Source organism: Fluviispira sanaruensis (genome assembly GCF_004295685.1).
In the GTDB taxonomy this organism is placed as follows: Bacteria; Bdellovibrionota_B; Oligoflexia; order Silvanigrellales; family Silvanigrellaceae; genus Silvanigrella; species Silvanigrella sanaruensis.
The window spans coordinates 346028-397500 of record NZ_AP019368.1; the positions used below are offsets into that span (position 1 = coordinate 346028).

Below are 51473 nucleotides of genomic sequence, written 5' to 3' on the forward strand. Positions count from 1 at the left end.
TTTAAAATCAGAAATGGGAGGTGTTGAACCCGTTAGAATAAAAGATTTATAATCATCTAAACTCATTTCTCGACCACATAAAATACGTGGCATTCTTGAAATAAGGCGTTTGACTTTTTTGGGTTTTGTTACCTTTTTCTTTTTTTCTGTATCTTCGCTTGATGCTTTTTTCGATTTTCTCTTTGGCTTATTTATTTCTTCTGGTGCTTCAGTGGGAAGATTACCAAATTCACATAGATAGGCCATTTCTGTCACTTTAACAGTGCCAGGCATTTTTAAGAAAGTTTCACTTAAAAGCTCTTCATGAAGAACGACAGCATCGTATCCTGTAGCGGATTCCTTAGCTTCACCTTTCTCAGTACAGAAAATAATTCCTTTTTGTGGAGATATTGTTAAGAACTCATCATAATGAGACGTGCCTGTTGAGTTGCTAAACTCAAAGGGACCTACAATTTGTTTTTGTAGAACCTCTTCAACGACACTGCGGTCAATATAGCGTTGATTTTTTTCTTTCCAAATGATGAAACTGCATTGATCTGGTGTGACTTCTTTGCTGTTTCCAGCGCGGCTGCATTTATAACCCCAAAATCCTTCATTGACTTTACCTATTTTGCAAACAGGACACGAGCCGAGTGGAGGATCGTTTTTATAAATAGCATCATACTCAAATGATCTTGCTTTATCGACGATAGTGGAAGTAAAATCGAACATATTTTGCATAAATTCAGAGCGCTTTTCTTGTCCCTTTTCCATTTTACGTAAGCCAGCTTCGATTTCTCCAGTGAGATCAACTTTCGAGAGAATATCTATAGGAATACGACTCAGGACGTCGACAAGGCGGATGCCTTTAGAAGTTGCACGCAAAGCCTTGCCGTAACGACTGACATATTCTTTTGAAATAAGATTTTCGATAATATCTGCACGGGTCGCAGGAGTTCCGATCCCTTTGTCTTTTAGCACCTCAGCAATCTCTTCATCGACCACTGATTTTCCACAGTGCTCCATTAAAGATAAAAGCTTAGCTTCCGTATAACGAGGAGGAGGTTTGGTCGCATTTTGGATAGGATCAACTCCTTCCGTTTGCACAGGCGTTAGTGCATCTGGGTTTTTCTCATTTAATTTAGGAAGTTTACTTTCTTCTTCACTGTCGAGACCATAGACTTCGCGCCATCCAGGTTCTTGTAAATCTTGAACGCGGGTGCGAAAGTTTTGTTCTCCTACAAACGTAATACGCTCTACTTTTGCCCAAATAGCATGTGGCATAAATGCGGCAATAAAACGTTTCAAAACGAGATCAAAAATACGAGCATCGTCACCATCAAGTTTTTCAGAAGGAAATTGACCTGTTGGAATAATAGCAAAGTGGTCTGAGACGTGCTTATTGTTAAAAACTCTGTCTTTATTTAACATGCCATGTTTTAATATTTTTTGGCAGGCTTTAGAATATTCAGTCGGAATTGCTGAATATTCTTTTAAAATATTCTTTACATTTTCAACATAATCTTCGGGTAAATAGCGTGAGTCCGTACGTGGATACGTTAAAAGTTTATGTTTTTCATACAATCTTTGCGCTGCTTGGAGTGTTCGCGAAGCAGGCATGCCAAATTTTCTATTTGCCTCTCTTTGTAAAAGAGTCAGATCGAAGAGCTGGGGGGCAATTTCTTTCGATTCTTTGCGTGTTTCACTGGCTTTAGCTTGAGATTTATTGTCATTAAAATTTTTTAAAATTTCATCTAGTTTTTGTTGAGAAAAAATTCTGTCTTCTTTCTCACGCGAAATAATAGACTCGTCATCATCGGCTGCCTGAGGTTTTTTAAACTTAGGATCGTACCAAAGCCCAGAGTACTCGTGAGTTGGTGTAGAAAAGCGCCCTTCGAGATTAAAATAAGGTTCTGGTCGGTGCTTTAAATAATCAAGTTCTCTTTTAGCAATCAGTGCTAGAGTTGGCGTTTGCACTCTACCAACTGACCAAACCCCTTTTGTATTACGAGTTTTCAGTCTTTTCGTAACAGCTCGAGTTGCATTCATACCTATGAGCCAGTCACTCTCCGCTCGGCAACGCGCGGCATCACCTAAATTGTCATAATCATGGCCAGATTTTAGGGTCTGGAACTCTTTGCGAATGGCTTCTGGAGTCATACTTTGTAACCAAATGCGCTTAAAAGTCTTGTTTATTCCGCAATAATCATAGATTTCACGAAAAATGAGTTCACCTTCTCGACCGGCATCGCAAGCATTTATAATTCCGGTGACGTCAGATTTTTTTGCTAGACTCTTAATATGATTCAAACGTTCTGTTTGACCTTTTTTAGGTTTGTATTGAAATTCTTGTGGGAGAATTGGGAGATCCTGTAAGAGCCATCTTTTGTATTTGGGATCAAGCTCTTCTGGTTCGAGCAGCTCAAGCAAATGGCCGACGGCCCATGTGATGTAGTATTTTGGAGACTCATAGTGGTCGCCTTTTTTTTCAAATCCACCAAGTGCTTTTGCTAAATCACCAGCGACGGATGGTTTTTCTGTAACGACGAGCCACTTTGAAGCTTTATCCATATCTCACCTTGTATCTGTGACTTATCCGTTAAGGATGAGTCATTTCCTGTAGAATGTTATGCCCCAAATCAACAGCTTCTGAAGAAGAAGATTTTGTTAAAGTGAGTGCAGTTGAAATCAATGCAGCTTTAAAATCTGAAGTTGGTACTGAAAGTAAAACCCAGATAACATAATATTTTTCGAGTCCATTTTCCGTATCCTTTTGGCGATACTCCCAATATATAGCTTTTGGCAAGGAAGGTTTAAAGTTTAAACTAAACCTATTCTGGCTAACAGCCTCAGAAAGCTCATTGACGAGTGAGTTTCTCTCTTTATTGGAAATATTGGAAGAGGCAGGAAGAGAGTTCAGTAAAGTTTTTTGGACTTTTTCCATGACTAAAAATGATATTTGCGTTTGAGCTGCAGCTTGAATCTGCTTAATTCCTAAATTTAAGTTGAATACATCGTTTTTTTTATATGTAAAAAAAACAGTTTCTTTGTCAGCTGTATGCTCATTTGCATTCACCCAACTGGGTGTCTGTTGCTCGCTTTTTTCTAGAGTGATTTCTTTATTTGTAAGAGAAATACAAGCATTGATTGCTAAAGTAAAAACAATAAAAATCGTTTTGAAAGCGAAAGATTTTATTTTTTTCATAACGACTCCTACGACTATTTGCACTTTATATGGGCAAATATTTATCGTTATTGTACTTTAAGCAAATCTTTTGGTGAGTTCAAGTATATCTGAGCAATTTATAGGCATTTTTTGCATGTCGATTGGAAACGCAATGCTGCTTCCTCGTTGTAAATCTTTATTTTCATTCCAGCTTTGTATGGCAAAACCCGCTTCAGGCATAATCACATGAAAGGGGGCTACATCCCAAATTTCAACTTTAGGATCGATAAAAGCGCGAACGGATCCCTTTAACAGCATATAATAGCCAAGTGCATCTGGATACGTTCTGGTTTTTATCTGTGGTCCATATAAGGTTTGTAAAATCTCACCCTTTTGTTCTATGTAAAAGCGATAAGGGTCAGCAGTTGCAACAATTTCTATATTTGGATTTCCTACGAGAGGTGGCTTAATATATTTTTCACCATTTATAAATGCCCCCTGTCCCTTGAGTGCGCTCATAGTAATACCCATTGCAGGCAAGCAAGCAAAACCTATAATAGGTGTTTTGCCTTTTAATACGGCAATGAGAGATGAGTAAAATGGAATATTGTGCACAAAACTAAAAGTGCCATCAATTGGGTCGAGGATCCAAGTATAAGCATCTTCATCATTCCCGAGTTCACCTCCTTCTTCTTCGCCAAAAATAAAGTGAGTCGGATGATTTTTCAGGATAATTTTTCTTAATTCTTTTTCAATTTGCTGATCAGCAGAAGTCACCCAAGATTTGTCATTCTTTAAACTTTGAGGATCTATGCCATGTTTGAAATTCAAACTCATTTTAATTGCGATTTCGGAACATAGCTGAGCTGTATTAAAGATCTTTTCGAGTGATTCCATAATAAAAATCCTTTCAATTGTATTGCTCAACATCTTTGCGAGTATTAGTGTATCCTCGCACAAAACGCAAAATTGCGTTGCAATGGAGGAAGGTATTCAATGTCAAATGAGCTTTTACACGAAGGATTAAGTTTTCTCCAAACAAATAGAGCTTTTTTGGGAAGAGAGTTTTTAACTTGGTTATGGTTTAAAAGTGAAACACAAAATCATAAAATAATGCTTAAGAATTATGAAAACTTTCATCTTTATATCGATGATAAGTTAGTCTTAAGCAGTTCGAGCGGTTCAGTCAGAGAAAATAGCTTAAAAGGAGGAACTCCTGCTTATGCCTATGAAGCAGGGAGTGCTTTAGGTTCAGGAAAACTAGTGCATGAAGCAAAATTTATTTTACAAGATTCTGAAAGGCAATGGTGCTTTTCTATATTAGGGGAAGATCTTTCATTGCGAGCAATTCGCCTTCCTGCTGTTTCGGAAGCTGATTCAAGAGCGCATATATCCCAAAGAATTATTTATATGCAATTGTTAACAGATTTAATTGATGAACTTTATAAAGAGTATTTACAGCTCCGTCTATCTGTTCAATTCCAAGAAGAATTATCTAATATAAGAATTTGGATAGATAATAAGATCTCGATTTAGAAAATTTGTGTGGTTAAGAAATGTTGATGAATTCAATAATTAAGAGTTTTATAAAATTAATTTTTTTGATTTTTTTTACTATATCATGTAGTAAAAAATCAGGTAAAAATATCTTATCACGCAATGAAAATGGTTATGAAATTCCTAAAGATATTTTAATTCACAATGAAAAACCGAGTTCAGGTATCCCACATTATTTTAAAATGGCTACTTTCGAATACTTTTGGGATGAAGGAAAATTAAAATACTCGAATGACATAAAGGCAAATGGGATTTCAAGAAATAAAAATCTACATGTTTTTAATGAAGAGTATCCTGGAATTCCAATAAAAATAGTTTCACCTGATAATGTGCCAAATACAGAGTATAAAATTTCTTTTAAAACCGATTTTAATATCACATCGTGCAGAGGTTTATATTTTAAATTAAGTAAAAATAAAGATTTTATTTTGGTCAACAGCTTTAGTATGTTACCAAGAGAATCATGTGTTGTTCTGATTTCTGTTTCAACGCCAGATAAATTAAATAAAATTAGTAGAAATCTCACAATTACTTGGAACAAAAATTATTCATATTGGTGTGAAAATAATGCAAATTTTAATTATGAATTAGATCGATATCTTGGTCGAGATTTATGCTCACAAAGCAAGAGTCGAAATAATAACTCATTGCAAAATAGTAAGTGCTATTTTTAAAATTAAAAAAAGTCAGAGTGAAAACTCTGACTTTTTTTAGTAAATGATTTTTTATTTTGTAGCTGGTTCGGCAGCAGGAGCAGCTGCAGTTGCTTCAGGTGTTGCAGCAGGAGCTTGGGCACTTGCATCAGGAGCAGGAGCAGCTGCAGTTGCAGTTGCTTCAGGTGTTGTTGCAGGTGCAGCGGCATCAGCTGTAGGAGCTTGAGCAGTTGCGTCGGCAGCAGGAGCTTGAGCAGTTGCGTCAGCAGCAGGGGCTTCTGATTTTGATCCGCAAGTACTTGTACAGCTAGAAAGTAAGAGAGCAGAAAGAGCAACGAGAGGTATAGCTTTTAACTTCATATCATTTTCTCCATTGAAAAAGAAGGAAAAAGAAAAAGCAGCCATTCACTCTATGTGTTGAGTAAACTAATAGTAATGGTCTCACTTTTTCCAACTGGGTAACTATAGCGAAATATTATGTGTTATGTAAATAGCGAAGAGCAATTTTTATTTGAACTTGGGACTTTAAATCAAATTTTCATTTATTTTTTTTGGCAAAGAAGGATCTGTTACTTATTTCTCTTAAGAATTATTTTTAAAGACTGAACTATTTTAAAATTCAATTACCATACCATATGATAAATTATATTTTTATTGAAAAAATTTAAATTCTTGCCTATATAATATGAAATTTAGATCATACCTATTCTTTTGTGGCAGATTGTAGTAAAGGATATTATCAAATAATTTTATTCTAAACATTTTATAGTGGGAAGAGAAATTTATGAATGATAGAAAAAAAATTGAGAACCTATTACTTACATTAAGTGAGAATAAAAACCGATGGGCTGAGTTAAAATTGTGCGAGAAAAAAAATTATTTAAATAATGCTATGAATATTTTATTGACAGAATCCAAGCAATGGGCTGACTCCTGCATAAGAGCAAAAGGGCTCGATGAGAATACTGAAATTTCTGGACAAGAGTATTTGCAAGGGCCAGCTATAGTTATGAAACAGATGCGTCTTCTCATCAAAGCACTCGATGCTAAAGGCAGTCCAAGAATCCCAAAAGTCTATAAAACAAAAGGAAATCAATATATCGCACGAGTGCTTCCTGCTCATTTCTATGACAAAGTTATGTGGAGAGGATTTACAGCTGAGGTAAGAATTCTTAAAAATAAAGAACCTTCACAAGGAATGTTTTATAAAAGAAACAAAGTAACAGGTTCCTTGAGTCTTGTACTTGGCGCTGGAAATGTTTCTAGCATTGCTCCTTTGGATGCATTGCATAAACTCTTTACGGAAGGAAAAGTTTGTCTTGTAAAATTAAATCCTGTTAATGACTATCTTTTAGATATCTTCAATAATATTTTTGCAGATTTGATAAAAGATGGATATCTCGCTTTTATAAAAGGTGATGCTGAAACTTCAGAATGGTTATGTAATCATCTGCTAGTCGATGATATCCACATTACAGGTTCACATAAAACACATAACAAAATTGTTTGGGGAAATGAAATTCCTCCACAGCCACTAGATATGAATAAAATTAAAAATAATAAAAATATCACATCGGAATTAGGCTGCGTAACTCCTGTTATTTTAATACCCGGTGTGTGGAGTGATGAGCAATTAGAATATCATGCAAGACAGATTGCAAGTGCGGTCGAAAATAATGGGAGCTTCAACTGCAATGCAATGAAGTTAATTGTTACTTGTGAAGGATGGCAGCAAAGAGAACTTTTTTTAAAACAACTCAGAAAAGAATTATCCCTATTAAAATCCAGAAAAGCATACTATCCTGGTGCGCAAAATCGTTATAATGAATTTTTAAAAAGATACCCACAAGCAGAAGTATTAGGAGAAAAAAAGGTTGGTTGTATTCCTTGGACCCTTATTGCAGACATAAAAAAGTCTGAGAATGAATATGCATTTAATGAAGAGGCATTTTGTGGGATTATTTCTGAAACAGCTTTAACGGAAGAAGATATTCCATCCTTCATCCAGGCTGCAACGGAGTTTTGTAATAACGAAGTCTGGGGTACATTGAGTTGCTCTGTAATTGTAGATCCATTAACGCGTAAAGAATATTCTCAAGAAATAGATGATTGTATAGATGCACTCCGGTATGGTGCCATTGGTATTAATTGTTGGTCTGCTCTTTCTTATGCATTTGCCTCAACCACTTGGGGAGCTTATCCTGGGCATACCTTAGAGGATATTCAATCAGGTATCGGGGCTGTGCATAATGGTTACCTTATTGATTTTCCAGAAAAGTCTGTTATCGATGCACCATTTATTATTAAACCAACGCCTGTATGGTTTTATAATAATAAAAATATTCGCGAAATATCAGAAAAACTGATTCAATTTGAGTATTCGCAAAATATATTTGATTTCTTAAAATTAATTTTCGCGGCTGCTAAGGGATAGCTGCCTGAATTTAATATTCTTTATAAAATATCAAAAATACTTGCTAATATAATAAATTGGAATTAGTATAATGTTCCCTCAGGATAGGATGTTTTGAGGGATTTATTTCTTATGGGGGTGAACTGGTCTCGACGGAGAGAGTTGAGCAAAAGGAGCATGCAGGGGTTGGTTACAGCACCTCTTCAAAACGTTGTGTCAGCCAGAAGTGGCAACCAAAAACTTAACGCTCTCGCTGCCTAATTAAGCACAGAGCCGGTGACTTGGGTGTGGCAGCACGTGCATTCAAAATCGCCGTTAATTTACGTGCGGGCAATCTTCAACTTCTGTTCGGAGTTGAGTTTACCTAGCAATCGAACTGGCTTGTTTGGTAGGGTGTCTTTCCCCGGCTAGCAAGTGAGATCTAATGACAGAAGAAGCATGTGGCGCCAATTGTGATTCCTTTTCGGACCCGGGTTCGATCCCCGGCACCTCCACCATATATGTGTATTAAGTAATAAAAAGTCTCTGCTCTGCAGGGTCTTTTTTCTATATAAAGCAAAAATAAATTTAACAAATTATCGTGCTCTATAACCACCACTCTTTTTAATTTCTGCAGCAGTCACTTCAGCATCTTATATTGTTGAGTGACTGTTGTAGTGAAAGATAATTTTAGTGCCATCACTGGTTAAAATTTTGTTTATCAAGACTCCGAGATTTTTTGCACATTCGTCAATTAAAATGACTTTCGCATTTAGTTCATGTTTTGTGGACATCTTATCTCCTTTCAATGTTTATAAGTTCAAAAAATACATTTTTATTTAAATTTAAAGTTAAATAATGATACTTTGCATAAACTTTAACATCATTTTATAATAATGGTGGTTTTGTGATATAGATGCTTTTTTAAAAAATATAAATATTTTTATCGAAGTTGCAAAACAGAATAGTATTACTAATGTGGATATGAATTTAAATATCCCAAAATTTTATGAATCGCTTGGGATAAAAAAATTAGAAATACAGGTTGGGGCAAGATTATTTTCTCGTTCAACCAGACAGATTGTTTTAATGCATGTCTGAAAAGAATATTTTGAAAGTTATAAGAACTTATTGTTACAAGTCAATAAAGTATAAAATTTATTTAAACACAAAAAAAACTAAATTCAAGGAAACTTAATAATATCTATTCATAGAAGAATAGCAAGAGTTATTCTTCTTCCCAATTTACCAAAATTCTTTTCGCTTTTTCCTAATATTAAACTATCATTATGCTCAACGGATTGTTATGTTAACCTCATAGAGGATGGGTATGACTGTGTGGTGAGAGTGGTAGATCTCATAGATTCTTTGTATATTACTAAATTAATTTGGGAGCTTAAGATAATTGATTGTGCAAGTTTGAGTTATTTTCGCCAACTCGACAGAGCTGTGAGCGTTTCTCATTTATCTAAGCACTTTATTATCAATTATGCTTCTGCTGATAGCGCAACATCCGTTTTCGAATATTTTTTAGAGGAAAAAACTCATCAAGTTAAAATGAATTCTCTGTTAACTTTAAATAATGCTGAATCATATATTTCTGCGGCACTTTCAGGATTAGGTATTATACAAGTACCTGCATATGATGTTCGAGACTTAATTGAACAAAACATTCTAGTTAAAATTCTCGAGAATTATCAGCCGCAATCATTGCCAATATCATTTCTATACCCGCATAGAAAACAAATTGTGAAACCTTTAAATGTCTTTATGGAATGGTTTAATGAATTGATTTGTTCATATTTAAAATAATTGACAAATATTTTAATCAGAATTATATAAAAATAAATATTATGATTTCTTTGAAATTTGTTAGAGGAGTTTATTAAATGAGTGAAATAGCGCTTGGTCTAAAAACCGATCTTATGTTCTTTGATTTTAGCAAAAATAAAATAGAAAAAGAAGATTACTTTGTTCTTAAAACGCCACATAATCCAGAATTTTTTTGGGGAAATTATTTGCTTTTTAAGAAACCACCCTGTCAAGGCGATTTTGAAAAATGGACAGAGTCTTTTCAAAAAGAATTCGCTCAAATTAAAGACATAAATCATATGACTTTTAGCTGGGAAGAAATAGGTAATGAAGTAGAAATAGATAAATTTAAAGATGCTGACTTCGATTTTAACGAAACAATTGTTTTAATGGCAAACAAAGATAATATTCATTGCAAGTATTTGAATCCAGAGATTGTCTGTAGACGGATTGTCACAGATGAAGACTGGGATAATATTTTAGAGTTTCAATTAAACACTAACGAAAGAATTCCTGAAAAAAAATTCAAAACTTATATCATAAAAAAAATGAAAGACTTTAGAACTTTTTCAGAAAGTGGTCTTGGTTTTTGGTATGCGGCCTATATAAATAATAATATCATTTCGGACTTAGGTTTGTATTGGAACTCAGAAATTGCGCGTTATAGGGATATTAAAACTCAAAAAGAATATAGAAAAAAAGGGATATCACAAACTTTAATAGCTTTTGCAGCCCATGACTCTAAGCAGAATAAATTTGTTATTCAAACAGAAGAAGGTGGAATGGCTATTAATATGTATAAGTCCATTGGTTTTGCCTTCAAAGAAAAAATATTTGGCCTATGTCGTTATGAGAAATCGGTCTGGGATAATTAAAATGATTCCAGCAATTCGATTTTATACCCATCGGGATCCATTAAAAAAGCCATTTTTTGTTTGCCATTTGGTGTTTTTCCTGGTCCCCAACTCAATTGTAAATTAAATTGATTTAAACGATTTTTTATTTCATCGATAGAATCGACTTGATAAGCTAAATGTCCATAACCAGTGCCAATCTCATATTTATTCACTCCCCAATTATAGGTAAGTTCGAGTTCGGCAGTGCTTTCCAGATCGCTTTTCGCTTTTAAAAATGCTAAAGTGAATTGACCTTCTGGAAAATCACAACGGCGAATGAGCTCGAAATTTAGTATTTCACAATAAAATTGAATTGATTTGTCAAGATCGCCAACTCGTAGCATTGTATGAAGATATTTCATTATAATTTCCTTTAAATGAATATTATCTGTTAAAAATTATTTCAAGAAATTAAGTATTAAAATAACTAAAAATTACAAAAATAAAAAGCCTTGAAAGAAAATTCTAATTCTGTAGTATATCCCTGTCAATCGATACCATCACTGTTTATTTATAGAAAGGGATATTATGTTAAATTCTGATCTTGAAAAATTAGGTTTTAAAAATCCATTTCGCTTAAAATACGACAATTTTATTGGCGGCAAATGGGTACCTCCCGTGAATGGAAAATATTTTGAAAATATTTCTCCGATTTATGGAAAAGTATTTTCGCACATCGCGAGATCATCCGAAGAAGATATTGAATTAGCCCTCAATGCTGCACATGCTGCAAAAGAAAAATGGGGAAAATACTCTCCACAAGAAAGAGCAAATGCACTCTTAAAAATTGCCGATAAGATGGAAGAAAATTTAAATCTATTGGCTCTTGCTGAAACAATTGATAATGGAAAACCTCTTAGAGAAAGCAGAGCTGCAGATATTCCATTGGCAATCGATCACTTCAGATATTTTGCAGGCTGTGTGCGCGCTCAAGAAGGAAGTTTGAGTGAGCTTGATAACGAAACAGTCGCTTATCATTTTCACGAACCGCTTGGTGTTGTGGCGCAAATTATTCCATGGAATTTTCCAATTTTAATGGCTGTTTGGAAAATGGCTCCGGCCCTTGCTGCGGGTAACTGTGTTGTTTTAAAACCTGCTGAGCAAACACCTGCATCAATTTTAGTTTTAATGGAATTGATTCAAGATATTCTTCCTCCAGGCGTGTTAAATATAGTCAATGGTTTTGGGTTAGAAGCAGGAAAGCCTTTGGCTTCCAGTCCGAGAGTAGCAAAAGTTGCATTTACTGGAGAAACGTCAACTGGGCGTTTGATCATGCAATATGCATCGCAAAATTTAATTCCAGTTACTTTAGAGCTCGGCGGAAAATCACCAAATATTTTCTTTAAAGATGTTCTTGCAAAAGATGATTCTTATTTAAATAAAGCAGTTGAAGGTTTTGCCATGTTTGCCCTCAATCAAGGGGAAGTGTGTACTTGTCCATCGCGGGCATTAGTACATGAATCTATTTATGAAGAATTTATGGAACGTGCACTAAAAAGAATAAAAGCAATTAAGCAGGGAAATCCTTTGCATGAAGGAACAATGCTTGGAGCACAAGCTTCTAAAGAACAGATGGAAAAAATTCTATCCTATATTGAAATTGGTCAGCAAGAAGGTGCGCAATTGCTCACAGGTGGACGAAGAAATATTATTGACGGAGATCTCTCTGAAGGTTATTATGTTGAGCCAACGGTATTTAAGGGGACCAACAATATGCGAGTTTTCCAAGAAGAAATTTTTGGTCCGGTAGTCTCTGTTGCAACTTTTAAAGATGATGAGGAAGCTCTCCATTTAGCTAATGACACCCTTTATGGTTTAGGTGCTGGAATTTGGACACGCGATATCGCTTTGGCGTATCGTTTAGGCAGAGAAATTAAGGCAGGCCGTGTTTGGACGAATTGCTATCATTTATATCCAGCACATGCGGCTTTTGGTGGATACAAACAATCGGGAATAGGCCGTGAAAATCATAAAATGATGTTAAATCATTATCAGCATACAAAGAATTTATTAGTCAGTTACAGTGACAAAGCCCTTGGACTGTTTTAGTACTACTTCGTTAATAAAAAATATGTTATATTTAAGTCATCGTAATATTTTTTTGATGTTGAATAATGAAATTAGCAAATATAAAAGATCTTTCATTAAAAGTTTCACAATTTATCGATGGTTTTAGATCGGTTTTTAAAAAAATGATAAATTAAATTTTAGTAAAACTTAGATATGTGTATTAATATTAGATGGCGAAAGAAAATCTATAGGAGTAATGTCATCAAGAATTTCAAATGCAGAAGAACAATCTTTACAGCAATTTGTTAATTAAAGTCAATGCTCTCTTCATGATCTTATTATAAGTTTAAATATATATATGATTAATAAACTGAAAATAAATAAATTTATTTTTTATCTTGATGATACAAGTCTTCCAAAAAAGGTGATGAGAGTGTTGCTGTATAAAGGCAATATTGTGGAGTACAAGGTAAGATTACAAACAGTCAAGCATTTGTTACCTTAAATATGATTTCTAATAAAATACATTTTCTAGTGACTGCAAAGCTATATTTGCCAGATGGCTGGATTAAAAATTCAAAAAAATTAGATAAAGTAAAAGTACCTTTAGAGGAAAGAATCTTCAAAGAAAAGTGGAGAATAGGACTTTATTTTATTGATGAAATCATCAAGTTATTCAAAAAAGAAAAGATGGAGTTTTAAAATATTTTATTTCAAATTATTCAAATACTTACCCAAATGATGAAATAATAGAATTCATGCTTAAAAGATGGAAAATCGAACAGGGATAACAGATTTTAAAAAAAGAATTGAGGCTTGATCAATATGAAGGGCGTTCGTGGTTAGGATTGCATCACCATATAGCTTTATGCTTTTTAGCATATTATTTTATAAATGAATTCGATAAAAGAAAACTTAAGATCTCATTTTCTGCTGTAGAGAGATATATTAAAGTTTTAAAGGTTAATAGAATTATATTTTTCATGTCTCTTATATTCATTTTTTCTAAAGTATATGCTAATTCTGAAAAGCATATACTTATTGTGCTACTGAGTATGGTAATTGGGATTAGCTATATGAAAAATATCAAATAGAACTCGATGCGTACTTATCTTTAAGAAATCCGAAATACACTGGGACTAGAAAAAAATTGTAAATTTTAAATGGATATATACTATTATTAAAGGTTATTCTATTTTATATTATTAATTGATGAAAAAAAATTAGAAGAAAGATGAAAAAATAAGAAAAGCAAATATTATAAAAAATATATCTTTGCTCAACTAATGTGCTATTATTTCGGATTTATACCTTCTAATTAAGCTTTATTTGGGACGAAAAATAATGACAATATAATGTCTAGACAAGGTTATTTGTATGAAAAAATTGATTATGATTGTATGCTATAAGAGTAGACTTAAAACCAAAAGGTAACCATTAAATTAAACGGTTAATCGGACTTCTTCTATTTCACGCCTAAGACATATTTTCACCACATTACTTCAATAAAGTGCCTAAATTATCTTCTATGCTCTTTATTGAAGAAGGAAAAATAATAATTAATAGATATTCTAGTAAATCGCACTTCTAAGAAGGTCATCTTCAGCCTGGATAGACTTGACAATTTATACTGAAATTCTTACTATAATCCCATGTATAAATATTTTAAAATTTAATAGAGGATCCATTTTTATGCTTTTTAAAAAAATTATTTTTGCATTTTTATGCAATCTACCTATGATTTTTATTGCGAATGATTTATATGCAGACGAGACATATATTATTTGTTCAAATCCAAAAGGTGATTGGAATTGGCTCGAATATGGAAATATAAAAGTTAATGGAACTTGGAAAATAAAATATCAGTCACCTTCATTAAATTTTAAATATTTCATTTTAGATTCAGGTGTTGATACTTATGCAGTTTTGAAAAAAAAATGTATAGATGAATTTAATGGAGAATTTATCTATCCACAACCTGTATTAAGCTTTTCAAATAAGTGGGCTCCATTTGCTAAAGATGAACATATTATACTTCCTGGGCTAATTTCTTATTTTGAGGATAATTTTAGATTGCGGGTAAATTTTAAAAACAATCAATGAAAAATTGCGATCCAAGGTCTCAGATGTTCTTAATTCAATATATTTAAAGTCCTGTATATGAACTCTTGACCGCATTTTTTAGACTGTCTTTTTGGGAAACTTAATTTTAAGTTTTAATAAACAGAGAAAGTTTTGTTATTTTAATTTTTCCTAGGAATTGGCTTTTCAAAATGTTGATAATCCTTTAAAGATATCCATGAACCTCCCCATGTCCAACCTTTTTTAATAAATGTATTATATGTAAAATCATTTAATTTTATCATTCCAAGTGAAGTCAATGAACGATCTGTATACTGTTTTCCATTTTCAGGTAAAACGAGTTTTCCTTTTATATAGGGATTTATTTTGGGGTTTATGTCTATAGCTCTTCCATAACTATGCACAGAAAAAATACCCGGTTTACCTGTAACAGAGCGGCAATTAAAAGCAGAAGTATTATTTTCTGTCATAGACAAATCATCATCACCTTTAAAATCATCTATTATATGCATTTTTTCGATTGGGAATTTACTCTCAAATAGTTCTTCAAATATGATTTTAACTTCGGTAGCTATATCTTTATGAACTATTAAATGTCCCATATGAATATTATTATCAAAACCATAAAAAGGTAGGCTTAAATATTTTAAATCTCCTAATGAAACAGGGCAATCTGGTTTCCATGTATATCTTTGCATTTTTTTTTGAATTTCTTCAGGAATATTGTCTATTTTTGATTCAAAATTATGGGTAGTCAGATTTTGTGAATTTGCACCATTGTGAAAATTAGCTACAATTAAGCTAAATAATATTAAATTTAAAATCTTCACAGGATTTTTTTCCTTTACTAAGATGTTATAAAAATCAAATAAATAATATTTATATTCATTATATCAATTGCTCTGTCTACATTAAAGCAAAAAAATGAGTATAATCTTGTTAACATTATAGTTTGCTTATGTAAAGTAGTTGCATCTGTACTTAGAATATGCCTTTCTTAATTTCCATTAAAGTTAAATTATTGCTTTAATATCTATGCAACTGAATTATTTTGAGCATAAGATGATATGCGAATGAAAACGTGCCTTGAATCTAAACTCAAGCTTTGTTGCTTCAATTTAATACCTAGATGGGTCAACCCAGTTTCTAAAAGGAGTGTCGTTTGTTAACATTTGAATTAAAATATCGATTTGTTGAATAAAGAAAAAATTATGAATAATTTCCCTTTTTTGAAATTAAATGAGTGTCTAATATTGACTAAAAACTTATACTCCAAAACATCCTCAAAAGGATTCAGCAAAGATATGATTATCTCAACTTCGGAAAATAAATATTTTTCTAATACCTCAGAAACTGAAATAAAAATGTTAACTAAAAGTGACTGGCAATCTTGGAAAAAAATACGATTGGAATGCCTTAAAAATGCTCCGACAGCATTTGTGTCCTCATTTGAAGATATCTCAAAAAAGCCTGATACTTTTTTTCAAGAAAAAGTGGAAGAAAATAAAATATACGGTGCTTTTTGTGACGGAGAACTTGTTTCTGTAGTCACTTTTAGTCAGGACTCTCGAGAAAAAGATTGTCATCGCGGGCACATTTCAGGAATGTATACAAAGCCTGAATTTGCAGGCAAGGGGATTGGTTCTAAACTTATTGCTGCTGTTATAAAAGATGCTTCAAAACTTGTAACACAAATTCATTTGGGATGTGTGGCGAACAATAAACCGGCATTACGTTTGTATAAAAATCATGGTTTTGAAATTTATGGAACAGACCCCCGAGCCATAAAACTTAACGATGAATTTTATGATATGCTTTTAATGTGGTTGAAGCTTAAATAAAATAAGGTTTTATGAGCTGAAAATAATATTAAGTTCAGGACTCATATTTTTTGTTAACACTCTTTTTTAAAATATTAAATCTGAATCACTCTATTCGCTGTATTTAATATTTCCCCTCTGTGGGCAATAATAATAACAGTTTTTATTCCTTTTAATTCGTCAATTTTTTTCATTATAATTTTCTCACTTTTATTATCAATATTTGCACTTGGCTCATCGAGTAAAAGAAGTTTTGCGGGTTTTAGCAGTGCGCGGGCAAAAGCAAATATTTGTTTTTGTCCTGAACTTAATTTTAAGGCTTCATTTGCCATGTCGGTATCAATTCCCTCTGGAAGTGCTTGAGTGATTTGTAGAAGTTCAAGCTCTTCTAATAGAGCATACAAAGTCATATCTGTGTGAGCATTGTGTGGATCGAGATTAAAGCGAATGCTCCCAGAAAAAAACTGCGGGTTTTGTAAAACAATCGCAATTTGTGCGCGAATTTGTGCCGGAGTGTAAGAGTTTAAGCTTTTCCCTGCAAAAAAGATTGTACCAGACTTATGCTCATAAAACCTGAGGAGGAGTGACATAATAGAACTTTTCCCTGATCCCGATTTTCCAACGATCCCAATTGTTTCTCCTTGATTGATGGATAGCGAAAAATCTTTCAGAATATATTCTTTTTGTTTGTCATATTGCATGTAAACATTTTTGAATTCTATAAAATGTTTATTTGTTTCTTTAGATATTTCGATCGAATATTCGCTTTTATTTTTGTTGAATTCTAGCACTCTTTCAAGTGATATAAGACCTTGTTCGACTTCGCTAAAGGAATGAGAAAAGTTAAATGTCAGATGCATGACATCAATCATGATCCAGGTAGTCAATAGACTTAATATTGCGGCATTCAGACTGCCATTCATGACAAAATAAATTCCTGCCAGCGTCACAACCAGAGTCAAGAGGGAGTTATTTAAAAAGCACATAAGACAGTGCCACATGTCAACGTTAAACTCTGTTATTTCCAATCTGAGTTCTTCTTCTAAACACGTTTGAAACTTTGTTTGATACCAATTTCTCCTTTTTGCAGTGTTTAAAATATATTGTCCTTGGTAAAATTCTCGGATGATATTTATGGCAGTAGCTTTTGGCAGTGCTATTTTCCGATTAAATACTCTGTTTAAATTCACGTATTTTGTCAAAATTATTTTTTGCAAGAAAACGAATGGAAGTATGAGGACTAGAAAAAGAGGTTTTATTATGAGGACTGTTAACATAAAAAAGAAAATTTCGCAGAGAACCAGAAGAAATTTTTGGAAATCATTTGGCAATTTAGCGTCTAGGACAGAGAGATCGATGGAAAAACAGTTTATTACTTTTCCTGTTGTCAAATTATCGATATATTTAAGCGGTGATAAAAGTAATTTATTGAGGCTTTTTATATGAAAATCTTCTGAAACCTGAATACTTTTACAACCCCAAATTAAGGTTAGAAGAGCGATACAAATTGAGCTAAAAAGTCCAACAATTGAGTAAATAAATATATTAAAAATATTTGATAGTTCGTTTACAAAAGTAAAATCAAGAACTTTTATTCTTTTAGAAGTCCAAAAACTGAGCCATAGATTTTGCATTTTTGGCAGGAAAGTAGCCAATAAAAAAAGTGAAAAAATGCAAAAAAATAGCTTAAATTTAAGTTTTTTATTCTCATAAAAGAGTGTCTTTAAATATTTTAAATAAGATTTAAGAGGGTTTTTTATAAATTCAATCTCAGGATTCATGTTTTGTTCTGAGTCTAGCAATTGTTGGTTATCTTCTTTCAGAATGATATTTTCATTCTCTTCCTCTGAAATTCTTTGAATAAAGTCGCGAAAATCAGCGGATGAATTTAAGAGTTCTGCATATGTTCCATCTGCAACAACGGAGCATTTTTCAAGGAGAATAACGCGATCGAAAAAGTGCAAATAATCTAGATTATGCGTGGTAATAATAATACTTTTCTTTTTCCAAAAGGTAAAAATAAGCTTATGGGATATTTTTTTTGCTGTTTCTTTATCTAAGGCCGACAGGGGATCGTCAAGCAAAATAATTTCAGAGTTTAACGCGGCTGTGCGAGCAAGAGCAATCCGTTGTTTTTGCCCTCCGGATAGATTGACGCCATTTTCTCCAATAAGTGTATTTTCACCTTCAGGCATTTTCTTTAAATCTTCATCAAGACAAGCAAGCCTTATATATTTTTCAGCACTTAAGTCTGAGCGATCGAGGAGAATATTTTCTTTAACGGAAGCATTCATTATCCATGCGGTCTGCGGCATAAAAGCCATTTTATTATCGGGAATATCTTTTTGCTCTTCACTATACAATTTTGCGATTGCCTCTAATAATAAACTTTTACCAGAGGCAATCTTTCCAATAACAGCAACACTTTCGCCTTTTTTAAAGGATAATTTTATATTTGTTGATATAATATTTATTTCAAATGAAGAATTGTTTATTTTATGGTTGCCTTTAACTTCAGTTTCTTCTTGTGAGTTTTTTATAAGAGAAAAAAGGCGATTAAATGATGCTTTTGCGCCTGAATAGAGTTTAGTATACTCATAAACATCAAAAACAGCAGACTCAAGGGTTTTAAATAATCCTATACAAGTGAAAAGAATCGGAAGTGAAATATCATGGCCAAAATATAAGTAAAGACTGAAAGTTAGAATGCATATGCCACTCTGAAGGATTGAGATAAACTTATAAGTAAGGGCAAAATATTTAATATTTTTCTTTTGTAAATATATTTCTTTTCTTCTTATATTTTTTATTTTATTTTCATATATTTTCTCAAGCAAATAAGATTTAATATTTCTTATTTGACTATAAAGAGAGCCTAATTCTTGTATGCGATTGTCTTTTTCTTCTTGAATATTTTCATCATTCAAAGATGTTTTTAATATGAGTATATTTACCAATGGGATAAATATGCAGAGCATAAAAATTGCAAGAAATGCTGTAACTCCTAAAAAATAGAAGAGTAGAATGAGCGAGCCAATAATAACGCAGGTGTCATGAATAAATTCGAATGAGTTGGAAGCAATAGAACATGAATTGTCAATGTCACTTGTCGTGTTGTTAATAATATGCGACTCCGTGTGCTTCAATTGAGAAAATATGGGTATCTTTAGAAAGATATAATTACTCAAAAAATATTTTGCAAGAGCTTGAATGCGAAATACTTTTTGAAAGTATTGCGATGTTATAATGCCATTTAAGAAGGTCGTTAGTGTTAATAATATGGCAGAGAATACAATTTCAAATATGTTTTTAAAATCTGTGATTTGTGTTATGAAATAGTAGAGAGCAATAAGTGGCAGTATTGAAAAGATAATTCTTAAAATCAATAAAATTGATGCAATAATTATTTGTTTTTTGCATGAGAAAAGAAGACTTTTTATAAATAAAAATTTATTCTTATAGTTTATATTTTCTTTAATTTTATTAAAGTTTTCGTTAGAAAATGAACTATCAAGTTGAGGAAGATCCGCGTTGCTCCAGTTTGAATTTTTCTTGTTCAATAAAGATGATAAATAAGTAAAAAACAAAGTTTTTATAAAATTCATATTTTTTTGTCCATTTAAAGTTTATTTATTTTAAATTTAAGATTGGCAATAAAATATGAATAAAATGCACTTTCTAATAGTAAAGAAAGTTTAGTTTTGTTTTTTATTTATGAGGTTTATTGCCAAATTATTTTATTAAAATAATTGAAATAATACTGATATTAATATTGTGACTAGCCATATTTGTCTCCTCGTTTAACAAAACAGAAAGCAAAAAGAAACTCTTACATTTATAAATAATGTGATTCAATTATAGTTGTTATTAAATAAGAGTCAAGGTTGTTGGTGATTTATGTGTATTTAGCAAAAGGATGGCGAGTGAATCCATCTGTGTTTTCACTCAATGCAGCTTGCAGAGCAATCATGGTTGCATTGTCAGAGCAAAGTGATGGAGGAGCAAAAAATGTTGGTTTATTTAGTTTTGCAAAAAGAGATCTGAATTTTTTATTCTGCGCTACACCACCAGCAACAAGCACTGTTTTGATTTCAGGAAAGTCTTCCAAAGCATTCTCAATCCGATTGAGCAATTGGCTGAGGGCTGCCTGTTGAAAAGCATAGGCAATGGATTGTTTTTTTTCTTTACTGAGATCTTTTCCTGTGATTTTTCCTTTTTTTATGCCTGTTTCTTTACGAATAGATTCCATAACTGCAGTTTTTATTCCGCTGTAACTAAAATTATAGCGATTTTCTTTATTCGCAGGTTTTCCAGGATAACTAAAATCATTTATATTTGCGGACTTTTCTGCTTGCTTAGCAAGCTCTTCTATGAGGGGGCCTCCCGGATACGCAAGCCCTAGCAACTTTGCGACTTTATCGAATGCTTCACCACAGGCGTCATCTAAGCATTTACCTAATATTTTTCTTTCATTGGGCGACTCTAATAAACTCAAATGACAGTGCCCGCCACTGACGGTCAAAGCAAGGGCTGGAAAAGAAACAGCTTCAACATCATGCCATGCGCGTAAATCATCTTTAGGAGAAAATTGTTTTAATAAGAGTACCGGAGCAAGGTGAGCGTCGACGTGATTGACAGAAATAAGTGGGATATTGAGGGACATGGCAAGTCCCCGGGCAAACAAAACTCCAACCATGAGAGCTCCAATGAGCCCTGGTCCCATAGTGACCGCAATAGCTGTGAGATCGTTTTTTTTTAATTTTGAGACATTGAGTGCTTTATGAGCGATATCATAGATTTTAGCTAAATGATCGCGCGCAGCAACTTCAGGAACAACACCGCCAAAAGGAGCGTGAATTTCGGTCTGAGACTCAACCTCGTGGGCAAGAATATTTAAAGAAATAATTTGTCCTTGAGCATTTTTTTTAACTTTGATGATTGAAACAGCTGTTTCGTCACATGAACTTTCGATAGCGAGAATTGTATTTTGCATATGAATTATTATTGAGCTTTTGTTTGAGATGAAGTGGATTGTGCCATGAGATTAGCTAAGCGACTGGTGGCAGCTTTTCCTTCGGGCATATTAGCATAAATTTTTGCGCATTCTTGATAATAAGTTTTAGCAATTGAGTTATTGTTTAAATACACATAACTATCCCCTGTTAATAAGAGTGCTCTCGCATTTTTGGGAGCATCAGGAAATTTTTCAATATAAGATGTGAAATCAAGGACAGCGTTTTTATAATCTTGCGTTTTAAAGCGAGCTTCTGCTCTGAATTCGATCGCAATTTGTTGCATAGCATCTGAAGCTTCATGTGCATTTAATATTGCAGTAGAATTGTCTATTAGTTGTTTGTACTTATTTTGTTCAAGATCATTCTTTAAACTTTTTGTGATTGCTTGAACAGTTTTCAGTTTTTCTGGTAATTTGCCTTTTTTGGGATTATTGAGTCTTGTATTGAGAACAAGATCAATGCGTGCAATATGCCTTTGTAAGGTTACAAATTCGGGACTATTGCTCAATGTAACAACATTTTGTTCATTGCCGGTGCTGCCTGCGGTTTCTTCCATTCTTTTTAACCGTGCTTTGAGTTCGTCTACACTTCCTTGAGTGAGTTGTATTTGAGTTTGCAAATTCTGTACTTCATTTTGAGATGAAATAGCTGTTTGTGTCGTGTTGGTAATCTGTTGATCACGTTTACTGAGTTGTTCTTGAATTTGAAAAATTTGTCCTTGCAACTGGCTAATAGACGATTGTATTTGATCTTGACGCGAAGAAGTCATACAGCCCGTTAAAAATAAACTAGACGTTATTGAGCAAAATAAAAAAGCCTTTTTATTGAGACTGTTTAAAGGAAAATACCTCGTCAAATTAAAAAGTAAATCATATTTCTTCAAATTAAGAAAAGACATGTAAATCTCCAAAAAGGTTTTTTAAAAATAAAAATTTAGGGATTATTTTAGTAAATCAGCTTACTTTGTATTTAGAAAATACACTTCAATCCCTGAATCTATATTATATAACTCAGTTTGACCCATGCTCAAACATTATTCTTTGGTAGATTTTTCACCATTGCCGAGTTGCTCATCTGGGGGAATATAGTCCGTGGGGTTATCGTATAAAATCTTTAAATCGACCCGCCGATTGAGCGCGCGATTTTCCGCTGAATCGTTCTCAGACAAGGGGCGAGTTTCTGCAAATCCAGCAGGATAAACACTGCCAACAGGAAAAAGTTTTGTACTGATTAAAAATTTAGTCACTGTGGTTGCTCTTAGGGTGCTCAATTCCCAGTTTGACATGCCATTACGCTCATAGGGAATATTGTCTGTATGCCCTTCGACCCTAATAACTCTGCCAATTCCTTTAAGAACCTCTGCAACTGATTGGATTATTTTATAGGCTTCGGGTGTGAGAGTGTATTCGCCAGGTTTAAAAAGGATTCTTGCCAACAGCGTTATACGTATGCCTTCAGGATCTCGCGCCACATAAATAACTCTATCCACAGGTTTTTTAGCACTGTCTGGAAATTGTTTTGTTCCATATAAGCGTTCCGATAATTTTTGCTCAACATTTCTTGCCTGAGCTGAGATAATTGCAGCTCTTTCACGAATAATTTTTTGCAGAATTTGTTCACGACTGGTATTGCCTTTGATGTAGCGAAAAATTCCTTCAGTAGCTGTTGGCCCCCGCGGAATCGTTCCCTCTTCCTTGGGGATTTCCTCCTTTATACCAAAGGCTGTTTGCATGGATTCTGTGACTTGCTTGACTTTTGAAGTGTTAACGATAGCAATTGCATATAAAACCACGAAAAGAGCAAACAGAAGTGTCATCATGTCAGCAAAAGCGACAAGCCAGCGTTCATGGTTTTCAAATTCGGGGCATTTCTTTTTCTTTGGCATTAGTGATGAACCATTCCATGCAAGCGTTCAACAAGAACTTTCGGCGCTGTGCCTTGGGCGATCCCTATAATTCCTGTTGCAACCATTTCTCTAAAAACTTTTTTATGATGACACATTCTTTTTATTTTTTTTCCAGCAGGCAAAGCAAATAAGTTTGCAAGTGCAACCCCATATAGTGTTGCGATAAATGCAGTTTTAATTCCCGGACCAATTTCAGGGGGGTTATCAAGGTTAAGCATGACCACCATGAGACCGAGAACGGCGCCAAGAATTCCGATCGTTGGAGCAAAAGCTCCCATGTCTTCCCAGAATTTTGCAGCTATTTCTTCTTCTTCGTACATCATATCAATTTCAGAAAGTAATATATTTTCAATGATTTGGGCTTCAGTGTTCATCGAGACCATTTCAATGCCTTTTTTCATCAAAGGATCTTCAAGTTTGTCTATCTCTTTTTCCAAGGCTAGGACGCCATCTTTACGAGCCATTTGTGCGAGACGTTCAATTGCAGAAATCGCTCCCTCGGAATCCATTTTAGGTCCATTCAAAAAGAGACCAAGCGATTTAAAAGAGAAAACAACATCCTTCATCGGATAAGCGGTCATAACGGCAGCGATAGCACCAACTCCCACGATCATGGCAGCAGACCCGCCCCATAACATTCCAGGTGAAAGGCCTTTTAAGACAGCAGTCCCTATGACAGCGACTCCGCCTAGAATTGGTCCTATAATACTCGAAAGTTCCATATCAAAACCTCGTGTTTTGAATCCAAATTTAAAGATTTCAAGCATAAGAGTTTGAGATCTGGTTCTATTTTAGAGGGATAAAATTTCAAATAGTAATTGAATTTTTGACATTTAAGACAGTTCTTGCCGCTCTTTAGCTAGGGCTAATAAATAGGTTTTATTTTTTAAAATTAATCATAAGGTTTCTATTTTTCTCCTCAGAATCGAGACATTTTTGCCGATCAAAACTGTGTTCAAGCTTTCTAATTCTCGGAGTTCATATGACAGATTCATCTGGAGTTGAAAATAGAGCTCATCAACGCTTCACGAGCAAGGCAATCGTTCAGATTATTGCTGATGAAGATACATCTGCTGTCATGGGAACGATAAATAATATTTCTGCGGGTGGAGTTAGTTTGAATTTAGAGGTCGATAATATTAAACGTGGATATAAAGTGGGTTGTTTTGTTACTTTTGAAATGCCTGTTAGAATGTTTGGTATTGATTCAGAAGATAAATTAACATTAAAAGCAGAAATAAAAAGAGCGACTAATTTAGGGAAAACAATTTCCTGTCAATTTCAAAATTTAAAAGACTCTGAAATTGCAGTCTTGAATAAAGGGCTTCGAATACTTGAAGTCGTTAATAAAATATCGACTAAAAAAGCGCAGCAGAATTGATTTTTTGCAGGAAAAAGTAAATACAGTTTATTAAGGTGTGCTCACAATCGACGAAGATTAAATGATTCTTGCTTTTCTTCCCGCAAAAGTTAGAATACTAGGTCAAAAGATTGAGTGAAACATTTTGAAAACGATGATGACAAATCAATACGATTAGTTCTTAGTTCTTAGATCTTTGCTGAAACTATTAAAAAAAATAAGACTTTAAATATAGTTAGGATTAAAATGGAACATTTTCTTTGAAATTTCGAAAATGATCTCATTAGAGAGTTCTTCAGTCTGAGTTGATTCATATACAAAAGTATTTATTAAATTAAAAGCATAAAAAGCGATAAAATTCTGAATGAACAAATCTACTTTTAAAAAAAAACTGACGGTAAATTTTTGTTATGAGTGATACCTTAAACTATTTAAGTTTTTTGGGATGGCGCAATATTTAATATTAATTAAAAAACTCAATATTCATAAAGTGACCTTGGCGGCGGATGTGTTTTAAGTTTAATACAATATTATAAGTATTTTATTGGTATTTTGAATTTGAATATAAAAAATATTGACAAAAAAATATAATTTAGACTATAAAGTATAAAAGGAGGGGGTATGTACAATCAATATCTCAATTTTGCTAAGGCAATGGAATTACTTTTTTACCCACAACTTGAAGTCGTTATTCATGATATTATTACTAAAAAAATAATTTATTTAGGTAATAGTTTTTCAAATCGAGATGTTGGAGATGATTCTGTGTTAGATGACATTTCATTTGAAAAATCAAAAAGTATCATTGGACCCTATGAGAAAATAAATTTTGATGGAAAAGTGTTAAAATCAATTAGCATCGTAATTGAAGAAAAAAATAAGCCAAAATTCTTAATGTGTCTAAATTTTGATATTTCTGTCTTAAATAATTTAGCAAATACGATTGAACTATTTATTGGAAAATCTAGTTATGAGAAGTCAGAAAGTTTTATTTTTAAAGATGATTGGAGAGAAAAAATTCATGTCTATGTCAATGAAAATCTTAAATCAAAAGGAAAAATATTAAATTCTATAAATAAAGAAGAAAAAAAAGAATTGATATTGGATCTTCAAAAAAAAGGTGCTTTTAAAGGCAAAAACTCTAAAGAGTATATAGCAAAAATATTAAAATTATCAAGAGCAACAATTTATAATTATTTAAATGAAAAAGAAGAGAAGTAAATATGAAGTTACCACTTTTTAAATTAGAGGATTATTTATCTGAAAGAGAATTTTCGTCAGATATTATGTTTTCTGGATCTGATATGGAAGCATTTTTGATGCAGGATATCCTCAAATTAGCTAAATCTGAGATCCTAGATATTTGGAATAATTTAAAATTAAGTTATACTTATCCTTTAGGGAATCCGCTTTTATTAGATGAGTTGAATAAAAAATATCAACTGAATAATTGCTCTGAAAATATATGTACATTTTCAGGAGCAGAAGAAGGAATTTATGCTGCATTAAATTCAATCTTGAATAAAGATGATCATGTTATTATTTTTTCGCCTTGCTACCAATCATTAAAAGAAATTCCCAATAATATTTGTGAAGTAAGTGAAGTACAGTTAAAATTTTTAAATAACAAGTGTTTCTTTGATATCTCAGAAGTTTCAAGATTAATAAAACCAAATACTAAAATGATTATTTTTAATTTTCCACATAATCCTTCAGGGACAATAATCTCAAAAGAAGAATTAAAATATTTAATCGATTTATCTAGAAAACATGGCCTATATATTTTTTCAGATGAAGTCTATCGTGGTTTAGAGGTGAATCATAGTGATCAACTTCCTTATATTGCCTCCGAGTATGAAAAAGGAATTAGCTTAGGAGTTATGTCAAAATCCTATGGAATGCCTGGCTTAAGGATTGGCTGGTTAGCTATGCAGGATAAAAAATTATTAAAAAAAATTTCAAATATGAAACATTATTTATCTATATGTAACAGTGCACCAAGTGAAATTTTAGCTTTAATATCTTTGCAAAATGAAGACCATATTTACTCAAGAAATTTATCTATTCTTAATAATAATTTAAAATTAATTTCCACTTTTTTTAAAGAGCATGATTCTGTCTTTGAATGGTATCCTCCAAAGGGTGGTTGTATTGCATTTCCGAAGTTAAAACTAAAGCGTCCAGTGTATGATTTTTGTGAGGAATTAAGAATAAAAGAACACATTGTATTGTTACCAGGTGATATTTTTGATCATAGCCACAATCATTTTAGAGTTGGTTTTGGTCGATTGAATATGCCTGAAGCATTGTCTCGCTTAAAAAGATATATTCAAACGGAAAAATTATAATGAAAATAATTTCATTGGATGATATAAAAAAGTGTTTTAATTTTAATAATATGCTTCATGAAATAGAGAATTCTTTTGTTCAATATTCAAATTCAAATGTTTTATCTGCACCAATTTCACAATTTAAATTTGAAAATATTGCTGCAGATATTCATATTAAGTCAGGAATGATAAGAGAAGATAAATATTATTTTGTTAAAATTGCTTCAGGATTTTATGATAATTGGAAAAGTTCTATTTCAAATAGCCAAGGAGTTATAGTTGTTATAAATGCAAAAACTGGTAGACCTGAAATTATTCTTGATGATCAAGGATATTTGACAGATATTAGAACTGCTCTTGCTGGTATCGTTTGCGCTAAATATTTAGCCCCTAGATCCATTAGTGAAGTTGGAATTTTTGGATATGGGATTCAGTCTTATTTGCAAGCAAAATTCTTAAAAATTCAATTCCCAACTTTAAAAAATCTGTTTTTATATGGCCGTAGCATAGATAAAATGGAAAAATTAAAAAATAAGTATCAAGAATTAGGTTACACTGTGCATTTGTCTAATCATGTCGAATATGTTGCAAATAACTGCAAATTATTAGTGACAACGACACCTTCAACAATTCCATATTTATTTGGAGATTGTATTAAAGCAGGGACGCATATAACAGCGATCGGTGCAGATGACACTCATAAGCAAGAATTAGATATTTCTGTATTCAAAAAAGCTAATCATATATTTGTTGATTCAATTGACCAAAGCAACAAATTATCTGCTTGTTTTCATGCCTTAAGAGAGGACGATTTGTATAAAAATAATATCTATGAAATAGGAAATTTTGTTTCTAATTTAAACTCATTTAAAAGAGAGAAAAATAATATAACAATTTCTTTTTTAACAGGTCTTGCTGCGCAAGATATTGCCATTTCAAAATTTATTTTAAAAAATATTTACGATAATGTCCTATAGAAAATAATTTATTAAATTATTTAATTTGCTCAGTAAGATGAAATCAGCAAAAAATCGTTAAGAACTAGTGATATTTTAATTTAAATAATAAAATTGGCATTCTGTCCTTCTTGGGTAAGGTTTTTATGATTTAGTTTATGATATACAAAAAGACTTATCCTGAATCTTTTTCACTGCTGATCTAGTTTAATTGGAATGTATGTTCGAACTACATGTCTTCTATTCCCTTTCCAATCTAACTTTTACCGTTCTTTGCTCTGCCCTAACTGATTTGATTGATGTCCCATTAACTCAAGGAGTGATTCAATTCGTGCTAAAATATTATTGAAATTTTTCAAAAAACTACATGTAAATTTCACTCTGTACATCCAACTTTAAGAGATTTCTATACTTTTAATATGAATGATAGTTATTTTCATCTCATATTGTAATATTCTTAAGAGATTATTTGATAAGTTGATTTAAAACAGCTGGATGCTACGATTAAAAAAATACATTGCTAAAAAAAAAGAAAAGGTTTATTCATTATTGTTTAAAAGTGATTTTTTCTTAAAATACAAGACAGATTTATAAGATCAATTTTTGCTTAGTAAGGATAAAATTATTATGGCAATCGATGATTTATCAAATATAATAGGCTATGCTGCTGCATTTTTAACAACATTTTCTTTTTTGCCTCAAGCCATTAAAACCATAAAAACGCGTTGTACATCGGGTATTTCGGTTCTCATGTATTGTCTTTTTACTTCAGGGATATTTCTATGGCTTGTCTATGGGATTTTGAAAGAAGATCCTATTATTATTTCTGCAAATGCAGTTACATTTGCTTTTTCATTTACTATTTTAATTATTGCTGCTATAAATCTTAGGAAGAAAAATAAAGTTGAATCTGAAAGTTTATTGTTAAATAAATAAACTTGAGTTAATTTCTTTTGGGTAAAATCATTATAAGGCTGACCAATGTAAGTACTTCCGATATTTAAATTTATTGAAATATAAACTAAATATAAAAAGGCAAAGTTCTTTGTCGTGAAGGAAGTGCTATATTAAAAATATTTTATAAAGCAATTAAAATGCACTCTTGGCTTGCTCTCATTGCGTGTGCTTTTGTACTCACATCCATTGGCAACGGTCTGACCTCTATCACCGTGTTTGCGGAGCATCTGCGCAGGCTTTGCGGTTACAAATGATTGTGACATGTGTAGCACCTTTGAGTGCTGGTTTTCTAGCCGATAGATGGGGAGCATTCAGTGCATTGATTCTTTTTTCAGGAATAGGACTTATCTTTGCAGGAATTGTTCTCTTTTTAAATAAGAATGCGATTAAAGCCCAATCAGTTTAAGAGATATTCTTCTTGGGTTTTATCACTTAGGAATATTCTTTCTGAAACACCCTCTTTATTAAAGTATAAATAACTGGGGGCAGAAAACCAATCAGGCCCTACAAGCAATAAAGTTTGTTTATAATATTGTTCGGTATAAACATGTATGTGACCAATTATAAGAATACTGATCGTTTTTTGGAATTGATTTTTATAATTTATATAAAACTTATCTAGGCATGTTTTAAGAAAGGAAAGTTGAAGTTTGCGATAAGAATCTTGCGCGCGACTTATTTTTGCATAACGTGAAAATAGGAAGTGCATAAAGAGCCCAGCAATAAGAAACGAAGTGAGTTTTTGAAAGAATTTACCTTTAACGATACTTCTAAATTTTAAGTATTTTTCTGGGCAAATGAGATCATCCCCATGGCGTAACATCATTTTACCAGCGCGTCTGTGGAGAAATTCAATTGTTATATCGCCATAATCCGTAAAATAAGAGTCCAGCTTTTGTGAGCGAAAATGTTCAAAACCGAAATCATGATTGCCCTCTACGAAATAAACCTGAATGCCATTGTCTTTTAGCAGTTTGAATTTTTCAAAGACTTCGCTCCACATTTCGAGAAAGAAATTTTTAGATGCTGCGATAAAATCAAAAATATCACCCAAAAGAAATAGGGCTTCCGTTTTGTCTTTTTCTTCATTTTTATTTTTCATTAAAATATCATCGAGGGTTTTTAAAAATAATTTTGTTGTTGCATCTTTCGGATCGCGTAAATGCACATCGGAAATAACTATAAAGCTTTTAACTGGATTTATGTTTAAATTTCTCACGACTTTACCTTTGTCACGCTGCTTAATTTTAATAACTCACTCAAGTTATCTGCTTGATACGAGTCATGCTCTAAGAATTTATTTACTTTTTCAAGACCACAGCTCTCACACTGGTAATGAATCATATAGCCTTTTTTCTTATGCTGTGACCACGCTATGGGTCTTAATTTTCCTTTGCATTCTGCAGCTCTATCCCCTGGATTGATGTCGACATGAATGCTAAATAAACAATTGGGGCAGTGATCACGGCACGTGCTTTGCGCTTGTGGAACAAGAGCTCCGCAGTTTTGACAAGGGAAAGATTCATTTATTTTTGTAAATACAGGATTGCTTATGGACATTAAGAGGTACTTCTTACAGTGATGATAGCTTGAGTGGCTTCTTCTTGGGTTGCAGTAGGATTTTGCTCGAGCCATTTCATAAAATTAAATATTAAATTTTTACTGATTTGCCCAGCCACTCTGTATCTAACTTTTCCATTTGGATCGATAAAAAAAGTTTCTGGTGTGCCAGTCACGCCATAGCGAACAGAAATAAGACCTTTGCTATCTTGCAATACTGGGAATGATTGACCATAATTCTGTTGCCAGTTGAGAATGGAATTTTTGTCATCCTGAATATTGATACTCACAAAAGTGATTTTATCATGCTCTATTTCTTTATAAAAACTTTCTATTTCTGGAGCTTCACTGCGGCAAACAATACAGTAAGAGGACCAAAAGTTAAGAATAACCCAATTGCCTTTTTTTAAAATATCATTTGAGTTAATTTTGTCACCATTGGTTTTTTCGCCGAAAAATTCTGGAGCAGTTTTACCTATGAGCTGACTTGGCGTAAAATTTGGATCTTGCTTCAAGGAATAAATCATAAGGGACATAAAAATAAGAACAATAATACCAGAAAAAATCAAAGTTTTTTTATTTGTCTTTTTTGTTTTCATACTAATGACTCTTTGCTTGAGTTTTAATTTCAGTACCCGCGATTTTTTGATCTTTTAAAATACTATCAAGTAATTTTGCTTCTTTAAGCTTTGTATGATCTTCTTTGGTGTCATAAACTTCACTGTGTTTGACCATCAGTAAATTGGCTTGGATAAGATTGTCTTTTTTTAACATGCCTGTTTTTGAATAAAGTTTTCCTTCAACAACAACACCTTGTCCTTCTTTAAAAAGATCTGGAGGAATTCCTTTGTAATGGACATTAAAATCGTGGCCTTCTAAATCGGTGATTTGGAAATTTAAATCATTGGTTTGGGCATCCCATGTTTTTGTCCCTTTTTGCACAAGACCTGACACACGAAATAGTTTTCCTTCAAACTTTAAAGGATTTGCATAGACTTCTGCTGGAGTAAAAAAAGTAACAGTGGATTCACTGCGTGTGGCTTGATAGGTGATTAGCCCTAAAGATCCCACTACGATTAAAATTCCAGCGATTTGGCCTCCATTTAATTTCATTTTTTATTCTCCTCAAAAGGAGGGTTTTTACAATTGTTATCTTGAAAAAAACCTTCTTCATTCATATCTTTTAATGATTTATTCCGAGATGATATAGATAATATCACATAAATAACTAAGCTGAGAGCAACTACAATATAGGACGAATAAACAAAAATTTGCCAGCCAATGTTTCCATAACTTTCGCTCATTGCTCACCCCTCACATATTCTAATGTTTCTTTAGCAGAAATGGCTTGTCTTCTTATTTTGTAAATCGCTATGCTTAATAGAAACATCGCAACAAAATTAAAAAATAAAACAAGCGTGATATCTGTAGAAACATTTTTGGATTTTTCAACAAATGTCTGTGGCTGATGAACGGAGCGCCATAAATTAACACTGTAATAAACGATGGGGACATTGACAGCGCTTAAGATGGAAACAATTGCAGAAACATTTCTTCTTGTGCGCAGATCGGGAGTAAAATGTCTAAGAACCAGATATCCACAGCACACTAAAAACATAACAAGGCTCGAAGTGAGGCGTGGATCCCAATCCCACCAAACTCCCCAAGTTGGCTTCCCCCAAACACTGCCTGTAACGAGCATAAGAATGGAAAAAAGTGTGCCAAGTTCGATAGCGGTGTGACTGCTGCGATCAAAGACTTCGCATTTTTGTGGCTTTATAAGGGTTAAAATTGCAAAAAATGCACTGATAAATACCCAAAAAAAAGCACACCAGGCAACAGGAACATGCACAAAAATAATACGGTAAACATTCCCTTGATCGGTGTCTGTGCCAATGAAGAATAATGCTAAATACCATCCAATTAACTGCATAAGTGTAAATAGAATAAGTAAATAATTCCATCTTTTGATGGGTTTTGTAATTTCTATCGGGATTTTATTTTCAATAATCATATTTTATTCCTGCAGCAGTACATTGCTTAGAACAAAGCCAAGAGCTGTAAAAAGAATCGGATAAGCAGAAAGAATCGTCCACCAAGCCGATGAACTAAATGCACCTAAGAGCACATTGTCTCCGATCTGCAATGACAAAGAAACTGCCGCAAGTAAAAGACCGCTTTGTAAAGGGAAAAAAAGCATGGGCTGTAAGATTTCTTTTGCAAGACTTCGAGCGGTTAAGCAAGAGACAAGCGCACCTAAACTCGCAGTCCCAAGATTAAAAATCAAGCTTACGGGAACAATAGTTTTTAAAAGCTCAATTAAGATTGAAGATTGAACATTGTAGAGGATAACCCATAAAAAAGTGACAGGTATTTGTAGACTTAAAATTTGTAAGGATGTGAAGGATATTTTCCCTGCTAGCAGAGCAGCTCTCGGGATGCGGGAAGAGAGCAAGTAATCGAGTGCGTAGGATTCTTGTTCAGGTGAAAACATGCGGCCGATTACAAGGGCGGCAATGAATTCATTTATAATCCAAAGTGAGCCAATTTGCACATCATTGCGCTGTAATGCTTCTGTGCCTAAACCAAAGGGAAATAAAATAAGTAAACAACCTGCAAATAATAAAGTTCCAAACCATGATGCTTTTCTCACCCAAATAGATCGACAACTTATTTTATTAATAAAGATGAAATAAGAAAACCAATTTGAAAAATCGATTTTCTTAATATTATAGTTTGTCTTCATTTATAAGAGTTCCCTTACCGTTTTTTTTAAAATACTTGGTTTCGGAATATAGTTTTCAAGTGGAATTTTTTCTTGGCACCATTGTATGAGTTTCTCATCATGGGTTGCAATTAAAATAGAACTTTTATTTTCTTTGGATAATTCATGGAATATTTGAATGCAAAGGTTTATCCCTGCTTGATCTAGGCCGTTGGTAGGTTCGTCTGCAAAAATAATATTTGGTTTTATTAAATAAAGAGAAGCTAAACTCAAACGTCGTTTTTGTCCTGTGGAAAGAGTTCTGACGCTTTGCTTTTCTCTGCCTTGTAAACCAACTTTTGCTAAAGCTTTTTCATATTCTTGCAGGGGGAGTTTTAGATTATACGTTTCTGTATAAAATTCTAAATTCCAAAGAACGCTGTGATCCATTAACATCGAAGGAATATTTGTTAAAAAGACGGCATAATGTTCATTTTTGATCAGATTTTCTGGCCAAAGCTCCTCTCCCATCACAACGATTTTTCCTTTGTATGGTCGCGAAATCCCAGCAAGCACTCTGAGCAAAGATGTCTTCCCGCAACCATTTGGTCCGGTGAGGGCTATGACTTGCTCAGAGTGAAGCTTTAAGGAAAAAGAAGAAATGAGTGTGCTATATCCTGCCCTTATTTCGATATTTTCACATGCAAGGTAACAAGGCATGAATTTTTTTTATCTTTCTTCAGCTTCATTTTGCAATGAATTTGTATCGAGAATTGTGAATGCAGATCCTTGAGTTTCCATTATTCCCGATTGTTTAAAATCTGCGATTGCACGGCTCACAGTTTCAGGAGTGACATCGGCAAGCTCAGCTATATCTCTACGATTGAGAGGTGGTTCAAAAGTTTGCGCACCTTCATCTGCAAATAAATTGTAGAGTTCAAATATGACAGAAGCAACTCGATTTTTGGCAGGCCTATAAAGATCTGATTCAATTCTTTTTTCAAGACGGGCTAATTCATTACAAAATATTTTCATAAACTGCAGAGAAACCGCAGGACTTCTTTGTATTAAATCGATCACAATCGTTTTTTCAATGGAAAACACTTCACTGTCTTTAAGAGCAACTGAGGTTCTCCCGTATTTGAACTCACCAAAGACTTCTCGGATACCCACGATTTGACCCGCTCTGACAATGCGGGTGATGACACTTTCACCTTCTTGGCTTTCTCTTACTATTTTTAAACATCCATTTGCGACTCCATAAATAGAGCGAGGAGTGTCACCCGATATAAAAAGATTTTGCCCTTTTTTAAGGCGAATAACTGAGGAGTTTTCTTGGAACTTTATGAGATCATCTTCTTGTAATGAAGGGAAGAGTCTTCTTAAGGTAAACGTTCCCTTAGTTTTTTTATCCATTTTAGAGCTCCGATGGCAAAACCCTTGCAAGGTCCGAGTCTATAGCGTCTCGTAAGTGTTTAATCTCAATTTGTGGTTTAGATTTAGTTCCGTTTGCTATAATTGCAAAAGCAACCCATTCACCATTCCGCAGGCGACTATAGCCCCCAAGCGCATTTACACTGACTGGCTCGCTGAGGGTGCCTGTTTTGGCTCTTAACCTCTCCTGAAGAAATTTTTCAGAAGATGTTTGAAATCTTTTTTTTAACGTTCCTTCATCACCAGGTATAGGTAATGCAGAAAGAAACGCTGGAAAATCTCTACCATTAAAATACATTCGATCCAAGACACAAATAATATCTCGTGCAGAGAGTCGATTATTTGGTGTTAAACCACTTCCACTTTCCATGACAATAGGAGAATTATTATTTTTAATTTCACCCCATGGAGAATCTTTGTAAGCATTCCTAACATAATTCTCTAATATTTTCCCACCCTCAACTAAATTTCCTTTACCTTGAGAAGCATTTTCATTTAGTAAATTAAGAGTTAACATATCAGCAATAAAATTATTACTCACTTGGAATAATCCTTTGAGTTGCCAATCGAGGGGAAATCCTTCAACTTCAGCAATTAATACATCATTTTTTGAAATAGGCTTAGACTCTATTGCAATCTTTCCATTTAATTGAACACCGGAGCTTTTAATAAATGCTTTTAATGTTTCTCCAGCATAAATTTCTGCATTGGAGATAGATCTATAAATGCGTTTAGTTGTGTTGCCAAAAGGAATTGAACCTGAAATTGTGAAAATATCTTTACCATTTGATGATGATCTTGAAACCGAAATTTGTGGGGCTGAATTTTCTTTTTCAGTTATAACTTTGCCAATAATTTTAACATTATCCATCGGAAACGGTTCGATGGATATAGATGCTGCTTGACCAATTTTTTGTGCTGGATTTACTACTAAAGCAAGAACACTAAAATTTATAGCAGCAGACGATAATGGTGAATCATAAGCATTTCTACTTTTGACCTTCCCTGAGCTCCTATTTTGATCTTCTTTTATCAAACCAAAAATAGAATTATTTATGATTAAATTTCCTGTTACTTTTTTAATTCCATAACGATAAACATCTGTAGCTAAAAACCAAATCTTTTCGTTGGTAAAGGATGGATCACCAGAACCGTAGAAAATAAGATCTCCATTTAAAACTCCATTTTGCAATTGACCACGCATATAAATTTGTGACTTAAATGTTTTATTTGATCCCCATGTCTCAAGTGCTTGTGCTGCAAGAATAAGTTTAGATGTAGAAGCTGGAGAAAGTCTTTTGTCAGGATTCATTTCTGCAATGATATCTTTATTGTTTAATCGCATTACCATTGCACTTATTTGTACGCCCTCTTTTTCCAATTTACTCAATTGTGGAAATGTTGGATCAATTGCATAAATTTGCTTAAAATAAAAAACATCTACTAATGTTAAAACAAATATGAATATTATTTTTTTCATAAAATCCCTTTTAATATTAAAAAACTCTTTAGAGAGTTATCCCTAAAGAGTTTATTTTATCTGAATGGAATAGTTAAGAATAGATTAGTGCTTGGAAAGATATCCACTCACACCATCTTTGGTTGCTTTCATCGCTTCCTTTCCTTTGTTCCAATTAGCTGGGCAAACTTCTCCATGCGCTTCATTGTGTTGAAGCGCATCGACAAGGCGCAATGCTTCATCGACATTGCGGCCAAGTGGAAGGTCGTTGACTAATTGGTGACGAACAACTCCAGATTTATCAATTAAGAAAAGACCGCGATATGCAACTCCTCCATCGCTTAACACGTCATAATCACGTGCAATAGTGCGATGGATATCAGAAAGAAGTGGATATTGAACGCCTTGAATACCACCTTTATTTTTTGGTGTGTTGAGCCAAGCGAAGTGTGAAAACTTACTGTCAATACTACAACCTAAAACTTCAACATCACGTTTTGCAAATTCGTCAATTTTTTCTTGAAAAGCATGCAACTCTGTTGGGCAAACAAAAGTGAAGTCAAGAGGATAGAAAAAGAGAACGACGTATTTTTTACCTTTGTAATCGGATAAAGAAACTTCATTAAAATCACCGTTAACAACGGCTTCTGCTTTAAAATTTGGAGCCTGACGGCCAACTAAAACACTCATTAAAACCCCCTTTAGGTAAATATAATTTGAGAACTTGAGAGGACTTGTTTGCCTCATTGCAACAGACTATACCGACACGATCTATTGTCAAGGTAATGACTTTAGTGGATAACTTTTGATGTTATCTCAGAAAATTCAATGAGAGACTTGAAAATCATCGCGTAGCAATGCACAACATTGAGAGATGGGAATATCCCATAGTGATACCTCTTTTTGCTTTTCTGCTTGTTTGTGAGGTTAGTCTTGATCTTTGCTCATTTTAAAAAAAAGAGGCAGTTGCAGTTTGATAACAATGGAAAACCAGAAAACTTACCAAACTGGCTTAAAAAACTACCAAATAGACTGACTTATCTTAGAATTCTCTGTATTCCAATTGTTGTTTATTTAATGTCCATGGGAGAGGTTGCGCCAAGCGCTTCACATTTTTTTATTATCCAACCCATAACGCCGAGTGCGAGTGATATTGCTGCTGCCATAGTTTTTTCTATTGCTGCTATCACGGATTTTTTTGATGGTTGGATTGCCCGTAAATTCCGTGTAGAAACAGTGCTAGGTAAACTCTTGGATCCTCTCGCGGATAAGCTTCTCGTTGTTTCTGCAATGATTATTTTGGTTGAAAAACATCGAATGGATGGTGTAATCGCTGTGATAATTATTGTTCGTGACTTAGGGATAAATGCTATTCGACTTTCTGCGATCGATGAAGGCATTCAAATCCCTTCCAATTTTATTGGAAAAACAAAGACGACATTTCAAGATATCGGTATTGTAGGTTTAACAGTCTGTGGTCCACTTTTGTTTATCCCATTTCATTACATAGGCCAAGCTTTTATTTTGCTAGCTTTAGCAGCAAGCGTCTTAAGTGCAGGGCAATATTTATTTAATTATGCAATGCAATTGAAAAAAATTAAATAATTAATTTTCTCCTACATTAATAATCGTTTGTTTTTGTGCAATTCTAATCATATTCATTCTGCGAGTGACTAATTCTAAAATATTCATGAGCAGTTCAAGTTGCATCTGTGTGATGTGTTCGATTGAACATCCGACTCTTTTGCCATCGATAGAAATGCGTCTTACTTTACCGGATATAGGTAAAAACTCTCCATATTGTGGATGAAATATTTTAAATTCTGCAAGCGGGACTGTGATTTTAACCTGCTCATTCTTTCTGAATATTTCATCATCTTTTAAAATAATACCAAATCCAACTAAACTGATATCGCTCAACATGACTATTAATTCTTCATTTGAATTGAGTCTGAAAATTTTTATAGGTAAACCAATTGAAAATCTTCTTGCTCTTCTTCCTAATGTGGCTGCTGCTCGCTTTAATTTTTTACAGATTTCTACGAAATCGATTGGTTCATGAAAATAATCATCGAATTCTTCATATAAATAAAGCTTTTCTCGATATTCTTGAATGAGAGCTTTATCATCTTTTGCAATAAAAAAAATGGGGCATTTTTTTCTTTTTTTACATTCCACTGCAAAATCTATTGAGGTTTTATCGTCATTAAATAGTGATGAGTCTATAAAAACGATTTCAATATTTTTAACTAATAAAGCTTTTAATCCTTCATTTGGATCTTCAAAACGAATCATTATGAAATCGGAAACTGCAGTTTGAATTGCTTTCTCTATAGTACGAATCCGTGTTTCATCTTCTTTTTTTAATGAAAAAAGAAACAAAATATATTTTTTCTTTTTTTTGGGCTGAACATCGAATATCGATTTGCCTTCGGCATCAAAGACTTCCATAAAAAAAGCTCCCTAAGATTATTCAATCTAAGATTATGAATAATTAGGGAGCTTTTCACTCATTTAGGTAAACATTTCCTTTAGGAATTATTTGCCAGAAGCCATTTCCATGATTTTTGTCAAACGTTTAGCAAATGTACCGGGATTTTTAACAGGACTGCCTTCAGATAAAAGGGCTGTTTCATAAAGAACTTCAACCCATTCATTTAAAGTTGTTTCTTCTGTGCCTTTGTTTTTTCTCTCTGCTAAATTTTTAATAAGAGAGTGTGCTGGATTAATTTCGAGAATACGCTTGCTTTCGCCAAAGCTCTGTCCCGATGCTTTCATAATTCGTTCCATTTGAGCGGACATTCCGTTTTCATCGGCAACTAAGCAGCAAGCACTTTCGCGTAATCTCTTTGAAATTTTTACTTCCTTAATGTCGTTTGCAAGTTTTGTGCGGAAGAGATCGATTAAGCCAACAAGTTGTTCTGCTGGTGCTTCTTCACTTTTCTTTTCATCTTCAGACTCTTTGCCAATACCTGTGAGATCGATTTCACCTTTGTGGATAGGTTTTAGGTTGTATTCACCATGTTTTGCATAGCTCATAATAAACCACTCATCGATAGGGTCGATTAAGAAGAGAACCTCGATTCCGCGTGAGGTGAGCGCTTCAAGATGTGGACTGCGTTCAACGGCGTCAAAACTGGAGCCAGTTAAATAATAGATTTCTCTTTGAGCGTCAGCTCTTCTTTCAATGTATTCTTTAAATGAAACATAACCGTCTTTACCAGTTTTTGATGATTTAAAGCGGACAAGTTCGCTCAAAGCTTCATGTTGTTCGTGATCAAAATGGAAGCCTTCTTTAAGAACGGCGCCAAAGACTTTGTAAAAGTTCAAATATTTTTCATTGTCATTTTGTGAAAGATTTTGAAGAGCTGTAAGAACTTTTTTAACAACTTGTTTTTTTATTTGCGGTAATTTATTATTTTGTTGTAAAATCTCTCTTGAAACATTCAATGGGAGTTCGTCTGTTTCTACAACACCGGCAACAAATCTTAAATATTCGGGCAATAACTCTTTGCATTTTTCAGAAATAGATACACGTTTTACATATAAATGTAGGCCATGATTATCGCGTGTGTAGAGATCGAATGGTGCTTCTGATGGAACAAAAACGACTGCATTGAAAGGAACGAGTCCTTCGACACTCATATGTTCCCAAAGAAGTGGTTCACGCCAATCCATGGAAATTTGTTTGTATAGTTCTTGGTAATCTTCTGTTTTGTTTTCACGTTTATTACGTGCCCACACAGGAGTTGATTTATTGAGTCTGTTTTCTTCAACTTTGCCATCTTTTGTTTCTGCTAAATAAATAGGGTATGTTACGTAATCACTATACTTTTTGACAATGCTACGAATACGCCAATCATCGGCAAATTCTTTTTCTTCTTCTTTTAATTCAAGAGTTATTTTCGTTCCGCGTGTTTCTTTATCGCACTCCTCAATTGTGTACGAACCATCTCCAGTTGATACCCATTTATGAGCACTTCCTCCATGAGCTGAAAGGCTTTCTACGGTTATTTTACTTGCAACCATAAAGGCTGAGTAAAATCCTACACCAAATTGACCGATTAAATTGGAATCTTTTTTATCTTGTTCTGAAAGTTTTTCAAGAAATTTTTTAGTACCAGAGTTTGCAATGGTTCCTAAATTATTCATAATTTCTTCTTTACTCATACCTAAACCATTGTCTTCAATGATTAAAATATGTTTTTCTTTGTCGGAACTTATTGATATAGAGTTTTCTTTTTCGGATTTTATTAAGTTGTGATTGGTAATTTCTTCAAAACGAAGCTTGTCAACAGCATCGCTTGCGTTAGATATAAGTTCTCTTAAAAAGATTTCTTTATTTGAGTAAAGCGAGTGAACCATGAGATTCATAAGTTGTTGGGTTTCAGCCTGAAATGAATGAACTTCTTTCGTCATGAGCGACCTCTTTTGTTGATTAATAAAATTAATTTCACTGAACTTTCCATTCAACGAAATTCTTTACATTCAATAAAGTAAGCGCCCTTCGTGACTCGTCAATACCTCTCATACAACTGATATGCTTTTATATTTAAGGCGTGGGCTCCCAAGGATCTCCCCATGCAGATTTTTTTGCTTTCTTGTAAAGATTTCCATCTTTTTTAGAGTATATTTTTTGTTCAAAGCCATTTTCATTACACAAATGCAGTTTCAAATGACCAGATTTTATTTCAGGATTACGGACTATTCTGGCTGAGGAAACCAGATTTTTTTCTTTAGAAACAATAAGATAAGAGAATTTTTCATCCTCGTATCCACGCTCGCCTTCTTTTAGAAAGCGGTGGAGAGTTGAGCGCTGAATACGTTCGCTAAAATGGCACCAATCTTGTTGTGTAACGGCTGGGCATTCTTTCTGATGGGTGCATGGAGCCACTATATGTGCCTTTTGCTCTATCAGCCAGGAACGTGCTTCATGCAGAGAAGAAAAGGCTTCTTTACTCCCAGGATCGATAAGAACCAGTGAGTGATTGGTTTTTTCCCAGAGGCTTTGCAAGATTTTCAATTTAGAAGATTTGGGAAACTCATTAAATGAGTAAGAGGCGATGACTAAATCATATTTATCAGGTGTTTTAAGAGCCACTTCGACAGATTCTGATATCCAATGGGCACTTTTGAATCGAGGATTGTTATACGCCATTCTTTTACCCAAAGAAAGCATTTCAGATTCGCGTTCTATTAAAGTGAATTGAGATACTTTGGGAAAGTGTTCTGCCACTGCCCATGTGGCTGTTCCTGGCCCTGCGCCAACATCGAGCATAGAAGTGACTCGATCTTGCAAATCCTCGTGTATTTCTTCCAAAACACGGGAGATTGCTCCATATGTAGCAGGCATACGTGCTGCTATATAGGCAATTCTTTTTTCCGCGGAGTTCAAAGAATTGTTTATTTGTTTACGATTGGTTCGGTAGAGATCTGTGAGTTCTGCGTATGCCTTTTGCAGTTGAGATTGAGAGAATTTTGCGACTTCTTCAGCTAAAGCCTGCGATAAATGATCGGGAATTGACATATTAAATTATCCTGAAAAAGTCTTTATAAAAATCTTGTAATCGCTTTTGGTGAATACAAGATTTTTACTTTTTCACTTCTTTGCTGACTTTGTCAATCACCTCGCCAGCGGCTTCTTTTGCTGTGTTTTCAGAAGTTTTTGCGCCAGAAGAGACTTTTTCTTTCACCCATTTTACAGGCCGTGTGTCGACAATATGGCTATAGCAAAAGTTAAAAAAGCGACGCCCTTCGCCTAGGGGGATGGAAAAAATGAAGAGCCAAATAAGTCCGACAAAAAGAAAAGCGATAAGTTTCTTGAGAAATTTTTTAAACATCTTGACTTCCTTTATATCTAGTCATTATTTTATCATACATAAAAGTTGAGTAAATGTTTCAGCTTTTATGTATGCACATTAAAGGACCAATTTTACAATGAATAATTGCTTAGCAAAAGAACTTCAGCCATTAGTGAATCTCCAAGAAAATAGCTCGAATTTTTTCAATAAATTTCAAGATAAGTTCTTTAATAATATGCAGTGTAAATCGGGGTGCTCTAAATGCTGTTACGTTGATATTTCTATTTTTGAAGTTGAAGCAAAATCGATAATAGAGTGGGTCAAGTTTTTGACGCCAAATAAAAAAAAAGAATTGCTTACAACTTTAGAGTCTTCAGCATCTCCAGAAAAACAGAATACCTTAGGTAAAAAAAATAAACCATGCTCTTTTTTACGTAATGATATTTGCACAATATATGAAGTTCGGCCAACAATTTGTCGCACTCAAGGACTTCCTTTGCAATATAAAGTCTCTGATGTAAAAAATCAAGTTCAACTCGCAGTCGATGTTTGCCCATTGAATTTTACAGAAGAGAATTCTTTGCCGGATAGAGCAGATTGGCTTGATTTAGATCGTTTAAATGCACTGCAGAGTATTGCAGAAAATTTTTATCAGAAAAATAAAAAAACAGATTTAGAAAATGCAATTAATTTAAAAAATAAACAAGGCAGAGTTACTTTAAAAAAACTTGAGCAGTTTTTGCTTAATGCTTTGAAATCAAACTCAATTTAGAAAGGCAAAATTAGATTTTATTCACTTTTTTCTACCCATTTACTAAATTTTTGATATATCTATTTTATAGACTGTCTCAACTTAACTGAGATTAAGGAGTTTATCATATGGATATTAATAATAATTTATTTCAGAAATACGATCAACCGCTGCCGAGATATACGAGTTATCCAACATATCCGCATTGGGAAAAAAAATTTAGTTACGACAAATTTATCTCTTTAATCGATAATTATGTTGATATAAAAACGAATTCCCAAATTTCAATATATATTCATCTGCCTTTTTGTGAGAAATTATGTCATTTTTGCGGTTGCAATAAGGTTATAACTAAAAATCATAAGCTAGAGCTCCCCTATTTGCAGGCAGTTTTAAAAGAATGGCAGATTTATAAGAGAATTTTACCTAAAAATATTAAGATTAAAGAACTTCATTTGGGTGGAGGAACTCCCACATTTTTTTCACCTGAGAATTTAAATTATTTTTTGCAAAATCTTTTTGATGGGGTTGAAATTGAAAATGAACATGACTTTAGTGTTGAAGCACATCCAGGTGTCACAACAAAAAGTCATTTAGATATTCTAAAATCAAATGGCTTCAACCGCTTGAGTTTAGGTGTCCAAGATTTCAATAACGAAGTTCAGCAAATAATTGGACGAGAACAGACAGAGGATGATGTTAAATTTTGTACAGAATATGCTAGGGAAATTGGATTTAAATCAGTTAATTTTGATTTAATTTATGGCCTACCTTTACAAAATGTTCAGACTATTAAAGAAACATTTAGAATTGTTGCAAAACTAAAGCCTGACCGCATTGCATTTTATAGCTATGCCCATTTGCCTTCTATAAAACCCAGTCAAATGAAACTTGATTTAAGTGATAGGCCGCTTGGGTTAGCTAAATATGAAATATATAAGACTGGATATGATATCTTAGGCAAGAATGGTTATATCGATCTGGGCTACGATCACTTTGCTTTGAAATCAGATAGCCTCTATGAGGCTTTTACACAAAAAAGACTGCATAGAAATTTTATGGGATATACTGTCCAAAATACTCCGACTCTCATAGGTCTTGGAGTCTCTGCAATAAGTGATTACAATGGATTTTATGTGCAAAATAAAAAATCTATTCAGGAATATTTACAATCTATTTCATTAAATAAACTTGAGTATGAAGCGGGTTATTGCTTAAATTCTATAGACAGAATAATGAAAAATCATATTTTAAACTTGTCTTGTTATAGAAATACCTCTCTTGCTGATGATAATATTCCAAATGATGTAAAAGAAGGTATATTAAATAATCTTTTACCACTCTTATCAGATGATCTTATTCGAATAAAAAATGATATTCTGGAAGTTTTACCGAAAGGTGTGCCTTTTCTTCGCAATATTTGTGCTTGCTTTGATTTAAATTTACAGAAAAATAAGATTAAAAACAAGTTTAGTCAAAGTGTTTGAAGTTTACTGTTTGTTAGTTTTTGCATATTTGTGTGAAAATTCTATTTTAACAAAATAAAAGAGACTTCAAGTTTTATTTGAAGTCTCTTTTAGGGGTTATTTGCTCGCTTGAAGACCAGAAGGTAATTACTTACCGCCTGTTCTCATTGCGCGACGACGTCTGAGCAATCTTCTTTTTTTACGACCAACTTTACGACGACCTTTTGGATGCTTGCGACGATGACGTGATCCGTGCACACCAACCTCCTAAAATAATTAAAATAAAAGTTAAAACAAGAAAAACACAGTCTTAAGGCTCTTCCTTTTATAGAAAAGCTAGAAGCATGGCAATATCATCTGTCTTTATAATTTGCAAGTGAAATTTTCTTAGAAAGAAACTTGTTTGTAGTTATTGAAAATGAGTCAATAGCCAAATAAACGAAGGTTATTTAGAATGCTTGGGCTTTTCTCTTTTGCATGTTAGGGGTGAGATTGCTCACATGTTTCTTGTGTTAATCTTGTTTTAAGATTCTTGAATTACTATGGAATGAACGATAAAATGCGCTTAAACCTAAAGTTTCGATTTAACTCAGGATCTTTATCAGCATACTTTATCATATCAGCTGTTGGGTTTATTATACTCTACGTCGTCATTTGGACCTTATCGGTGCGCGCTGAAAGGATAGCCAACTTAAGGCATGATGTTGCGCTTATAATGGGAGGTATATCTGGAAGTATTTTAGGTACGGCTGAGCTTGATTCCCAAGGACTACAAGATCAATCTCTGTCTCTTATGCAAGAATACTTAAATTTCACCTTTGACTCCAAAAAAAGCGCTAGTCAAGAGAGGGTTGCTAAGGTTTCGGTCTATTTGCTCAATCCCGACAGGCAATTGATAGGTGAGTGGGTTTCCACTGCTCCTTCCCCTATAGAATGCCTTGAGAAAAGAACAGAATATTTTCAACCAGTCCGATCGCCCTACCCTTATTTAGTTGAACTCACAATTAATACTTGTAGTGACAGTCATTTAAATATCTTTGAATATCATAGTATTTCTTTACCAATAATAGTATCTTTAGCAGTTATTTTCTTTTGGGGCTTATGTATTACGGCCATGTTAAAATCAATTGGCTATGCAGGCAAATTACTTGAACAGACTGAAGATGTCGATGAGTTATTGGAAAAAGCAGATAAAATCAATTGGCTCAATGTGAAAATTTTAGCGCAAAAAGCTGTGCAAGTGCGCGGTAAAAACCTCCAGTTTTTTCAAACTCTTGTTTTAGATGCTCAACATGATGTAGCAAAAGTTCTAGACACGATTGATAGAAAATATGCACAAGAGGATTTAAACTATAATGTTTCAGTTATTCGTGGAATTATGCAAAGACTTGCAATTGAAATAAGAAGTTCCGACGATTCAAGTCAAGAAATAAACTCATTTAAAGAATTAAACTCAATCGATATTCTAAAATTTATCAGATCGTATTTTGTTGGATGTAAGATTGAAAATGATTTACCAGATAACTGTATTATATCTATAGTAGATATTTCATTATTTGAAAGAATTATTGTTAACTTATCTTCTAATGCAATTAAGCACGCGAAAGCGATGCCAAATATAAAAATGAACTATATTGATAATTATTTTATTTTAAGAATATATTCACAAGTTTCGTTTTTTAAAGCTATTAATATTCATTTTGCTAAATTTACAAATAGAATTGATGTTGTAAATATAAATTCCCCTGTGTTTTTTAAATTATTTGGAAGAACGGGGCGAGGTCTTTCAATTATTAAAAGAGGTACAGCTAAGTTAAATGGTAAGATGATTTTTGATATTAATAAACAAACTGTAGAAACTGGCTTTCATATTCCAGCTTTTCTTATTAATCAAATTTCTCAAATTCAGCCCCCTCCAATCGAAAAAATGAAAGTAATTATATTTAAAAGAGAAGATCTCAAGCTAAAATCCATTGAATGTGGATTGGAAAAATTTATTGTCTCTCAAAAAGATCTCAATGCAATGATTCAATCCTCATCATTGCATAACAAAATTGAAGTTGTTTCTGATGAAGATCTTAAATTACCTGAATCATTTACATTAAGAATTATTACAAAAAAAGAGAGGATTGAGGGGTTGGCTCTTAATTGGATCGGAGACTCTAAACGATGATTTCAAAAGTATTTCCTATTTCAAGATGGTTAGTTGTTGATGATACAAGTGAAGATGCTGAAGATATTGTCCTAGCTATTGAAGGCTTAGGGGGGAAGGCAGACACTGCTGACAGTATTAAAGCAGCTGAAAAGCTTCTTAGAAAAAATATTTATGACGTTTGTGTTGTTGATTGTTTTTATAAAGGAACAACGAAATGGGGAATTGATCTCCTTCCAGATTTACGATCAACTCTCCCTGGCCTGCCTGTTATTATGATCTCGAATTCTGATGACCTTGATCTTCCTGCGCGTGTTATTCGAGCTGGCGCAGATATGTTCTGTCCAAAATTAAAAGATTCATTTTCTTTAACTAAAATTCTAAGATCCGCTGCTTTACAAGCGACAATTATTAGAAAATTAAAAATTATGGAGTTTGACACTCGATTTTCTAAAGAGCTTTTTTTATTAAAACAAACGACCGATGCTTTTGAACATTCAATGCGGAGGAAAGAAGAAAGACTGCTTATTTGTGGCGCTTCAGGAACAGGCAAAACTTTGAGTTCACAGTTCTTTGCTCATCAGTTCTTAAAACAAAATTATGGGAGTATTTCGAGAAACATAGTCTACCATGATTGCGCCGCTAAAAATGATGAAGCAAATTCTCTTTTACTATTTGGTGATGCATCAACAACAGGCAATACATTGCAGCTGACTCTATTTGAACGAGCTGTGGGTGGTGTCTTGGTTTTAGATAATATTCATGCTCTTTCACATGAAAATCAAAATAAATTAAAAAGTGTCTTTGATTCCGAATATGTAACATCTGTATTAGGAGAAGGTAAACTCTCAATCGGTTTGATTAAATTTGTAGCTACATATTGCACTGATTATCAAAAGAAAATAGTACCAGGTTTTCTTGAAGCATATGCACATCGTGAAATCGATTTACCAACAATTTCAACTTTAAATAATGAATTGCCAAAAGCTATTCAGTTTATTTTCGATCAAATTTCTCAATCGAGTGATGATTTAAAAGTTTCATCGAGTTCTGAAGTCATAGATAAAATATTAGATCTAGCAGCTAATCATGCATTTCCTGCAAATTTTAGAACTTTGCATCAAATTATTGAAAATGCCTTGTCTCGTGCTTTAGCTGATCATAGAAGTCAAATTTATCCATCCGATGTGGAAATAATTGGGAGTATGCGTACTCCTCAAGCACTCACTCAAGGTGCGCAGAGTTTAAATAAAAATTATGGTGATGTCTTAGAAGGGCGTTTTGGCGAGGCCTTGCTTAAATTTATTTCCTCCGGTGAGAATTTTGATGAAGCAAAAGATATCTTAAGAAAAATTATGATCAATGTTGCTTCCAAAAAATACAGTGGAAATAAATCTAAAATAGCATCTGCATTAGGGATTTCACGGCAAAGTTTGTATGATCACGAAGAATCTGAATAAAATATAATTAAATGGGAGTTGCGAATTAATTGCAAATGAATGTATTCTGCGTTGAATAATTTAACAGCGTAAAGGACACATTCCATGTCAAAATACTTGCCTGATTTTTCATCCCCAAGCGAATTGATTAAAGTTACTTGGGAAAAGTTAAATAAATTCCCAGCAGGTAATATTATTTTCTCAAGTCTCGTTTCTCATTACATTCCCTATACGGGTTCAATAAGTCCAACTGTTTTAAAAATAGAAAATGGCACTGCTCAAGTAAAAATAAAAGATAGAAAATCTATACGCAATCACTTGAATTGTATTCATGCAATTGCATTGGCAAATATTGGTGAATTTTCTACTGGTTTGTCGATAACTTCGCAACTACCAAAATCTGCTAAGGGAATATTGGTGAGAATTGAAGTTGAATATCTTAAAAAAGCACGCGGAGATCTTATTGCTGAAGCGCAATTTTTATTGCCTGAGCAATTTAAAAGTGAAGATGAATTTAAAATTGTTTCACATATAAAAGATGCAAAAAATATTGTCGTATCTAAAGTTTATGCGACCTGGAAAATTCGTTTATAATATAATAAATAGAGAATTAATATGAATCAAAAGACTGTTTTTTCAGAACAAGTAGGAATTAAATATCCGATAATATGCGGAGCAATGTATCCGTGTAGCAATCCTGAGCTTGTAGCAGCAGCTTCTGAAGCAGGGGGAATCGGGATCATCCAACCTTTATCAATGGTATTTGCACATAAGCATGATTTTCGTAAAGGAATGGCTCTAATAAAACAACTTACAAAAAAGCCAGTTGGAATGAACATAATTACAGAAAAGTCATCTAAAATATATGAAGATCGGATGAAATTATGGCTCGATATTGCCCTCGAAGAAGGTGTGCGTTTTTTTGTGACCTCGTTAGGAAATCCTAAATGGGTTGTCGATAAGGCAAATTCTGTTGGCGGAATTGTCTATCACGATGTCGTAGATAGAAAATGGGCTGAAAAAGCTTTGGAATCGGGTGTGCATGGAATCATCTGTGTCAACAATAGGGCGGGCGGACATGCCGGCTCGTTGCCGATTGAAACACTTTATAAAGATTTAGAATCCTTAAAAGTGCCTGTAATTTGTGCGGGAGGTGTGAGTGATAAAAAGTCTTATGAAGAAGCTCTATCTATTGGCTATGCAGGAGTGCAGATGGGAACTCGCTTTATAGCAACAAAAGAATGCAATGCCCATATGGATTATAAAAATGCCATTATCAAAGCGACCGCAAAAGATATTGTTCTCACAGAAAAGATTTCAGGAGTGCCCGTTTCCGTTATTAAAACGGAATATATCGAAAAGATAGGGACGAAAGCGAATCCAATTTCTAAATATTTACTTAAGCACAAAAAAATGAAGCACTGGATGCGTCTCTATTACACACTTCAATCTATATGGAAATTAAAAAGAGCTTCATTGGAAGGAGCGGGCTACAAAGATTATTGGCAAGCAGGCAAAAGTGTGGATGGTTGCAATTCAATATTAACGACAAAGGAAGTGATTGACGGAATGGTTTCTTAAATTTTTGGAGTTCAAAATGGAAAATCAAAAATCTGAACTGTGCGATGTCTTAATTATTGGAAGTGGGCCTGCTGGTATGGAGGCGGCCTTAGTTTTGGCAAGAACACGAAAAAAAATAATTGTTCTCGATGCACCGACATTGCCAAGAAATTTTGCTGCCAATGAAGTACATAATTTTCTAGGAATGGATGGATTTCCTCCAAGCAAAATCAGAGAAATATCATGGCAACAGATAAATGTTTATAACCAAGCTCAACTCATAAAAGAAACTGCAACAGATATTACAAAAAACTCTGCAGGTTTATTTGTTATTAAAACGGAAGAAGAAAAAACATATTTAGCTCGAAATCTTCTTCTCGCTTTCGGATTTATCGATGAATATCCAGAAGTTGCTGGTTTTATGGAATGCTGGGGGAAAACTATTTTCCCATGCCCATTTTGCGATGGTTATGAAAATAGGGATCGAGAGTGGGGGATAATTAAGCAAAGTGAAGAAGAGATGATCCACTTCGCTAATATTTCCCAGAATTGGACTCCCCGAAATAAAGTTCTTTTAAATGGCAAAGCTATGTCAACAAAGGGGAGAGAAATCTTAAAACAGCGTGGAACAAAAATTTATGATGAGAGAATTATTAAAATACATCATGTCGATGGAGTCTTACATGGACTCACTTTAGAAAATGATCAGCATGTTGAGCTTGAAAGCATACTTTGGACATTGCCAGAACGGGCATCCCCTCTTGTCCGCAAACTCGTGCAAAATCTTAAAATAGAATTAAATCCTAAAGGTTATATAAAAATAAATGAGTTCAAGGAAACGAGTGTGCCTGGGATTTGGGCGGCTGGAGATATTCAAGGGTGGGTAGGCGCTATTCAAGCAGCCGCTGCAGGAGAGGCTGCGGCCGTTGCAATGACACACAAGTGGTTTGGTTAAAATATTTAGCGCACTCAGAAACGCTCTAAATTCAAAAAAATAAAAATAAGCATGCCAGAAAGTTTCTATTAGCATTCTCATGCTATCAATTTTAATATCTAAGTGCATGGGTCAACACATATTACTATTATTTTTATACTTTTTAGAGTTAAGCATGTTGCAGATGCAAATATTGCTATCAAAAGTAACAAATCTTATTCCTATTTATATTTAGTAATATCAGTGACTTAAATATTTAAATAAAATTATTTGAAAAAGGTTTGACAAGCGAATGTGGGTTGTGTAGCTAAAGGTTCTCGCTGCTAGCGAAGTCTCTCTGAAAAAGGAAAGACGGAGTGAAGCAAAGAGAAGTTATTTGACAAGAGAAGAGAGCAGAAACAGAGTGCGGGTCCTTAGAGGCTTTGACTCAATCGGCGCAAGTCGAGAGAGAAGGAAGCTTCGGGGCTCGAGATAAAAGACGAGCCGTCAAAAGAAAAAAAATCTTCATAACGCGAGTTATGGAGTAAGTAATTAGAGCTAAGAGTTTGATCCTGGCTCAGAACGAACGCTGGCGGCGTGCCTAACACATGCAAGTCGAACGGAGGTAGCAATACCTTAGTGGCGCACGGGTGAGTAATGCATGGGAATCTGCCCTATGGTGTGGGATAACTACGGGAAACTGTAGCTAATACCGCATAAGCAAAAGCCGAAAGGTTTTTGGAAAAGCCGGGACCGCAAGGCCGGTTGCCAAAGGATGAGCCCATGTCCCATTAGCTTGTTGGCGGGGTAACGGCCCACCAAGGCGAAGATGGGTAGCTGGTCTGAGAGGACGATCAGCCACACTGGAACTGAGACACGGTCCAGACTCCTACGGGAGGCAGCAGTGGGGAATATTGCGCAATGGGGGAAACCCTGACGCAGCAACGCCGCGTGAGTGATGAAGGCCTTCGGGTTGTAAAGCTCTTTCGGCTGGGAAGAAGGGTGTGGGAGTTAATAAGTCTCACATTTGATGGTACCAGAGTAAGAAGCACCGGCTAACTTCGTGCCAGCAGCCGCGGTAATACGAAGGGTGCAAGCGTTGTTCGGAATTACTGGGCGTAAAGGGTTCGTAGGCGGGAAGACAAGTCAAGTGTGAAATCCCCAGGCTCAACCTGGGACGTGCATTTGAGACTGTTTTTCTTGAGTTTTAGAGAGGGTGGTGGAATTGCTGGTGTAGGAGTGACATCCGTAGAGATCAGCAGGAACACCGGAGGCGAAGGCGACCACCTGGCTAAATACTGACGCTGAGGAACGAAAGCGTGGGGAGCAAACAGGATTAGATA

51 protein-coding genes, 1 rRNA gene, 1 other RNA gene and 1 pseudogene (2 of these 54 running past the window's edge) are annotated in these 51473 nt (G+C 33.9%); 26 read left to right on the forward strand and 28 right to left on the reverse strand.

What is annotated here, in order from left to right:
* The 3 genes in view from EZS29_RS01410 to EZS29_RS01420 are tightly spaced (at most 57 nt apart) and all read right to left on the reverse strand, a layout consistent with a single transcriptional unit that may run on beyond the window.
* Positions 1-2550, reverse strand: the 5' portion of a protein-coding gene (locus tag EZS29_RS01410) for a DNA topoisomerase 3 (protein ID WP_130605808.1). It extends 204 nt beyond the left edge of the window; the window shows 2550 of its 2754 coding nt (coding positions 1-2550); it begins with the start codon at positions 2548-2550; its stop codon lies beyond the left edge, outside the window.
* A gap of 28 nt (positions 2551-2578) precedes the next feature.
* Positions 2579-3184, reverse strand: coding sequence for a hypothetical protein (locus EZS29_RS01415; RefSeq protein ID WP_130605810.1), 606 nt, complete (start codon positions 3182-3184; stop codon positions 2579-2581).
* 57 nt (positions 3185-3241) lie between these two features.
* Positions 3242-4042 (reverse strand): inositol monophosphatase family protein, encoded by an 801-nt coding sequence (locus EZS29_RS01420; protein ID WP_172603711.1) that lies wholly within the window; start codon positions 4040-4042, stop codon positions 3242-3244.
* A gap of 99 nt (positions 4043-4141) precedes the next feature.
* Here EZS29_RS01420 and EZS29_RS01425 point away from each other — a divergent pair, with 99 nt between their 5' ends.
* Both EZS29_RS01425 and EZS29_RS01430 read left to right on the forward strand, forming a co-directional pair.
* A complete protein-coding gene (locus EZS29_RS01425) occupies positions 4142-4681 on the forward strand; it encodes a hypothetical protein (RefSeq protein WP_130605814.1) in 540 nt (179 codons plus the stop codon).
* Between the two features lie 26 nt (positions 4682-4707).
* Positions 4708-5376 (forward strand): hypothetical protein, encoded by a 669-nt coding sequence (locus EZS29_RS01430; protein WP_130605816.1) that lies wholly within the window; start codon positions 4708-4710, stop codon positions 5374-5376.
* Positions 5377-5427: 51 nt separating this feature from the next.
* On the opposite strand, the gene EZS29_RS01435 is transcribed toward EZS29_RS01430, so the two are convergent.
* Complete coding sequence (locus EZS29_RS01435) at positions 5428-5715, reverse strand: hypothetical protein (protein WP_130605818.1); 288 nt, start codon at positions 5713-5715, stop codon at positions 5428-5430.
* Positions 5716-6139: 424 nt separating this feature from the next.
* Between EZS29_RS01435 and EZS29_RS01440 the strand changes: the two genes are divergently transcribed.
* Positions 6140-7789 carry an NAD-dependent aldehyde dehydrogenase gene (locus EZS29_RS01440; protein ID WP_130605820.1) on the forward strand — a complete coding sequence of 550 codons (1650 nt, stop codon included), beginning with the start codon at positions 6140-6142 and terminating at the stop codon, positions 7787-7789.
* A gap of 113 nt (positions 7790-7902) precedes the next feature.
* Positions 7903-8265, forward strand: a transfer-messenger RNA (tmRNA) gene (ssrA, locus tag EZS29_RS01445).
* Between the two features lie 135 nt (positions 8266-8400).
* Here the strand turns inward: ssrA and EZS29_RS15810 are convergent.
* Positions 8401-8541 (reverse strand): hypothetical protein, encoded by a 141-nt coding sequence (locus EZS29_RS15810; RefSeq protein ID WP_172603712.1) that lies wholly within the window; start codon positions 8539-8541, stop codon positions 8401-8403.
* Between the two features lie 139 nt (positions 8542-8680).
* On the opposite strand from EZS29_RS15810, the gene EZS29_RS16280 reads away from it, so the two are divergent.
* From EZS29_RS16280 to EZS29_RS01460, 3 genes are all read left to right on the forward strand, one after another.
* The gene (locus tag EZS29_RS16280; protein ID WP_425460364.1) at positions 8681-8848 is read left to right on the forward strand and encodes a helix-turn-helix domain-containing protein; all 168 of its coding nucleotides are present in this window, start codon (positions 8681-8683) and stop codon (positions 8846-8848) included.
* Between the two features lie 96 nt (positions 8849-8944).
* On the forward strand, positions 8945-9559 hold the full coding sequence (locus tag EZS29_RS01455; protein ID WP_342777856.1) for a LysR substrate-binding domain-containing protein: 615 nt from the start codon (positions 8945-8947) through the stop codon (positions 9557-9559).
* 77 nt (positions 9560-9636) lie between these two features.
* Positions 9637-10434, forward strand: coding sequence for a GNAT family N-acetyltransferase (locus EZS29_RS01460; RefSeq protein WP_130605824.1), 798 nt, complete (start codon positions 9637-9639; stop codon positions 10432-10434).
* Here EZS29_RS01460 and EZS29_RS01465 read toward each other — a convergent pair.
* Positions 10431-10817, reverse strand: coding sequence for a VOC family protein (locus EZS29_RS01465; RefSeq protein WP_130605826.1), 387 nt, complete (start codon positions 10815-10817; stop codon positions 10431-10433). The genes EZS29_RS01460 and EZS29_RS01465 overlap by 4 nt on opposite strands.
* Positions 10818-10983: 166 nt before the next feature.
* On the opposite strand from EZS29_RS01465, the gene exaC reads away from it, so the two are divergent.
* The 3 genes and pseudogenes from exaC to EZS29_RS01480 all read left to right on the forward strand — a co-directional run bounded on the left by exaC (position 10984) and on the right by EZS29_RS01480 (position 14568).
* A complete protein-coding gene (exaC, locus tag EZS29_RS01470) occupies positions 10984-12504 on the forward strand; it encodes an acetaldehyde dehydrogenase ExaC (protein WP_130605828.1) in 1521 nt (506 codons plus the stop codon).
* A gap of 420 nt (positions 12505-12924) precedes the next feature.
* Positions 12925-13167: pseudogene (locus EZS29_RS01475) on the forward strand (transposase); the annotation flags it as partial.
* A gap of 990 nt (positions 13168-14157) precedes the next feature.
* On the forward strand, positions 14158-14568 hold the full coding sequence (locus EZS29_RS01480; RefSeq protein WP_130605832.1) for a hypothetical protein: 411 nt from the start codon (positions 14158-14160) through the stop codon (positions 14566-14568).
* A gap of 140 nt (positions 14569-14708) precedes the next feature.
* Here EZS29_RS01480 and EZS29_RS01485 read toward each other — a convergent pair whose 3' ends face one another.
* The gene (locus EZS29_RS01485; RefSeq protein ID WP_130605834.1) at positions 14709-15377 is read right to left on the reverse strand and encodes a M15 family metallopeptidase; all 669 of its coding nucleotides are present in this window, start codon (positions 15375-15377) and stop codon (positions 14709-14711) included.
* A gap of 363 nt (positions 15378-15740) precedes the next feature.
* On the opposite strand from EZS29_RS01485, the gene EZS29_RS01490 reads away from it, so the two are divergent.
* On the forward strand, positions 15741-16388 hold the full coding sequence (locus EZS29_RS01490; RefSeq protein ID WP_130605836.1) for a GNAT family N-acetyltransferase: 648 nt from the start codon (positions 15741-15743) through the stop codon (positions 16386-16388).
* Positions 16389-16462: 74 nt separating this feature from the next.
* Here the strand turns inward: EZS29_RS01490 and EZS29_RS01495 are convergent, their stop codons facing one another.
* The 5 genes from EZS29_RS01495 to EZS29_RS01515 form a co-directional block, all read right to left on the reverse strand.
* The gene (locus EZS29_RS01495; RefSeq protein WP_130605838.1) at positions 16463-19972 is read right to left on the reverse strand and encodes an ATP-binding cassette domain-containing protein; all 3510 of its coding nucleotides are present in this window, start codon (positions 19970-19972) and stop codon (positions 16463-16465) included.
* A gap of 290 nt (positions 19973-20262) precedes the next feature.
* Positions 20263-21360: a tRNA (adenosine(37)-N6)-threonylcarbamoyltransferase complex transferase subunit TsaD gene (gene tsaD, locus EZS29_RS01500; RefSeq protein WP_130605840.1), complete on the reverse strand. Its 1098-nt coding sequence runs from the start codon at positions 21358-21360 to the stop codon at positions 20263-20265.
* A gap of 8 nt (positions 21361-21368) precedes the next feature.
* Positions 21369-22280, reverse strand: a complete 912-nt coding sequence (locus EZS29_RS01505; RefSeq protein ID WP_130605842.1) for a tetratricopeptide repeat protein — start codon at positions 22278-22280, stop codon at positions 21369-21371.
* Between the two features lie 135 nt (positions 22281-22415).
* Entirely contained in the window at positions 22416-23267 is an 852-nt protein-coding gene (locus tag EZS29_RS01510) for an OmpA/MotB family protein (RefSeq protein WP_130605844.1), read from the reverse strand.
* Complete coding sequence (locus EZS29_RS01515) at positions 23267-24010, reverse strand: motility protein A (protein ID WP_172603713.1); 744 nt, start codon at positions 24008-24010, stop codon at positions 23267-23269. Before EZS29_RS01515 ends, EZS29_RS01510 begins: the two co-directional genes overlap by 1 nt.
* 260 nt (positions 24011-24270) lie before the next feature.
* Between EZS29_RS01515 and EZS29_RS01520 the strand changes: the two genes are divergently transcribed.
* The 5 genes from EZS29_RS01520 (at position 24271) to EZS29_RS01540 (ending at position 28870) form a co-directional block, all read left to right on the forward strand.
* Positions 24271-24669: a PilZ domain-containing protein gene (locus EZS29_RS01520; RefSeq protein ID WP_130605848.1), complete on the forward strand. Its 399-nt coding sequence runs from the start codon at positions 24271-24273 to the stop codon at positions 24667-24669.
* A gap of 600 nt (positions 24670-25269) precedes the next feature.
* Complete coding sequence (locus tag EZS29_RS01525) at positions 25270-25869, forward strand: helix-turn-helix transcriptional regulator (protein ID WP_130605850.1); 600 nt, start codon at positions 25270-25272, stop codon at positions 25867-25869.
* 2 nt (positions 25870-25871) lie between these two features.
* On the forward strand, positions 25872-26996 hold the full coding sequence (locus EZS29_RS01530; protein ID WP_130605852.1) for an aminotransferase class I/II-fold pyridoxal phosphate-dependent enzyme: 1125 nt from the start codon (positions 25872-25874) through the stop codon (positions 26994-26996).
* Positions 26996-27955 carry a Rossmann-fold NAD(P)-binding domain-containing protein gene (locus tag EZS29_RS01535; protein ID WP_130605854.1) on the forward strand — a complete coding sequence of 320 codons (960 nt, stop codon included), beginning with the start codon at positions 26996-26998 and terminating at the stop codon, positions 27953-27955. The genes EZS29_RS01530 and EZS29_RS01535 overlap by 1 nt, the downstream gene beginning before the upstream one ends.
* Positions 27956-28561: 606 nt before the next feature.
* A complete protein-coding gene (locus tag EZS29_RS01540) occupies positions 28562-28870 on the forward strand; it encodes a SemiSWEET family sugar transporter (protein WP_130605856.1) in 309 nt (102 codons plus the stop codon).
* A gap of 131 nt (positions 28871-29001) precedes the next feature.
* On the opposite strand, the gene EZS29_RS15815 is transcribed toward EZS29_RS01540, so the two are convergent.
* On the reverse strand, positions 29002-29154 hold the full coding sequence (locus EZS29_RS15815; protein WP_172603714.1) for a hypothetical protein: 153 nt from the start codon (positions 29152-29154) through the stop codon (positions 29002-29004).
* Here EZS29_RS15815 and EZS29_RS15820 point away from each other — a divergent pair.
* On the forward strand, positions 29142-29297 hold the full coding sequence (locus tag EZS29_RS15820) for a hypothetical protein (RefSeq protein ID WP_172603715.1): 156 nt from the start codon (positions 29142-29144) through the stop codon (positions 29295-29297). The two genes, EZS29_RS15815 and EZS29_RS15820, sit on opposite strands and share 13 nt — an antisense overlap.
* On the opposite strand, the gene EZS29_RS01545 is transcribed toward EZS29_RS15820, so the two are convergent.
* The 11 genes from EZS29_RS01545 to EZS29_RS01595 form a co-directional block, all read right to left on the reverse strand.
* Positions 29289-30110, reverse strand: a complete 822-nt coding sequence (locus tag EZS29_RS01545) for a UDP-2,3-diacylglucosamine diphosphatase (RefSeq protein WP_172603716.1) — start codon at positions 30108-30110, stop codon at positions 29289-29291. The two genes, EZS29_RS15820 and EZS29_RS01545, sit on opposite strands and share 9 nt — an antisense overlap.
* Positions 30107-30451 carry an RNHCP domain-containing protein gene (locus EZS29_RS01550; protein ID WP_172603717.1) on the reverse strand — a complete coding sequence of 115 codons (345 nt, stop codon included), beginning with the start codon at positions 30449-30451 and terminating at the stop codon, positions 30107-30109. The genes EZS29_RS01545 and EZS29_RS01550 overlap by 4 nt, the downstream gene beginning before the upstream one ends.
* Positions 30451-31050, reverse strand: a complete 600-nt coding sequence (locus EZS29_RS01555) for a TlpA family protein disulfide reductase (protein WP_130605862.1) — start codon at positions 31048-31050, stop codon at positions 30451-30453. Before EZS29_RS01555 ends, EZS29_RS01550 begins: the two co-directional genes overlap by 1 nt.
* Before the next feature lies 1 nt (position 31051).
* A complete protein-coding gene (locus EZS29_RS01560; RefSeq protein ID WP_130605864.1) occupies positions 31052-31564 on the reverse strand; it encodes a cytochrome c maturation protein CcmE in 513 nt (170 codons plus the stop codon).
* The gene (locus EZS29_RS01565) at positions 31561-31755 is read right to left on the reverse strand and encodes a hypothetical protein (protein ID WP_130605866.1); all 195 of its coding nucleotides are present in this window, start codon (positions 31753-31755) and stop codon (positions 31561-31563) included. Before EZS29_RS01565 ends, EZS29_RS01560 begins: the two co-directional genes overlap by 4 nt.
* On the reverse strand, positions 31752-32465 hold the full coding sequence (gene ccsA / locus EZS29_RS01570; RefSeq protein WP_130605868.1) for a cytochrome c biogenesis protein CcsA: 714 nt from the start codon (positions 32463-32465) through the stop codon (positions 31752-31754). The genes EZS29_RS01565 and ccsA overlap by 4 nt, the downstream gene beginning before the upstream one ends.
* Positions 32466-32468: 3 nt before the next feature.
* Entirely contained in the window at positions 32469-33197 is a 729-nt protein-coding gene (locus EZS29_RS01575) for a heme exporter protein CcmB (RefSeq protein WP_130605870.1), read from the reverse strand.
* Entirely contained in the window at positions 33198-33875 is a 678-nt protein-coding gene (locus EZS29_RS01580) for an ABC transporter ATP-binding protein (protein WP_130605872.1), read from the reverse strand.
* Positions 33876-33884: 9 nt separating this feature from the next.
* Positions 33885-34571, reverse strand: coding sequence for a Crp/Fnr family transcriptional regulator (locus EZS29_RS01585; protein ID WP_130605874.1), 687 nt, complete (start codon positions 34569-34571; stop codon positions 33885-33887).
* 1 nt (position 34572) lies between these two features.
* Positions 34573-36069, reverse strand: a complete 1497-nt coding sequence (dacB, locus tag EZS29_RS01590; RefSeq protein ID WP_130605876.1) for a D-alanyl-D-alanine carboxypeptidase/D-alanyl-D-alanine endopeptidase — start codon at positions 36067-36069, stop codon at positions 34573-34575.
* A gap of 84 nt (positions 36070-36153) precedes the next feature.
* The gene (locus EZS29_RS01595) at positions 36154-36738 is read right to left on the reverse strand and encodes a peroxiredoxin (RefSeq protein ID WP_130605878.1); all 585 of its coding nucleotides are present in this window, start codon (positions 36736-36738) and stop codon (positions 36154-36156) included.
* 276 nt (positions 36739-37014) lie between these two features.
* Between EZS29_RS01595 and pgsA the strand changes: the two genes are divergently transcribed.
* The gene (pgsA, locus tag EZS29_RS01600) at positions 37015-37653 is read left to right on the forward strand and encodes a CDP-diacylglycerol--glycerol-3-phosphate 3-phosphatidyltransferase (RefSeq protein WP_216678699.1); all 639 of its coding nucleotides are present in this window, start codon (positions 37015-37017) and stop codon (positions 37651-37653) included.
* On the opposite strand, the gene EZS29_RS01605 is transcribed toward pgsA, so the two are convergent.
* From EZS29_RS01605 to EZS29_RS01620, 4 genes are all read right to left on the reverse strand, one after another.
* Positions 37654-38499, reverse strand: a complete 846-nt coding sequence (locus tag EZS29_RS01605; protein WP_130605882.1) for a PilZ domain-containing protein — start codon at positions 38497-38499, stop codon at positions 37654-37656.
* Between the two features lie 87 nt (positions 38500-38586).
* On the reverse strand, positions 38587-40467 hold the full coding sequence (gene htpG / locus EZS29_RS01610; RefSeq protein WP_130605884.1) for a molecular chaperone HtpG: 1881 nt from the start codon (positions 40465-40467) through the stop codon (positions 38587-38589).
* Between the two features lie 133 nt (positions 40468-40600).
* Positions 40601-41575 (reverse strand): small ribosomal subunit Rsm22 family protein, encoded by a 975-nt coding sequence (locus EZS29_RS01615; protein ID WP_130605886.1) that lies wholly within the window; start codon positions 41573-41575, stop codon positions 40601-40603.
* A 64-nt stretch (positions 41576-41639) separates the two neighbouring features.
* Positions 41640-41888, reverse strand: a complete 249-nt coding sequence (locus EZS29_RS01620; protein WP_130605888.1) for a hypothetical protein — start codon at positions 41886-41888, stop codon at positions 41640-41642.
* Positions 41889-41985: 97 nt separating this feature from the next.
* Between EZS29_RS01620 and EZS29_RS01625 the strand changes: the two genes are divergently transcribed.
* From EZS29_RS01625 to EZS29_RS01660, 8 genes are all read left to right on the forward strand, one after another.
* A complete protein-coding gene (locus tag EZS29_RS01625) occupies positions 41986-42621 on the forward strand; it encodes a YkgJ family cysteine cluster protein (RefSeq protein ID WP_130605890.1) in 636 nt (211 codons plus the stop codon).
* A gap of 107 nt (positions 42622-42728) precedes the next feature.
* Complete coding sequence (gene hemN, locus EZS29_RS01630) at positions 42729-44087, forward strand: oxygen-independent coproporphyrinogen III oxidase (protein WP_130605892.1); 1359 nt, start codon at positions 42729-42731, stop codon at positions 44085-44087.
* 526 nt (positions 44088-44613) lie between these two features.
* Positions 44614-46239, forward strand: coding sequence for a hypothetical protein (locus EZS29_RS01635; protein ID WP_130605894.1), 1626 nt, complete (start codon positions 44614-44616; stop codon positions 46237-46239).
* Positions 46236-47678: a sigma 54-interacting transcriptional regulator gene (locus EZS29_RS01640; protein WP_130605896.1), complete on the forward strand. Its 1443-nt coding sequence runs from the start codon at positions 46236-46238 to the stop codon at positions 47676-47678. The genes EZS29_RS01635 and EZS29_RS01640 overlap by 4 nt, the downstream gene beginning before the upstream one ends.
* Positions 47679-47762: 84 nt before the next feature.
* Positions 47763-48251 carry a DUF4442 domain-containing protein gene (locus EZS29_RS01645; protein WP_130605899.1) on the forward strand — a complete coding sequence of 163 codons (489 nt, stop codon included), beginning with the start codon at positions 47763-47765 and terminating at the stop codon, positions 48249-48251.
* Between the two features lie 21 nt (positions 48252-48272).
* Entirely contained in the window at positions 48273-49238 is a 966-nt protein-coding gene (locus tag EZS29_RS01650) for an NAD(P)H-dependent flavin oxidoreductase (RefSeq protein ID WP_130605901.1), read from the forward strand.
* A gap of 16 nt (positions 49239-49254) precedes the next feature.
* Positions 49255-50172, forward strand: a complete 918-nt coding sequence (locus EZS29_RS01655; RefSeq protein WP_130605903.1) for an NAD(P)/FAD-dependent oxidoreductase — start codon at positions 49255-49257, stop codon at positions 50170-50172.
* 512 nt (positions 50173-50684) lie between these two features.
* Positions 50685-51473, forward strand: a 16S ribosomal RNA gene (locus EZS29_RS01660); it runs 748 nt beyond the window's last position.

What these genes read in the sequence shown, in the direction of transcription:
- EZS29_RS01525 (WP_130605850.1), top strand. Translation starts at nt 25,270, where the DNA reads ATGTACAATCAATATCTCAATTTTGCTAAGGCAATGGAATTACTTTTT.
- EZS29_RS01635 (WP_130605894.1), top strand. Translation starts at nt 44,614, where the DNA reads ATGAACGATAAAATGCGCTTAAACCTAAAGTTTCGATTTAACTCAGGA.
- EZS29_RS01465 (WP_130605826.1), bottom strand. Translation starts at nt 10,817, where the DNA reads ATGAAATATCTTCATACAATGCTACGAGTTGGCGATCTTGACAAATCA.
- EZS29_RS01435 (WP_130605818.1), bottom strand. Translation starts at nt 5,715, where the DNA reads ATGAAGTTAAAAGCTATACCTCTCGTTGCTCTTTCTGCTCTCTTACTT.
- EZS29_RS01540 (WP_130605856.1), top strand. Translation starts at nt 28,562, where the DNA reads ATGGCAATCGATGATTTATCAAATATAATAGGCTATGCTGCTGCATTT.
- EZS29_RS01650 (WP_130605901.1), top strand. Translation starts at nt 48,273, where the DNA reads ATGAATCAAAAGACTGTTTTTTCAGAACAAGTAGGAATTAAATATCCG.
- hemN (WP_130605892.1), top strand. Translation starts at nt 42,729, where the DNA reads ATGGATATTAATAATAATTTATTTCAGAAATACGATCAACCGCTGCCG.
- EZS29_RS01605 (WP_130605882.1), bottom strand. Translation starts at nt 38,499, where the DNA reads ATGGAAGTCTTTGATGCCGAAGGCAAATCGATATTCGATGTTCAGCCC.
- EZS29_RS01625 (WP_130605890.1), top strand. Translation starts at nt 41,986, where the DNA reads ATGAATAATTGCTTAGCAAAAGAACTTCAGCCATTAGTGAATCTCCAA.
- EZS29_RS01480 (WP_130605832.1), top strand. Translation starts at nt 14,158, where the DNA reads ATGCTTTTTAAAAAAATTATTTTTGCATTTTTATGCAATCTACCTATG.
- EZS29_RS01420 (WP_172603711.1), bottom strand. Translation starts at nt 4,042, where the DNA reads ATGGAATCACTCGAAAAGATCTTTAATACAGCTCAGCTATGTTCCGAA.
- dacB (WP_130605876.1), bottom strand. Translation starts at nt 36,069, where the DNA reads ATGAAAAAAATAATATTCATATTTGTTTTAACATTAGTAGATGTTTTT.
- EZS29_RS01585 (WP_130605874.1), bottom strand. Translation starts at nt 34,571, where the DNA reads ATGGATAAAAAAACTAAGGGAACGTTTACCTTAAGAAGACTCTTCCCT.
- EZS29_RS01555 (WP_130605862.1), bottom strand. Translation starts at nt 31,050, where the DNA reads ATGAAAACAAAAAAGACAAATAAAAAAACTTTGATTTTTTCTGGTATT.
- EZS29_RS01530 (WP_130605852.1), top strand. Translation starts at nt 25,872, where the DNA reads ATGAAGTTACCACTTTTTAAATTAGAGGATTATTTATCTGAAAGAGAA.
- EZS29_RS15820 (WP_172603715.1), top strand. Translation starts at nt 29,142, where the DNA reads ATGATTGTGACATGTGTAGCACCTTTGAGTGCTGGTTTTCTAGCCGAT.
- ccsA (WP_130605868.1), bottom strand. Translation starts at nt 32,465, where the DNA reads ATGATTATTGAAAATAAAATCCCGATAGAAATTACAAAACCCATCAAA.
- EZS29_RS01515 (WP_172603713.1), bottom strand. Translation starts at nt 24,010, where the DNA reads ATGGAACTTTCGAGTATTATAGGACCAATTCTAGGCGGAGTCGCTGTC.
- EZS29_RS01595 (WP_130605878.1), bottom strand. Translation starts at nt 36,738, where the DNA reads ATGAGTGTTTTAGTTGGCCGTCAGGCTCCAAATTTTAAAGCAGAAGCC.
- EZS29_RS01580 (WP_130605872.1), bottom strand. Translation starts at nt 33,875, where the DNA reads ATGCCTTGTTACCTTGCATGTGAAAATATCGAAATAAGGGCAGGATAT.
- EZS29_RS01505 (WP_130605842.1), bottom strand. Translation starts at nt 22,280, where the DNA reads ATGTCTTTTCTTAATTTGAAGAAATATGATTTACTTTTTAATTTGACG.
- EZS29_RS01495 (WP_130605838.1), bottom strand. Translation starts at nt 19,972, where the DNA reads ATGAATTTTATAAAAACTTTGTTTTTTACTTATTTATCATCTTTATTG.
- EZS29_RS01440 (WP_130605820.1), top strand. Translation starts at nt 6,140, where the DNA reads ATGAATGATAGAAAAAAAATTGAGAACCTATTACTTACATTAAGTGAG.
- EZS29_RS01655 (WP_130605903.1), top strand. Translation starts at nt 49,255, where the DNA reads ATGGAAAATCAAAAATCTGAACTGTGCGATGTCTTAATTATTGGAAGT.
- EZS29_RS01645 (WP_130605899.1), top strand. Translation starts at nt 47,763, where the DNA reads ATGTCAAAATACTTGCCTGATTTTTCATCCCCAAGCGAATTGATTAAA.
- EZS29_RS01415 (WP_130605810.1), bottom strand. Translation starts at nt 3,184, where the DNA reads ATGAAAAAAATAAAATCTTTCGCTTTCAAAACGATTTTTATTGTTTTT.
- EZS29_RS01615 (WP_130605886.1), bottom strand. Translation starts at nt 41,575, where the DNA reads ATGTCAATTCCCGATCATTTATCGCAGGCTTTAGCTGAAGAAGTCGCA.
- EZS29_RS01535 (WP_130605854.1), top strand. Translation starts at nt 26,996, where the DNA reads ATGAAAATAATTTCATTGGATGATATAAAAAAGTGTTTTAATTTTAAT.
- EZS29_RS01550 (WP_172603717.1), bottom strand. Translation starts at nt 30,451, where the DNA reads ATGTCCATAAGCAATCCTGTATTTACAAAAATAAATGAATCTTTCCCT.
- EZS29_RS01575 (WP_130605870.1), bottom strand. Translation starts at nt 33,197, where the DNA reads ATGAAGACAAACTATAATATTAAGAAAATCGATTTTTCAAATTGGTTT.
- EZS29_RS01430 (WP_130605816.1), top strand. Translation starts at nt 4,708, where the DNA reads ATGAATTCAATAATTAAGAGTTTTATAAAATTAATTTTTTTGATTTTT.
- htpG (WP_130605884.1), bottom strand. Translation starts at nt 40,467, where the DNA reads ATGACGAAAGAAGTTCATTCATTTCAGGCTGAAACCCAACAACTTATG.
- EZS29_RS01620 (WP_130605888.1), bottom strand. Translation starts at nt 41,888, where the DNA reads ATGTTTAAAAAATTTCTCAAGAAACTTATCGCTTTTCTTTTTGTCGGA.
- EZS29_RS01520 (WP_130605848.1), top strand. Translation starts at nt 24,271, where the DNA reads ATGACAGATTCATCTGGAGTTGAAAATAGAGCTCATCAACGCTTCACG.
- EZS29_RS01460 (WP_130605824.1), top strand. Translation starts at nt 9,637, where the DNA reads ATGAGTGAAATAGCGCTTGGTCTAAAAACCGATCTTATGTTCTTTGAT.
- EZS29_RS01565 (WP_130605866.1), bottom strand. Translation starts at nt 31,755, where the DNA reads ATGAGCGAAAGTTATGGAAACATTGGCTGGCAAATTTTTGTTTATTCG.
- EZS29_RS01510 (WP_130605844.1), bottom strand. Translation starts at nt 23,267, where the DNA reads ATGCCAAAGAAAAAGAAATGCCCCGAATTTGAAAACCATGAACGCTGG.
- EZS29_RS01560 (WP_130605864.1), bottom strand. Translation starts at nt 31,564, where the DNA reads ATGAAATTAAATGGAGGCCAAATCGCTGGAATTTTAATCGTAGTGGGA.
- EZS29_RS01425 (WP_130605814.1), top strand. Translation starts at nt 4,142, where the DNA reads ATGTCAAATGAGCTTTTACACGAAGGATTAAGTTTTCTCCAAACAAAT.
- EZS29_RS01640 (WP_130605896.1), top strand. Translation starts at nt 46,236, where the DNA reads ATGATTTCAAAAGTATTTCCTATTTCAAGATGGTTAGTTGTTGATGAT.
- tsaD (WP_130605840.1), bottom strand. Translation starts at nt 21,360, where the DNA reads ATGCAAAATACAATTCTCGCTATCGAAAGTTCATGTGACGAAACAGCT.
- exaC (WP_130605828.1), top strand. Translation starts at nt 10,984, where the DNA reads ATGTTAAATTCTGATCTTGAAAAATTAGGTTTTAAAAATCCATTTCGC.
- EZS29_RS15810 (WP_172603712.1), bottom strand. Translation starts at nt 8,541, where the DNA reads ATGTCCACAAAACATGAACTAAATGCGAAAGTCATTTTAATTGACGAA.
- EZS29_RS15815 (WP_172603714.1), bottom strand. Translation starts at nt 29,154, where the DNA reads ATGTCACAATCATTTGTAACCGCAAAGCCTGCGCAGATGCTCCGCAAA.